Source organism: Collinsella sp. BA40 (genome assembly GCF_008014645.1).
Taxonomy (GTDB): domain Bacteria; phylum Actinomycetota; class Coriobacteriia; order Coriobacteriales; family Coriobacteriaceae; genus Collinsella.
In genome coordinates this window covers 1-57,364 of the sequence record NZ_VOWY01000001.1, presented here as the reverse complement: position 1 = coordinate 57,364, position 57,364 = coordinate 1, and the positions used below count along the sequence as shown (strand labels likewise).

The window sequence follows — 57,364 nt, the reverse complement described above, 5'->3', positions numbered from 1 at the left end:
GCCCCTTCGCTGATTTCAAGGAGGCGCGCATCGGCGGGGCGTGCGATGCTCGCGAAGAACTCCTCCTCCGCCACGCGGATCTTCTGACGAAAATCTTGCTCGATCACATCGTACAGCGACTTATGCTCAAGCAAGGGACGCTTCAGGGAGAGAAATTTACGGACCGGCATGTAGGTTCGTTCAACCATCATGGGCATGCCGTCGGCGGAACGCAAGCGCTTCAGCTTGAACAGGCGATCACCGATGCGCGTACCCATATGCTCGGCAAGATTCTTATCGGCCTCGAACTCGCAAAACTCAAGAATGGTTGTTTGCGGATCGCGGCCCATCTCACGCATCTGATCCGTAAAGCTATACGAATGCATGAGGTTGGTGGTTTGCACGGAGCGGTCGGCGACAAAGGTGCCGCGCCCGTGCTGACGCACGACGAGGCCAAGGCGCTCGAGCTCCTGCAGGGCTAGGCGGACGGTCGTGCGCGAAAGTCCATAACGCTCGGAAAGCTCGCGCTCGGACGGCATAAGGTCACCGGGGCGATATTCATGGTCGATCTTCTCGGTGAGAATGTCTACGAGCTGATCGTAGAGAGGTTGCTTACGAGCAACAATCGCCATCTCTACTCGCCTCCTTCATTCGCGTACAGAGTCTGAACCTATAGAAAAAGGCCGTGACCCGATACGTACGAGTCACGGCCCAAAATACACACACACAGAAGTAAGGGGCTGTGCGCTCATATCGCTATGAGCGCACGGGGCCTCAGAGCCTTACCAGATGCTGGGCCACAGGCCGAAGGGGCCAGCGCCGAGCAGGCCGAGGACGAGCAGCAGAACGATGCCCTTGATCGGCGTGAAGTTGTGCTTAGCGAACAGGAAGTACAGCATAAGCACGAGAGCCAGCGGAACCAGCTTGGGGAGAACGGTGTCGAGCGTAGAGGCAACGGAGTAGTTAACCTCGGTCTCGGTAACCTCAGCGTAGGTAACGGAGCTCATGCCGTTACCAAGGTCAACGATGCCGCACTCGACGGCATCCTCGCCGGCGACAGCGGTGAGAGCGTTGCCATCGATGTCGGTCAGAGCCAGGGTGCCGGGCTCAGCCTCCTCGGTGTCGATGCCCTCGAGGTCAGCGAAGTTCTCAGCATCCTTGTTGTTGACAACCACGGTGTGGGCAGCAAGGCCACGGGTGGTGCCGTTGGGGATGGTGAGGTTGATCTGCGTACCACCCATGGTGACGGTAAGGGCACCAACGACGAAGACGCCGAGGATGGAAGCAGCGCGGGTGAAGGCCTGCATGTTAGCAGTCAGAGCATCGATAGCACCGGTACCAACCTTGTAAGCCCACTTCATGAGGCCGAAGCGGCAAGCAGCCTGAGCCAGGTTGAAGATAAGCAGGAAGATGAACGGAGCAGCGATGTTGCCCTCGATAGCCATGTTCGAGGTGATGCCGGCCGTGATCGGCACGAGCGTCAGCCAGAACAGAGCGTCGCCGATGCCGCCCAGCGGGGAAGCAGCGGAGATGCGGACGGCGCGGATGGTCTGGGTATCAAGCTTGTTCTGCTCGAGGGAGAGAACGATACCCATAACGAAGGTGACCAGGAACGGGTGCGTGTTGATGAAGTCCAGGTTGTGGTACATCGACGCAGCGAGGTCGTTCTTGTTGGTGTGAACCTTCTCGAGGCCGGGGATCATAGCGAACAGCCAGCCACCGGACTGCATGGTCTCATAGTTGAACGAGGACTGCAGCCAGTAGGAACGAAGAGCCATGCGGTTCAGGGTCTTCGAATCAACCTGCGGAGCGGGAGTAAGATCCTCATACTGTGCAGGTACAACAAACTCATTAGATGCCATCGCTCATGTCACCTCCGTCAAAAGCAGCGCCCTTGAGCTCGGTCTGCTGCTGGAAGTCCCAGAAAGCGATGCCGAAGCCGATAAAGGTCAGGATAAGCAGGGCAGGGCCGGCGATAGCCGGGATGTTGACCGCGATGAGGGCAAGGCCAAAGCCCATGAAGAAGAAGCCCCACATGTCGCGGTTCATCATGATCTTCAGAAGGATGGCGAAGCCGACAAACTTCATCATACCGCCGCCAGCGGAAAGGCCGGTGTTAACCCACTCGGGGATGGCGTTAACAACAGTCTCGCCGAAGGCCTGGCCACCGATGAAGAACAGGGTGACGATAGCGGCGAAGATGAGGCCGAGGATAACCTCGGAGATGACGGTCAGGCGGGTGATAGCCTTCGTGTCAGCCTTCACAGCAGCAGCGCGGAAAGACTCGAGCATGGGAGCACGGAGCGTAAAGAACAGGGTAACGCCGTACTGACCAAGAAGAGCAAACGGGATAGCAGCGGCAACAGCAACGTTGACATCCATGTTGAGAGAGCAAGCGAAGACTGCAGCCATGATGCCACCAATAACAGCGTTAGGCGGCTGAGCACCACCAATCGGCATGTTACCGATGGTCATCAGCTGATACGTACCACCGACGACAAGGCCGGTCTGCACATCACCGAGGATCGCACCAACGACAGCGCCGGTAACGATGGGCTGATACAGGGACTCGAGGAAGTCGAACTGGTCGATAGCGGCGATAAAGGTAACCACGAAGATAAGTGCGACCTGAACAAACGAGACGTCCATCTTATGCTCCTCCTTTCAAAAAATGTTTACATGAGAAAACTAACAAGTGCATTCGATCGGATGAACGAATGCGGTTGGATACGTCCAAGCTCTTACGAGAACAGCTTGGACGTATCCTCGACCGGCGTGCTCGGAACACGCCTAATCTCCAGCTCCACCCCCAGTTCCTGCAGCTCTTTGAAAGCGGCGACATCGGAGTCGTCGACAGCCACAGAAGTGGCCACCTGCCGCTTTCCCTCTGCCATGTGCATGTTGCCGATGTTGACCTTACGTATAGGCACCCCGCCCTTGACGAGCTTAAGCACGTCCTGCGGAGTTTCGGCCACTATGAAGATCTTCTGCTTGGGGGAAGCCTTACCGATGATCTCGATAGTCTTGTCCAGCGAGAAGAAACGGGTGGCGACGCCGGCCGGCGCAGCCATCTTCATGAGGTTCTGACGCATGGTGTTGGTGGAAACCTCGTCGTTGGCAACGAGGATGAGGTTGGAGCCCAGGGTGGAGTTCCACTGGGTAGCAACCTGACCATGAATCAGGCGGTTATCGATACGGGTAAGAAGAATGTTGGGCTCTGCCATGTTGATCCGTTCCTTTCGTATACGTGATCTGGCTCATACATTACTGGTGGCCTTTTGGCCTTCCAATGAATGCCTACTGGCTAATCTCCTGAATTGCATATCGGGAGACATCAAGGACTGCGCCGGAACGCACCTTGATTTCGACAACGTCGCCGTCGACGCTCTTAACGGTTCCAAAGATACCGCCAGCGAACATCACCTTCTGGCCAGGGGCCAACTCGGTGTGGATCTTCTCGAAGTACTTGCTCTTCTTCTTGATATTGGACTTGGACCAGAAGTAGTAGACAAGGCCCATGACCGCAATGAGGATGAGCAGGGCGACCGAAGAAGCAAGGACGTTGGCTCCAAAATCAGCCATTAAATGCCGTCCTCATCGGTGGCTTCGTCCGCAGCGCCCATCACGGAAGCGAGGGACTGACGGGTGACGGCGTCCTTACCGGCGGTGACGGCCTGCTCGGCAAGCGCGGTCACGTCGGTGGCGCCGTTGCGGGCAAAGAGCAGCTCGATAACCATCGGCAGGTTGGTGCCGGTGACGATCTCGAGCTTATCGACGTCGTTGGCGATCATCATAGACTGGTTGAACGGGGTACCGCCGAGGAGGTCGACGAACACGATGACGCCCTCTTCGCACTCGGCGCGCATAGCGGTGATGGCAGCACGCAGGTCATCGCCGTACGTAGCCGCCTCGGAGCCCTCGAACGGAACGATCTGGAAAGCGGGCTGATCGCCAGCAACCATATCGAGCGCGCTCTTCAGACCATTCGAAAACTGACCGTGACCCGTCAGGATAAAGCCAATCATCCAACGTCTCCTTTTGCTCGGGAACTTGCGGACTTCTCCGCAACTGGTTGTAACCACGTGATAAGTTCTTCCATATCTTAGCACCCGTGTAGGTTTCGTCAATTTATTTTTGTTTTCTCGCGTACTTTGATGCCGTCCGTAGGAACATACGCACCGTTCACAGACTTTACCTACCTTTACCAGCTAGAGACTTGAATTCATGGACTCCGGACCAGCGAAACCGTATTCATTTCAGCCTGCATACCTCCATGCCCCGATCTTTACAAGCATGCCCCTCACCTGCTGGTTATTTATGAAGGTGTATGGAGTTGTATCATGCCGGTATACGCATTCAGCTGAAATTACAAACGGTATGAAATGAGCAGTGAACGGTGTTCATATTTTACCGGCGTTGCTCTTCCGCCCGTTTCGATCGATAGGTCGCGCATTACGACTCCGCGCGATATAACAAAAAAGCGCCTCCGAAGAGGCGCTTTAATAATCAATGGAGCCAGCAACCAGGCTTGAACTGGTGACCCCCGCTTTACGAGAGCGGTGCTCTACCAACTGAGCTATGCTGGCACGCATGGACGGCACGAGTGCCGACTGCTAAATATACTACGGGTTTGACTCGAAAAGCGCAAGGGTTCATTCTTGCTTTTCGAAAAAGATCGCTCCCCCTACAGCTCCCGCAAACGCCGCAGCACGCCCAGAAGGGCGCCGGTCGTCTTATCCGCCGCCGCCTCGGCTGCCGCGACAACCTCGGCATGGTTGTTATCGGGACGGCCGGCCTTGTTGGTCACGAGCGTAAGGCCAAGCACCTGCATACGTAGCGCCTGCGCCATGATGACCTCGCATACCGTGGAGCATCCCACGAAATCCGCTCCCAGGACCCGCAAGGCGTTGACCTCGGCATCCGTCTCGTAGCTCGGTCCGAGCATACCCACATAGGTGCCCTCCGCCACAGGAGCGCCCACCTCGGCGGCTGCCTCGCGTGCGAACTCGGTCAGGTAGTTCGAGTAAGCCCCGGCAACCGGCACGAACGGCGTATCGTACAGCGAATGGGCGGCGCCTTCCGGCGTGGAGAGCGGATTGCAGCCCGTGAGGTTCATATGATCCGTGATCAGGCCGAACGTTCCAGGTTCGATATCCCCCACCGCTCCGGATGCACACGTCAAGATGATGTCGCGGCAGCCGAGGCGCTTCGCATGGCGGACGAGCGATGTGACCTGCAAGGCCGAGTAGCCCTGATACAGATGCACGCGGCCGGGATACACAACGACCGGAACCTCGTCGATCGTGCCCACCAGGACCTCGAACCTATGCCCTTCGACGGGGATGGCCTCTCGAGGAAAACCCTCGATGTCCTCATAGGGAATCCGACGCACCACGTGAACGCGCTCGGCCAGGGCGCCCAGGCCGCTGCCAAGGACGATCGCGACGGGATGCTCCATGCTCGGCGCGCAATATGCCGCCAGCTCTTCCTTACCAATTACAGCTTCTGCATTGCAATCAGCCATGCTCGGCGCGCAATATGCCGCCAGCTCTTCCTCTGCCATGGAATACCTCCTTGCACGCGCGCCGCCCCGCGCGATGCGGATGCGGCGCGAAATCAACCGTGTTTCAAGCATACCCACGTAACGACTGGGATGGGAGAAGCTTCAAGCGAACGGACGGTTCTACTCGTCGAAATACTCATCGGCGATCAGCTTGAAGCAGATCTTCTTGATCTGGACGGGTCCATCACCCGGAAACTGCAGCGTCGGAAGATGTGGCTCGCCCGCCACGAATAATGCGAAGCGCCCTTCGGCCAGATCGCCCTCGATGAAGCGAGCCGCGTCCACGAGCTCGAAATCATCGGCCTCGTTGAAGGGTTCGACCTGCGCCGTTTCGCCCAGAGCAACCCTGAACGCCTCGCGGCCCTCCACATCGACCTGCAGATCGTGGTAACGACGATGCGTCTCATAGTGAGAACCGCTGTTGGAACGCGTGGTCGGTGCCATAACGTTGGCGAACACCTTCGCGCCGCATATCTCATGGCACCCGCAGGCGAGCTCGGCCGGATCGTTGTCCGCCAGCCAATCGATGAGGATGTCGAGGCTCTTGCAGAATCCCGCATAGCGGGCGAGATCTTCCAGTGCACCGTAGATCATCGCGGATTCCTTTCCTTCGCATGAAAAAACGCCGCGGCTCGGCGCCGCGGCGTTATCGTAAACCCGTTGGTTCGCGCTTGGCGCCATAAAGCGCGCCGGTGCGCAATCTTTTAGGTATGCGCTAGACGAACAGGCCGTACAGCTCGACATCGGCCTTCGCATACAGATCGTTAGCGAACAGCGTCCACGCCTTGTTGGCCTCCTGGGCCTGGCTGGCGTAGAGCTCGTAGGCAACGTAGAACGCGGTCTGGGCATCCTCATAGGAAGCGCCCTCGGGAGTGAAGGTGGAACCCTTCAGAGCCGAGAAGAACTCGTTGTCCTCGTTGGCCCAGGTGCCCTTCTCGCTATCCCAGTTCTTGCCCAGCAGACCGATGATGTACTCGGCATAATCCTTCGTAGGCGCCGTGGTGTTGCCATCGGCAGGCTGCACCGGGGCCTCGGGGGCAGGGGCCTCGGAGGCCTTGGGGACGATCTGCTCGTACAGCTGGCCCACCAGGGCGTTATCGCGCACGATCTGCTTGGCCTGGTCCTCGTTCACACCGTAATTCTCGGCGATCGCCTTGAAATCGGAGGTGCCCAGTCGACCCTCGGCGTACTCCTTGAGCTGGTCGTCGCTCACCGAAAGGCCGCGGGACTCGGCTTCGGAGACCAGGATTTTATTACGGGCGTACCCCAAGATCATCTCGCCGCTCGGCGCGGGATAGGTGCCGTCGGCGCCCTTCACGGCGTCAAGGCTATACTGGCTCTCAATTGCATCGCGAGCAGAGATCTTGGTGGTCGCGCCATTGAAGTTGAACGAGGCGACCGGAGCATCCAGCTGGCCCTCGGTGAGCGTAGCCGAACCGGCGCCCTTGGCCCCAAAACCGCCGCTACCAAAGAAATAACCGCCGATAGCGGCAACGATCACGGCGACGACGGCGATGGCGATGTACATGGTATGGCGCTTCTTACTCGCATCAGCGTGCTCCACGACAGGCGCGGACGCTTCATCGGCGGACGCGGGCTGCTCGCCGTCGGCCGCGGGCTCGGCCTCGGCTTCGTTCGCGTCGGCGTCCTGCGGCTCCTCCGCGGCGTCATCGCGCACCTCTGCTGCGGAAGCCTCCTCGACGACCTCGTCGTCCCGCTCGGCGGCGATGTCCTCCGCCGAAGCACCCTCGACCAGATCGTAAGCCGCCTCGGGCAGATCGTCGGGGACATCGCTGCGCTCGATGACCTCGACTCCGTCGACGACCTCGCGCTCGTCTTTCTTCTGTTCCAAACCCATAGGTTTCACCTTTCACATAAAATAACGGGCCGTCTCACCATACCGCAAGACGGCCCGCGCCCACACTTATCTTTACCTTAAGCCTCGGCGCGCAGCGATGCAATAACGGCATCGGCGTACGCCTGAGTTCCCACGGCGCCCCGCGCACTGCCCGTCTGGGCACGGCGCACATCGCCGGTTACGGCCGCCCCCTCGGCGAGAACAGCGCGCACCGCTCGGCGGATTCGCTCGGCGGCCTCCTGCTCGCCCACGTGGTCGAGCATCATGGCGGCGGAGAGGATCTCGGCGGTGGGGTTGGCGATGTCCTTGCCCGCGATATCGGGTGCCGATCCGTGCGTAGGTTCGAAAACGGCGATATCGGCGCCGATATTGGAACCGGGCGCCATGCCCAGACCGCCCACCAGGCCCGCGCCCAAATCGCTCACGATGTCGCCGTACAGGTTGGGCAGGACCAGCACGTCGAAATCGGCGGGATTCTGCACCAGGCCCATGCAGGTAGCGTCTACGATCTTATCCTCGAAGGCGATGTCGGGATAACGCTGCGCGACCTCGCGGGCCACACGCAGGAACAGCCCGTCGGTAGCCTTCATGATATTGGCCTTATGAACGGCCGTCACCTTGCGACGGCCGCAGCGGCGCGCATATTCGAAGGCGTACTCGACGATTCGGCGCGATCCCTCGATCGAGATAGGCTTGACCGAAATGGCCGAATCGGGGCGAAACGCCTTCTGGCCCGAAGCGGAAACGAGCTCGGATAAGGCGGCGACCTCGGCTGCGCCCTCGTCGAACTCGATGCCTGCATACAGGTCCTCGGTATTCTCGCGCACGATCACGATATCGACGCCCTCGTAGCGCGAGCCGTCGCCGGGCTGCGACAGGCAGGGCCGAACGCAGGCATACAGATCGAAATGCTTGCGAAGCGCCACGTTGACGCTGCGAAAGCCCGTACCGATCGGCGTGGTGATGGGGCCCTTGATTGCCACCTTGGCGCGCCCGACAGCGTCCAAGACGTGCTGGGGAAGCGGGGTTCCGTACGCTTCCATGACGCCGGCTCCGGCATCGCGCACGTCCCACTCGATGGCGACGCCCGTCGCATCAACGACGCGGCGCATCGCGGACGTGATCTCGGGACCGATCCCGTCGCCGGGAATCAGCACAACTTCGTGGGCCATCGCGACCTCCTACTCTTCGTCGTCGGTATCGGCGGATGTCACCGTGCGGGCGCGCTTCTTGGGCGCATCCAGCTTGAACGTCTCGAGCAGCAGATCGTAGATCTCGGCGGAACGCGCCTTGATGAACGCGCCCTTGCCGTGCTCGGCATCGAATTTGATGCGGCCGGCGAGCTCGGCGGCAACGGTGTCGTCGATCTTACTGCTGGCAAAATCATGCAGGCAGACAAGCATATCGCGATACTCCAGGTCGCCATGGAAGCACTGGATGGCCTCGTCGATGAGGGGCCATGCCTTGAGCGAGCGCTCCTTGCTCGTGGCACCCCACGCCGTGAAGAAACGAAACGCCGAGAAGCGCAGCGTCGCGGAGTCCTCGTCGAACAGCGCGTCCTCGGCCCCCTCATAGGCCTCGGAAAGCTCCTGCGGGCACACGGGCACCAGCGAGGTAAGCGCATCGAGAACCTCCCAGCGGGTCTGGGCTTCGGAGAGGTCCAGGGCGTCCACCAGCGCGGGGACATACGGGGTCAGCGCGGCGGGCTCGCGCTGACCCGCCAGGCTGAACACGCATGCAGCCAGCTGACGCTTGCGGCGCGTTCGGGCCGAGAGGTCCTCTGCCAGCTCGTCCAGGACGGATGAATCCTGCTGGATGCGCTCCAGCAGCCCGGCCTCCTCGGCGCTCAGCCCACGTTCTTTCTGCTCTGCCATACGATTACCTCGAATCCTTCTTGTCGTTGTTCACCGAAATGAGGTCGGGCGCCTTCTCCCCCGCCTTGCGGCGCGCGCGGCGCTCCTCGCCGGTCCCGGCGGCCGCGGTGCGACGATGCTGGCGATTGACGTTCAGGAAGCGATCGAGCACCTTCCACGGGCCCACGGACTCGCCGAAGGCGAGCTTGAGGCCCACGATGGCGCCGGCGAGCATGCCGATGATCGCGGAATAGAGCAGCGGAAGCGGAGCAAACAGCATGGTGAACAGCACGGCGATGCCCACCGCGATGACGTTCATCTTCCAGTAGTCACCGCTGGTGACGGCCTTTTCACCCGCCCAGGCGCCCACCTGGACGCCCAGGTACGCGAAGAACACGAAGAGCAGGGCCGACAGCACGATAAACGAGAATCCCGACATAGACGGCTACTCCCCGTGATGGCAGCAGCCATCGCCGTGGCCACCACAGCACTCGTGGTCGTCATCGTGGTCGTGGCCGCCGCAGCAGCACTCGTGGTCGTCGTCGTGGTCGTGGCCGCAGGCGCACTCGTGCTCGTGGTCATGGTCATGGTCGCAACCGCAACCGCAGCCATCCTCCTCGTGAGCGTTCGTGTAAAGCGACCAGTCAAGACCTGCGGCCACGGCATCGGCCTCCTCCTGGTACAGCAGGGTGATGGCCTGCGTGCCCATGCGCGCTCCGCCGATGGCGTCGAGCATGTCGTAGAGGGTGAAGGCGGTGTCTGCACCGGGAAGGGCGATCTCCTTCTCCTCGGCAACCTGCAGCGCCAGGCCCAGGTCCTTGATGAAATGCTCGACCATGAAGCCCGGCTTGTAGTCACCGTCGAGTGCCTTGGGAGCGAGCTGCTCCATAACGCCGGACTTGCCGGTGCCGCCGCAGATCATCTGCCGCGTCTGTTCCAGGTCGAGACCGCACTGCTGGGCGAGCGCCAGGGCGTCTGCCATGCCGACCATCGAAGCGCCCAGGGCGACCTGGTTCGCGAGCTTGGCGGCCTGGCCCTTGCCGGCGCCGCCGAAGCAGAAGAGGTTGGCAGCGAAGGTCTCGAGCAGCGGGCGGACCGGTTCGATGTCGTGCTCGGTGGCGCCGATGATAGCCGTGAGCATGCCGGCGATGGCACCGGACTCGCCGCCCGTGACCGGGCAGTCAAACGCGTGCTTGCCGCTCACCTCGGCCGCCTCGGCGATATCGCGTGCGAGCTCGGGCGAGCTCGTGGTGAGGTCGATGAGGTAGGCGCCCGGCTTTGCGCAGGCCAGCAGGCCGTCGCCGGCGAGGTAAAGCTCCTCGACGTCTTGCGGGTAGCCCACCATGGTAAAGATCACGTCGGCGTCTTCGACGGCCAGGGCCGGGGCCTCGGCCCATACGGCACCGCGGTCCACGAGGGGCTGCGCCTTACCCGGCGTGCGGTTGTAGACGCTCAGCTCATAGCCGGCATCCAGGATGTGGCCGGCGATGGGAGCACCCATGATGCCGGTGCCGATGAAGGCGACCTTGGTGTTGTGGTTGGACATATCTTCTCCTTACTGGTTGGTTGATTGCAGGCGGTAGGACGCGCGGGACGCCTATGCGTTGCGGACGCGCCTGGCGATGCGATCGGACAGCGAGATCTTCTCAGCGCGGTCGCCGCCCCAGAACGCGACGCCCACCATACCGGGTCCCACGTGCGCGCCGATGGCCGTGCCCACCGAACCGCGCAGGACGGTGATGCCCTCGCATCCCTCCTCCTTGCGAATGGCCGCCTCGAGCCAGTCGGCGTCTTTCTCGGCGTCCGACGACACGATGGCGATGGGCAGGCTCGGGTCGGCCACGCGGTTCTCGTTAAAAGACTTGACCAGTGACTTGAGCGCCTTCTTGCGGCCGCGGCTCACGCCCAGCAGCGACAGCGAGCCCGAAAGATCGAAAGAGAGGTCGGGCTTGATGTCGAGCTTGCTGGAGAGCTGCGCCGCCGCAGGCGGGATGCGGCCGCCAGCGGCCAGCGCATCGAGGCTCTCGAGCGTGAAGTAGCCGTGGACGTAGCGCTTGGCCTCGTTCGCCCAGGCAGCAAGCTCCTCGGCGGACAAGCCGGCCGAGCGCTGGCGCACGGCTTCGAGGGCGAGCAGCTCTCCGCACGCGCAAGGCAGGCTGTTATCGACCACGTAGAGCTCGAAACCCGGATGCGCCCTCATGACCTCCTCGGCGGCGTGAAGCGCCGAATTGTAGCTCGAAGAGAGGGCGCTGGTGAAGCACAGGTACACCGTAGGGGTGCCCTCTTCGGCGCACTGGGTGAAGTACTCGATATAGCGGCCGAGCGAGACGGCCGAGGTGGATGCGCGAACGCCGGCGCGCAGCTTATCGTAGAACTCCTTGGGCGTGATCGAGGCCCAGATGTCATCCGTGTACTCGACGCCATCGAGGATATAGGGGAAGCCCAGGATATCGACGTCGAGCGTGGCGGCCACCTCGGGCGTGAGGTCGGAGCACGTATCGACGACGATACGACAGTGCGGGTTGCGGCATGCTGAAAGAGTAGAAGTGTTCATGAACGCCTTTCCATACGAAAGATGGCGGCCACCCCGCACGGGATGGCCGCCATCCTATTCATGCACCTACTGGCATTTTACTCGGTGGGCACCTCGAACTTGGGCTTGATGATGCCGTATCCACCATTCTTACGGTGATACACCACATTCACCATGCCGGTCGCGGCGTCTTCGAACACGTAGAAGTCATGACCCAGAAGATCGGTCTGGACGAGGGCCTGCTCCTCGGACATGGGCACGAGCTCGATGAATTTCTCGCGCACGAGCTGACCGTCCTCTTCCTCCTCGGGAATCAGCAGGTCTGCGAGGTCCTCGACGCGCGGCACGGGCGCCACGTCTGCAGCGCTGGGGCCGCTCTGGCGGTTGTCGACGACCTTGGTCTTAAACTTACGGAGCTGGCGCGTCACCTTGTCGGCAGCCAGATCGATCGCGGCGTACATATCGGTGCCATGCTCCGCAACGCGAATGACCGAGCCGCGCACGCGGACGGTAGCCTCGACGATAGCGGGGCTGGGGTTGGACGGATTCTTCTCGTAACGAAGGACAACATCAACCGACATGGGCTCGATATCGAACACCTTGCAGGCTTCGCCGATCTTCTCGTCGACGTGAGCACGCAGAGCATCGGTAACCGTGGTCTTGCGACCCGTAACCTTGATATCCATACGTGACTCCAATCTATCCGGGGATATGACTTCGTGATTAGGTTGTACCCACTTTTATGCACCTTCATAGGAAAAGATGGGGTCGTCCGCTAACGAAGTACATACCGCCGCATACCGAAGCGAGCGCGCTCTGAGCGAGCGCTTGCGGTATGGAGCCCTGAAGCCGTGCGACCTACTCGGACAGCGCGTTGAGGTTGCCCGATATCGAAAGCGCGCCGGCGTCCTCCCCCTCATCGTCGACCGGCGCGTCATCGTCCGCGCCCGAGTCGGGAGCAGGAAGCTTGGATGGACGCGCGGAGAGCCCGGCGACGAGCGATTCCCCGATACCCACCGGCATGGTGCCGTACCACGCCGTATGGATGGCATCGAGCGTGCCGTCGGCCTCGATCTCGTCGAGCGCGTCGACGATCGCCTCGCGAAGCTCCTCGTTGCGCGCCTTCACGGCGATACCGTAGCTATCAGATTCGTCGAGCGCGCCCGCGAACACGATGTCGCCGTACGCACGGGAGAGGTAGGCACCGGCCGTGGCATCGCAGGCCACGAAATCAACCTCGCCCTTATCGAGGGCGCTGAGGCATTCGTTCACATTGGCATACGTCTTCTGCTCGGCGCTCGTCCCCAGGGAGGAGAGCATATCCTGCGCCGCGGAGGAAGACTGCACGCCCACCGTCGCGCCCTCAAGATCATCGACGGAAGACGAGAGCGGGGAAGCCTTGCCCGCCATGGTCTTGGCGAAAAGGGCGGGGGCACTTTCGAGATAGGGGGCCACTACCGTGACCGCGTCATCCTCGTCATCCTCGTGGGCGCCGATATAGATATCGGCGGTGCGCGGCGACCCCACTTTATCCGGACGTACGTCGGTGACGAACTCTACGCGCAGGCCCAGGCGGTCGCCCAGCGCATGCGCGACATCGACGGCATAGCCGACCATCTTGCCCTGCCCATCGATCATGGACTGGGGGGCATCGCTCGCATCGATGGCCACGCGCAGCACGCCCGAGGCGCCGATAGCGGGCTCGGATACCTGCGCATGGAGCTGACGCGGAGGCAGCTCGGAACGGGACGGGGTGAGCAGCGTGCACCCGGTAAGGCCCAGCGTGGCCGCGGCCGCCAGCACGCACATCGCATGATGCGCCGTACGGCGCGCGTGTCCCTTGATCATTCCCAAATCCCCCCGCATTCGGCAAGCGCGTCTTGTTATGAAAGACGACGCCTACGGGCCGCACGGCCGGCGAGCGTCGCCACTGTTCCCCCAGCTGACCTGGTATTTGACCCCACACTTGCGCACCGGGGCGTTTGCTCAGCCGCCGCAACGGCATCACGACTAACCCGCTCGCCCGTGAGGCACCTATTGCCTCGAAAGAATAGACCGGACGGTACGTCTTACTTCTAGGACGCGCCATGATCGCCTTGGCGCGCACGCCGCGGCTTACGTGGATCCCTTTGACCGCGTCTGTCATGGACTAGGAGGAGCGCCGAAGGCCCCGCCGCAACCACAGCCTGGAAGGAACGAGGGGCATTATAGCAGGAGATCGCGGAGATGCCATAGGCATGCACCGCATTTCCGCAGGCTAAAGCATGCGCTTCAACCAACTGCCGCGCACGAGGAAACGGCGGCCGGCATTGCCCGCGAGCCACGCAAACGACCACCGAGCCCCTCGCATGCGCACGGGCATGGCTCATCCCGCGCCCGGCCCCATGACGCGCGCGAGCGCGAGGGCATCGACGCCGTCGGCACCCGCATCGCGCAGAACCGACGCTGCCGCCGTCACGGTGGCGCCCGTAGTGATCACGTCATCCAGCAGCAGCACGCGCGCGCCGGCGAGGGCCCCGAACGCATCGGGCACCACCTCGTACGCGCCGTGCGAGCGCATCAGGCGCTCCAACCTGCCCCATGCACGCTGGTCCCCCGCTCCGTGCTTCACCAGGGCATCAAGCACGGGCACCCCGGACAGCTCGGCCAAAACGCGGGCGATGGCCTCCATATGGTCGAAACCGCGGCGGCGAAACGCGCGCGCCGTAGCGGGCACGAACACCAAGGCGTCTGCTCTTGCGAGCAAGCCGCTGAAGCGCTCGGCATCCTCGGCCTGCGCATGCAGCGCGGCGTCGTACAGCATCTCGGCAAAAGGCTCCGCCAACCGCCGCTCCCCCGCGTCCTTGTACATGCGGATCATACGGGCAAGCGGGTCTTGAAACACCGCCACCGCCAAGCACCGATCCGTCGCCATCGTCCGGCCATAGCATTCGGTGCACAGCATCCTGCCAAACGGCGCGCCGCATCTCGCGCACGCCCAAGCAGGGTCGATCAGCTCCAAACGCTCGAGGCAGCCGCTGCAGACAAGCTGTCCCGGCGCCTCGCAGCCCGCGCAACGCGTGGGCGACAGGGCCTCGAGCGTCTGCGCGCCCAACCAGTTGAGCACCGACGCTAGACGCCCTGCCATCGGGCCGCGCGCCGCTTCGCCCAGGCCGCCGCAGGCCCCATGCACCGCCTCTTCCAAAGCCCCGCAAGCCCCATGCAACGCTTCGTCCAGCGCTCCATGCTCCCCTTGTGATATTGCAGTCAAAAGAAACAGCCCTCTCCCGTACGCAAACGAGAGAGGGCCCGTGTTCTGCTGTTATACCCCGTATTCGCCGGGGCCATTCAGGGTTTTCGCCCTGAAGTCTTACTCGTGCGAAGCGTCGGAATTGGGCTGCTCGCCACCGCCCTGCTTGGGCTTTCGAGACCTGCGGCGACGGCGCTTCTTGGGCGCGCCCTCGGCAGAACCCTCGGCTGCAGGCTTGCCGGCCGCGCGCTTCTCCGCAGCTTGGCCACCGCCATCGCCGGGACGACGGCGCGTGACCTTGACGTCCCCACCGGAGACCTGCTCGGCCACGGAAGCCACCTCGGGCTTCTTGGAGGTATGGCGACGACGCGAGCGATTACCCGCCGACGCCTCCTGCTCGCCCGCCTTAGGCGCGGCCTCGCTAGCGGCGCGCTTCTGCTCGGCTCGCGCGGCGCTGAGGAAGGCCGCATCGCGCTCTTCGCCCGTCAGGCGCCTGCGACGACGGCGCGACGAAGACGGCGCGCCCTCCTGCTGGGCACCCTGGGCGGCACGGCGCGAACCGTTCTGCTGCGCGGCGTCGGCGGCCTCGGCCGAAGCCGGACGGCGCCGACGGCGGCGCGACGGCGCGGCGGCCTGCTCGGAATCGTCCTGTTTGGCGACACCGGAGCGAGCGGCCTTCGGGTTCGCGGAGCCCTTACCGCCAAACTTTGCCGCCTCCTCGTCGCGCATACGGCGACGGCGCGGCGTCGGACCGCTGGCGGCGATACGGTCGGCGCGATCGAGGCCATCCCCCACGTCCACACCGTTCTCGCGATCGAGCTCGAGCAGCGCCAATGCGATATCGGGCGACTCGATGCGCTCGAGCACATCGCGCGTCACGCAGTCGGGACGGCACGAGCAACCCTGTTCGCTCGCCTTCTTCTTGCAGCCCTCCGAGCATGTCATGTCCGCGAGGTTCACGCGAAAGACCTTGCCGTTCTCCAGACGCAGGACAAGCTCCTCGCGGGGCGTGTTGTACTCCTGCACCTTGGCCTTGCCCAGCGGCGTATCGATAAGCGCCTTCTTCTTCGGGGCGCGGGACTTGAAATCCTTATATGCTTCGAACTCGTAACGCAGGCAGCACATAAGACGGCCGCACACGCCCGAGATCTTAGACGAGTTGAGCGGAAGGTCCTGTTCCTTCGCCATGCGAATGGACACCGGCTCGAACTGGCCGCCAAAACGCGCGCAGCACAGCTCCTGACCGCAGGTGGCGTAGCCGCCCACCAAGCGCGTCTCGTCGCGCACTCCGATCTGGCGCATATCAACACGCACATGGAAGAAGCTCGACAGATCGCGGACGAGCTGACGGAAGTCGACGCGATCCTCGGCTGCGAAATAGAAGACGGCCTTCTCGCCGCCAAACAGATACTCGACGGCGACCGGCTTCATATCGAGGCCGTTTCGCTCAACAAGTCGGCGGAAATCATGCATCGCGTCCTCACCGCGATCGGCAAGCTCGTCGGCGTGATCGAGGTCATCGTCGGTAGCGACGCGCAGCACGGGCTTGAGCGGCGCCGCAAGCTCCGAAGCGGGGACCTCGAAGGGATCGGCCGTGACCAAGCCGATCTCGGTGCCGCGCTCGGTAGAGCAGATAGCGTGATCGCCCGCGAGGATATCGAGGCGCTGCGGATCGAACCACAGCTCGCGCGAGGCGAACGCGAATTTAACAGGAACAACTACGGGCATGTAAGGGCCTTCCTTATATCGAGGAGCATGACCTCGAGGGCCAGCTGAGGGGTTACGTTGCGAGCGAGACGCCGCTCGGTTTGCGCCACCACATCGAGCGCCGCGGTGACGCCGGCAACGGTCGCGGTCGCGCAAAGACGATCGACCATCTCCGAGACATCCTCGTTCACGATGGGCTCGTCCACGCCCTGCAAGCGCAGCAGGGCGTCGCGCAAAAGCGAGCGAGCGCACGCCAGCGCTTCCATGATACCCGAACGCTCCCGATGGGATAGCTCGCGCTTGAAACGGTCTTCGAGCTGCTTTAATGCTCCACGCGTGAGGTACTCGGAATCGCGATCGAGCACGGCTTGCTGCGTAGACTTCACCTCGTCGAGCGGCGCCTTGATCACGGCCATAAGGTCTTTGATCGACGTGAGGATATCCGCTTCATCCGCACGAGCAAGGTAGTCGACCTGACGAAGCATCGCGCGACGAACCTCCTGCCGTTCAGCGCTTTTGAGGAACTCTGCTGCCCGCGCCGGACTGCCTGCCACCGCGACAGCCATGCGGGCGCGCTCGGGCGAGACGCCCGTGGCACGCTCGACGAGCTCCGCCGAACGCGTTTGCGGCACCGTACGGAACGGAACGCACTGGCAGCGGGATACGATGGTGGGCAAGATCATATCGGCACTGGGACCGAGCAGGATGAACACCACGTTCGCCGGCGGCTCCTCAAGCGTTTTGAGCAGCGCGTTGGCGGTATTCGCGCGCAACTGCTCTGCACGGTCAATGATGTAGACCTTGCGCCTGGAACGAATGGGCGACAGCGAGACCTCGGCCAACAGCGCGCGCACCTGGTCGATCAGGTAGCCTACGGCCGACTCGGGCGCAAAGTAGTGAACGTCGGGATGGGTCTGCCGTGCCACGCGAACGCACGCATCGCATGACCCGCATCCGCCATCCTCGCATATGAGCTGCTGCGCGAGCGCCCAGGCGGCATCGAGCTTGCCCGACCCCGGCGCACCCAAAAACAGATACGCGTGGCTCACCCGGCCCGTCGCCACCGCCTGCGCCAAAAAGTCGCGTACACGCGGCTGCGTCTCCAGCCGCGCCAGCAACGAGCGCTCCGCGATTATCTCGTTCGCCATCTGCCGCCCCGCTCCTCTCGTCCATATCCCTCGGCACGCACGCTAACGCACCGTTAGCGCTCCAGGCACGAAACCACCATCTGCCAGGCGGATGCGAACACTTCATCGATGCCGCGCGATGCGTCCACAACGCGCACGCGCCGCGGCTCCTCCGCTGCGATCGCACGAAAGCCGCGCGCCACGCGACGCTGGTACTCGAGCCCCTTGAGCTCCAGGCGATCGGCCGCATCCCGGCCGTGCCTGCGAGCCGCCGCCACATCGACATCGACGTCGAACACGAGCGTCACGTCCGGTCGACACTCCCCCACGGCCAACGCGTTCGCACGCTTAACCGATTCGAGGTCGAATCCGTTGGCATACGCCTGATATGCCGTCGTCGAATCATAGAAGCGGTCGCACACCACGGTCTTGCCCGCCGCCAGCGCCGGAGCGATCACCTCATGCACCAGTTGAGCACGGGCAGCTTCATATAAGAGCAGCTCGCAGGCGTCACCCATCTCGCCGTGCGCGGGATCGAGCAGGATGCCGCGAATCTTCTCCGAGATGGCGACGCCGCCCGGCTCCCGCAGACGCAGTACATCGTGGCCCGCCGCCTCGAGCGCTGCGGCGATACGCGCCGCCTGCGTCGTTTTTCCGCAGCCGTCCACGCCCTCCACGGTGATAAACAAACCTCGAGCCACTCCGGCACCCTCCTTGCACCTGCTTTTTCAGACTCCATCATACCGCGACCCTTTTTCTCCCCGCACAAAACCCCGCAAAGGCCCTCAAAGGCACGCATCCACGCGGCGGGGGACTCCGGCGTTCGTAAGCAAGCGTTCCATATATGCCCGATCCATCGCCTGCTCGAATGAAAACCTGATCACCATCGCCCCCGTAAGGTTCAGGCGCGGCGCCCTCAAGCGCTCCCGCCTCATGTGGTCCAGCGCCTCGGCAGCGCCCTCGCCGTCAGCAAGATACTTGCCGCCGCCGTCCAACTCGCCGATCACCACCCTTCCATCTGGAAGGCGCCAACAGAAATCGACCCGCCACATTCCGCCCGGAGTCAACGGATCGGCAACCTCGACCTGAAGCTCAGGCAGCTGAAATCCCAGCTCGATCATAACCGCTCGCGCCATCGACTCCCCGCCGTTATCGCTCCTGCCGTCCATCCATCGCAGCACCCGTCGAGCCGTCCGGATCCCCTTACGCCGGAAACCCGAACGCTCGACATGCTCTCGCAGGCCGTCCGCATCGACCAGGCGCCAATGGAGCGCTGAATCGGCAATCGCCAGACCCTGGGAAAAATTCGCCTGGCACAGGCAGTCGAGCAGCGTTGTCTTAAGAGGCGTCACACGTATGCCCGCAACCGTCACGAACGAAGCGTCCCTCACCAGATGGCAATGAAACCGCCCGTCTCCAACAGACCGGTTCTCGCACTCGCTCATCGCGAGATGAACAACGTCGGTCAACCCGTTGGAAACCTGCAGGCCATAGACCAAGGCAGCCGAAAAAGATGCGAACACCCAGCTCGGGTGCTTGCGGGCAACCGCACGTATCAGATGCATCGCACGCGCCCGCCGCGGAAGGCCGTCGTGATAGCACACTCGAGCAAAATAGCCTCGGGAAACCTCGACGGCTTCACCCGCTGCGCAGGCACGTTGAAGCGATCGTGCTTCGAACCGCTCGATCGCGAATGCAAATCGACCCTCTGCCTCCGCCCCGTCTAAAATCCGACTAGCGATCTTCTGGCCTCTTCTGCCCATGCCCGACCTCCTTCCAGCGGGCACCATAGCAAACGCTTGCCGAACAATTCTCCAACAAGCAAATCGAGGCCGCCTAACACCACAGCTCAAAGCGACATCAAATGAAATCAAGCCCAGAATTATTCCGTAAACGGCTGTTACCGATCCGTGAACGGCGGCTGTCAGTCCGTGGTCAGTACCTCGCACAGCAGCCGCTGCGTCCATTCCGCCTGGCGCGCGCCCCAACCTCGCTTACACGGCCTAGCGTTGTGCGTATGGCGGGGGCATTGTGCGTATGGCGGGGGCGTTGTGCGTATGGCGGGGGCGTTGTGCGTATGGCTTTGTGCTGTTCAAGACTCTCAAAGCGGCACAAAACCATACGCGCAACTTGAAAAGTGGCAACAACCATACGTAACCGCCGCGACGCCGCAGGCGGTGCCTCGCCGCGGGCCGTCGCCGCAGCCGGTGCCTCGCCACGGGCCGTCGCCGCAACCGGCTTCCCCGCAGTGATCCTACTCCGCAGCCGGCTTCTCCGCCGCAGCCTTCTTCGCAGCCGGCTTCTCCGCCGCGGCCTTCTTCGCCGCGGCCTTCTTCGCAGCCGGCTTCTTCGCGGCGGGCTTCTTCGCCGCGGCTTTCTTCGCGGCAGGCTTCTTCGCCGTAGCAGCCTTTTTCGTGGTCGACTTCGCCGCCGAAGCCTTGCCGCGGGCGGGTTTCTCCTTCTTCTCCTTACCCGGGCAGTCCATATTCACGCAGATGCGCCATGGACCGCGGGCGGTCTCGACAATCACCACGGGTGCGCCGCAGTGCTCGCAGACCTCGCCGGTTGCGGAGAGCTTGCCGCGGGCGGGCAAGGGATAGCTCACGCCGCAGTCGTCGTAGTTGGTACAGCGGATGAAGCGCTTGCCGCTCTTCTCGCTCTTATGGGCGATGAGGTCGCCATGGCGGCCCGCCTCGGCGCACACACGGCACTCGCCCACCTTGAGATCGGGCTCGTAGTTAGTGGGGCACACGGGGTTCACGCACTGCTCATACGCCTTCTGGCGGAACGGCTGGCACTTGATGCGCGGCGCACCGCAGTGCTCGCACACGGCCGCTTCGCCCTCGAGCGGGCTCACCTTCACGCCGCTCGGGACCGGATAGGTCACGTCGCAGTCGGGCCAGCCCATACAGCCGATAAAGCTGCCGCGGGTCTTGGCACTCGTCTTCATGACCAGGTCCTTGCCGCACTTGGGACAAGCGCCCACGCGGGCGTCGGCGGTGACGGCGTCAGAAATGGCCTCGCCCAGGTCGTCCTTGTGCTCGATGAGCGCATCGAGCATGCCGGCAAGCAGCGCGCGGGAATGGTCCACAACGTGCTCCTGCGTGTCGGCACCCTCGGCCACGTGCGTCATGTCGGCATCGAGCTCGGCGGTCATCTCGGGCGTGGTGATGCGCGGCGCGAACTGCGACAGCGCGTCGATGATGGCCATGCCCAGCTGGCTGGGCTCGATCGGGTCGTTCTTGAGATAACGCACCGTGTACAGGCGCTCGATGATGCTCGCGCGCGTGGACTTGGTGCCGAGGCCGCGCTTCTCCATCTCTTGGACGAGCTTGCCCTGGCTATAGCGCGCGGGCGGCTCGGTCTGCTTGGCCTCGAGCTTGATATCGTGCACGTCCACGGTGTCGCCCGCCTCGAGCGCGGGAAGCTGCTCATCGCGCTTGAGTCCGTAGGGATACGCCTCGCGGAAACCGGCATCGACCAGCACGTCGCCGCTGGCGGTGAAGGGCTCGCCGGCCACATCGATGGACAGCTTGGTGTTCTCGATGGTCGCGGGCCCCATGAGCGTTGCCAGGAAGCGGCGCGCGATGAGGTTGTAGAGCTTGAGCTGACCGCCGTCGAGCGTGGTGGGGTCGCCCTGGCCCGTAGGGTGGATGGGCGGATGGTCGGTCGTCTCCACCTTGCCGCGCGTGGGCTGCATGGGGCCTGCGAGCACCTTCTTGCACACGGGCGCCAGCGCCGGCGAGTTGGCAGCCAGCCCGTTGACGATGCCCTCCAAGTCGAGCGACTTGGGATACACCGTGTTGTCGACGCGTGGGTAGGAGATGAAACCGCTCATGTAGAGGCTCTCGGCGATGCGCATGGTGCGCGCCGGGCTGATACCCTCGGATGCGGCAGCGGCCTGCAGTGCCGTGGTGTTGAACGGAACGGGCGGCTGCTGCTTGCGCGAGCGCCGGGCGACATCGGTCACGGTGCCGGCAGTCGCCTCGGCCACGTGTCCGTATGCCGTCTCGGCCGCCTCCTTATCGGTGAAGCGCGCCGTGGCGTGCCCGATCTTGAACTCCTGCTCGGAGGCGCAGGCAAGGCCGCGAATCTGCCAGTAATCCTCGGGCACGAACGCCATGCGCTCGCGCTCGCGCTCGACCACCAGGGCGAGCGTGGGCGTCTGGACGCGACCGGCCGAACGCACGTTGCCGAAACCGCCGAACTTGGCGAGCGTGAGGTAGCGCGTGAGAACCGCGCCCCAGATGAGGTCGATGTACTGGCGGCTCTCGCCAGCGTCGGCCAGGTTCTGGTCGAGTTCGACCAGGTTGTTGAACGCCTCGGTCACCTCGCCCTTGATGAGCGCCGAATAGCGCGCACGGCTTACGGGGACGTCGGGTGCGACCTCGCGTACGCAGGAGAGCGCATCGGAACCGATAAGCTCGCCCTCGCGGTCGAAGTCCGTTGCGATCACGACGGAATCGGCCTTCTTAGCCAGGTTCTTGAGAACGCGGATGATCTCTTTCTCCGCGGGGTTCTTGATGACGGGCGCCCAGGTGAGATATGGCAGGCTCTCGACCTTCCACCCCTTGATGTTGATGCCGTTGGCCAGGAAGGGACGCCGCTTGGTGTCGTAGGGCGGGCGGGCCAGGCCGTCGGGCACCGCGGCGGGCAGCACCTCGCCGTCCTCGGTCAGCGAGTACCAACCCTCGCTCTTGTCGAAGAGGATCTCGTCGGGGAAGTCCGGCGCCAGGATATGGCCGGCCAGGCCCATGGAGACCCACTCCTCGCCATCCACGTCGAAACGGTAGACCGGGGTGTTGTACACCTTGTCGTTCTTGGGCTTACCGGTGGCCAGCAGCTGCGCAATCTTCTGCGCGGCGATATTCTTCTCTGCAATGACGAGCTTCAACGTCGCTCCTTCGCTACACGTACAGGTAATGTCAGAAGTATAGCGACTTGCGCGGCGATGGCGAATCATGCACGATTTCTGCGCGGACGGGCAGATCCAAGCCTCTATGGAAGATCGAGCCGGCGCCGGGCGCGGCGGGCGACGCTGCTCCAAGCCGCTCGGCCCTCGCGCCGAATGCGCGCGCCCGTCTATGCGCGCGCGGCCTCCACCTGCCCCGCCAGCCACGCGCACCAGGCATCCATGCCGTCTCCGCGCGTCGCGCTCACGCAAAACCTCGGCGCGCAAGGATTGAGCCCGTCGAGCGCGGCGCCGTAGCAGTCCATGTTGAAATCGAACGCGGGCGCCACGTCCATCTTGTTGAGCAGAAGCGCGCCGGCGTGCTGAAAGATACCCGGGTACTTCAAGGGCTTGTCATCGCCCTCGGGCACCGAGAGGAGCATCACGGAGAGGTTCTCGCCCAGGTCGAAATCGACGGGGCACACCAGGTTGCCCACGTTCTCGATGAAGACCACATCCAGGGCGTCGAGGCCCACGGCCTCGTCGAGCGCGTCGGCGGCCTGGCCGATCATGGCCGCTTCGAGGTGGCACAGCCCGCCCGTGTTGATCTGGATGGCCGGCATACCAGCCGCCTTGACGGCCAGGGCATCCACATCCGAGGCGATATCGCCCTCGATGACCGCACAGCGAAACCGCTCGCGCAAGCGCTCGTGCGTTGCCAGGATCATCGAGGTCTTGCCCGAACCGGGGCTGGAAAGCACGTTGACCACGAACGTCCGCGACGCGCGGAACCGTGCACGCAGCTCGGCTGCCATGCGCTCGTTGCGCGAGAGCACGGGCTGTGCGATATCGATGGTTCGAGCCGCCATGCGCGCCTACCTTCCAACCTCGTTGCGACGGACGCGCGCCAGTCGACATGCCGCGCACCGAGACCCGAACCGCGCGCATGCGGGCGCGTCAATCGGGGCTGTCAATCTCCACGCTGATGATATCGAGCTCGCGGCCGCGCAGCGTTAACGTTTGTCCACTGCCGCATATCGGGCAGCGGCAGCGCAGGCGGTCGTGATCGAACTCCGCGCCGCAGCGGATGCAGGCGCTGCGAGGGGACACGTGCTCGATGCGCAGCTCGGCGCCGCGCGTAAGCTCGTGCTCATCGCGCAAAGACCGCCACGCGAAATCAAGCGCCTCGGGCACGAGCTCGCGCATATCGCCGATGCGCAGCGAAACGGCGACGACGCGCGAAGCCTGGGCCTCGCGCGCCGTACGCAGCACAACATCTATGATTCCCGACACAACACCTAGCTCATGCACGGTTGCGCCTACTCCTCGTCCTCGTCATCGAACAGGCTGAGACGGCCCTCCTTGAGGCCGGCCTTGCCGTCGCGCTTCATGATCACGAAGCGCGTCACGAACAGGGCGAGCTCGTATAGGCCGATCATGGCCGCATACATATAGCCCATGGTGACCGGGGAGGCGTCGGGCGTGACGACGCCCGCGACCACGAGCAGACCGACGTATACATAGCGCCAGGCCTCACGGAACTTCACATACGGAACGATATGGAACACCGCAAGGTAGAACACGATAAGCGGAAGCTCGAATGCCACACCGAAGCCGATCATGAGCAGGATCTCGGTGTTGATGTAGTCCACCAGATCGGGCAGGGCCGCGCCGATGGCCTCGGTCTCTCCGATGAGGAAGCCGAAGGCCGGCCTCAAGATCACGAAATAGCAGAACAGCATGCCCAGGAAGAACAGGGCGGTGGCGCTGAGGATGGTGGGGACGACCCAGCGGCGCTCGTTGGGCTTAAGCGCCGGCAGGAAGAACGCAAGGACCTGCCAGATGATCATGGGGCAGCACATGACAAGCGCGAGCTTGAACGCAATGGAGAAGCGGACGCTGAAGCCGCCGAGGGCCGTCATGACATAGAACTTGTCGGCGAACTCGCGGATGGGGTCTTGCAGGATATCGATCACGACGGGCGTGGCGAAGTACATCACGAAAGATGCGACGAGCACCGAAACGACCACGATGGTGAGACGGCGGCGCAGTTCGCCGAGATGGTCGAACAGCGGCATGCGGGCGGGTCCGATGGGCATTAGTTCTCACTCCCCTCTTCGACGGCGACGGACGCGGCGTCGGCGTCGGCGTCAGACGCGGCCTCGACGGCGCGGCGCTTGCGCGGGCGGCGCGCATAGAGGTCCTCAGTCGTGCGGATCTGCTCGGCCTCGGGTGCGGGCTCCTCCTCGGGTTCGGGCTCGACCGCGGGGACGCTGTCGGCGGCCGGCTCGGAAGCGGCAGCGCCGGGCTCGCCGCCCTCCTGCTCCTTCTGGGCCTTCTCGGCAGCCAGGCGGGCACGACGCTCGGCAAAGGTCTCTTTGCGGCGCGGCGCGGCCTCGGCCCCATCGGCCAGGTCGGCATCGAGGTCGTCATCGGATGCCTGGGCCTCGGCGGTCGACTTCTTAGGCCTGACGGGCGCAGCCGCAGCGGCCGCCATGGGATCGATGACCTCGGACTGAACGACCGAGGTCATCTTCTCCTGCGTCTCGCGGAACTGACGTAGGGCGCGACCAAGCGTACGGCCCATCTGCGGCAGCTTGTCGGGACCGAAGAGCAGGAAGCCGAAGATCACGATGATCATCAGCTCGGTGGAACTGATTCCAAACACGATGCCTCCAAGAGTTCTTCATGCAAGGGAGCCGCAGTTGCGCGCTGCGGCCCCCAAGTAGTCAACTGTACGAGTATACCCCGCGCGACGCGATGCGGGCGCGAACATGCGCGGGCTTTACGCAGCGCTGATACCGATCTCTTGATCGAGGCCCAGCAGCTGGGCCACGCGCAGCACGTTGGGCTGGGCGTTAACGGCCTCGAAGCCCTTGCCGCCGTCGTGCGCATGATGGGCCGCACCCACCAGCACGCCGATGCCGGTCGAGTCTATATAGGACACCTCGGCGAAATCGAGCACGATCTTCTCGGTGGGCTGGGCCAGCGCGTAATCGATGGCCTCGCGCAGCTTATCGGCACACGAGATATCGATTTCACCGGCAACGCTCAGAAGATAGCGCTCGGGCGAGGGATTGGTTTCGATGACCAGTTCCATGTCTTACTCCTTTATCTTGCAGAACATCAATGAATCGGACGCTTCGCTAGCGCTCGGAGGAACCCGCGGGAGCACCGTCCAGGGCATCGAGCCGCTGCTGGGCATACGCCCGGGCGTTATAGGTGTTCTGGGCATCCGCCTCGATAGCGCGCCCATACGCCGTGCGAGCGTCCTCGACGCGGCCGTCGGCCTCGTAGAACATGCCGAGGTTGGCCCAAGCGGGTCCAAAATCCGCGTCTGCGGCAACGAACGCCTCCAGCGTATCGACAGCCTTGGCGCGGTCCCCCGCATAGAAGATGCTCACCGCCCGGTCCACCTCGGCGGACTTGGAGCCGGGGTGCTCGGCGAGGTACCGGTCGTAATAACCGATGGCCTCGTTGAATAAGTCGGTCACGTGCTGCTCGTCCTCGGCCCCCTGCGTGTGCGTCATCGCCGTCGCACCCCAGTCGAAGTAGCCGTTCGCCAGATTGAGCAGCGTAGAGGGGTCGGCCGGGTTGGCATCGTACTTGGCGCGCAGCTGCTGGGCCGCCGCCCCGTAACTCGCGTCGACGTCCGCCATGGTGTGGCCGTCAGCCTGCCCTTCCTGCTGGACGCCGGCATGCCGCTGCGCGGAGCCGGCCGGAGCATCGCCCTTGGGCGCTGCGGGAACGCCGCCGAACAGCACGACGGCGGCGATGGAGATCACGGCGATGAGCAAGACGACCACGACCGCCGAGCGGACGCGGCGGCTCTGGTCATTCGAAAAAGCCATGCCGCCCCCTACGATTCGGACGAGGCGTCATCGGCGAGCGAGGCGCTCCCGTCCTCGTTGATGGCGAGCTGGGGATGGCCATCGGGCAGCGTAGCCGAGGAGGCATCGCCGGCGCCCGCCTGAGCTTGGGACATCTGGGCGCTCTCGCTCTCGAGCTTCGAGATGGTCGCCGTCGTTCCCACCAGGTAGCCGATCACCACGCCGAGCACCAGCGAGATGGCGGCGATGGCCAGAACCATCCAGAACGGCGGCGCATCGCGGCGCGCGGAGGGCTCGCGCTCTGGCGCTTCGGCGTCCGCCGGCGCGGCGGCGTCCTCCACGATGACGGTATCCTCGGAAGCCGCTGCGACCTGAGCCTCCATGAGCTCTTGCTCGTCGTCGAAAAACTCGTCGTTCATACACTGCCTCCGTATGTCCGCAACGTTCATATGCGTTGTATTGTAGCCGCATCGACCGGACGGTCGTGAAGAATGCACGCGATTTGCATGCACGGAACGCTCGGGCCGCCTAGCGGACCGCGGTGTACACCGCCACGATGCCGCCCGTGAGGTTCTCATACGCTACCTGCGAGAAGCCGGCTTCGCGCAGCTCGCCCGCAACGACCTCCTGCGGGGGGAACGCCTGGATGGAATCGCGCAGGTATTCGAAACCCGACCGATCCCCCGTAACCAGACCGCCGACGAAGGGGATCATGTGCGCTAGGTAGAACCGGTACAGCGCCCGCCACAGCGCATTCGGCGGCGTGCCGAACTCGAGCACGACGTAGCGCCCGCCCGGAGCGAGCACGCGCGCCGCCTCCGCCATGGCACGGCGACGCTGGGAGAAATTCCTCAGGCCGTACGCGCAGGTGACCACCGTGAACGAACCGTCAGCATACGGCAGCTGGTGCGCATCCACCACGTTGAGCGCGCACGCGACCCCGCGGCCGGCACCCGACGCGATGCGCTCCCCCGCCACGTCGAGCATCTCGGGCGTAAAGTCCGTCAGCTCGATCGACGCGGGCGGGCAGGCATCGCACAGCGCGAAGGCGACGTCGCCCGTACCGCCCGCCACATCGAGCACGCGGTCGTCGCCCGTGCAAGCAGCGGCTTGAGCGACGCGACGCAGCCAGCTCCGGTAGATACCGAAGCTAGACAGCGCGTTGAACACATCGTATTTGCGAGCGATCTGCGAAAAGATACCCTTCACGCGCTCGGCATGCGCATCGGCCATGCTAGGCGCGCGCCTCCGCGGCGAGCTCGGAGGATACGAGCTTGACAGCCAGCACGAGCACGTCGAGCGCCGCCTCGAGCTCCTCGACCGCGGGATAGCTGGGCGCGATGCGAATGTTCGTATCGAGCGGATCGTCGCCCGGCCATGTGGCGCCCGCAGGCGTGAGCTTGACGCCCATCTCGGCGCACAGGGCCGCCACGCGCTTCGCAGAGCCCGCGGGGCCGTCGAAGGAAACGAAGTACCCGCCGCGCGGATGCGTCCAGGTGGCGCAACCCGTCTCGCCCAGGCCCTCGGACAGCTTGCGCTCGACCGCCTCGAAGCGGGGGCGCAGGAAATCGGCATGCTTCTTCATGTGCGCGCGGACGGCGTCGAGGTTGGGCAGGAAGCGCGCGTGGCGCAGCTGGTTCATCTTATCGGCGCTGATGAGGCCCATCTTGAGCGACGAGGCGACCTCGGCGATGACGGCGGGCGACGCGCCCACGAAGGCCACGCCGGCGCCCGGGAAGGTGATCTTGGAGGTGGAGACGAAGGCCACGACGCGGTCCTCGAACTCGGTGCCGGCGGTATAGTCGAAGATATTGGCCAGGTCGTCGGTCTCGTCGTACAGGTCGTGCACGCAGTAGGCGTTGTCCCAGAAGATGCGGAAATCGGCCGCGGCCGTCTTCATGGTGGCCAGGCGGCGCACCGTCTGCTCGGAATAGGTCTCGCCGGTGGGGTTGGAGTACTTGGGAACGCACCACATGCCCTTGATGCTGTCGTCCGCGGCGACCATGGCCTCGACGACATCCATGTCGGGGCCCTCCCCCGTCATGGGAACGGGGACGTTCTCGATACCGAGGTCCGCCGAGATGCCGAAATGGCGGTCGTAGCCGGGGACCGGGCAGAGGAACTTCACGGTCTTGCCGTCGTGGTTGGCGGCATACGAGCCCCAGGGCTCGCCGCCCAGGGTACCGCAACGCCAGAACTGGCCGCACACGTCGTGCTCGATCAGAAGGCTGGAGGAACCCAGCACGAGCGTCTGCTCGGCGGGAACGCCCAGCATCTCGCTTGCAAGCGAGCGCGCCGAGGGAATGCCTTCGAAGCAGCCGTAGTTGGAGCAGTCGACCGCACCGTCGTGCAGATCGGAAGCGGAATCGATCAGGTCGAGCATGGGGCGCGAGATATCGACCTGCTGCGGAGAGGGCTTGCCGCGCGCCATATCGAGCGCGAGCCCGCGCGCTTTCACGGCATCTACCTGGGATCGAAGCGTGGAGATTGCAGCATCGAGCTCGGCTGCGTCCATCTGCTGATACATCGTCTGCATGGGGAAACCTTCCTTTGGCGATACCTACCCACTCATGCTCAAGTAGTATAGCTATTCTGATGAACGACCCATGCTCCGCGCCGTTCAACTTGGAGGAATCATGCAGATGGGAATGTTTCAAGCCGAGGAGTTCGGCGACCTGCAACGTCTGGTAGACGGCATCTTCTCGGACGGACGCGCCACGGTCGACCGGCTCGACATGGTCGTGCAGGCCGAGATCTTGGATCTGGTGCCCGACCTCATGGAGATCGTCGAGCTGCTCCCGCCGGGCACCTACGATCGCCAGCGCCTGTGCGACCAGATCAACTCCGCCCTCGCCGCGCACGGCTGGGGCGCGACATACGGCACCGTCGAGTAAGGCGCGATGCCAGCGGGCCGTGCACGCGGGGCGCCCGCATGCACGGCCCGCTGGCATGAAAAAGCGGACGGAGAGCCCCGATGGGCTTTCCGTCCGCTTGTGGTTACAGCCTCAAGCTACGAAGCAGCTCGAAACCGCATGGGCGCATCGATGGGCAACGCCCGCTGCTAGCAGACGCGGTCGCGATTGTTGCGACGGGTACGGCGAACGCCGACCGCGACGGCCCCGGCGCCGGCGCTCGCCAGCGATGCGAGCGCGAGCATGCTCGCGGGGTCGCCGGTCTGAGCCAGGTGGCCCGGGGTACCGGGCTTCTGAGAGGGCTTCTGGGCAGGCGTCTCGGGCTTGAGCTCCGGCTTGACGGCGGGCGCCGTCACCGTGATGGTGGCCGCGGTCGAATCGGCAACCAAGCCGCTCGCGTTGGTCACGCGGCAGAAATAGGTCTTGTCGCCGACGGTGGCGGTATCGACGGGCATGGCGGCGGCCTTCACGCCGGTGGAGACGAAGGTCTCGCCGTCCTTCACGAACCACTCGTAGGCCAGGGCGCCCTCGCCGTGGGCGTTCTTGGCGGCAACGATCAGGTCGGCAGCCTGGGCGCCCTGCTCATAGGTGGCGCTGGCGGGCTGCTGGGTGATCTGCGGAGCCACAACGGCATCGGCGTACAGCACGGGAGTGGCAAGGTCGGTGCCCTCGGCGTTCATGTCGGAAGCTGCGAAGGGCTTGGAGAAGTCGCCGGCGGTAATGTAGGCGCGCATCTCATCGAGCAGCTTGTCGCACTTGAGGTAGGTCTGCTCGACGACGGCCATCTGGGCCTTGTTGGCAAGAGCGGTGCGGCCCTCGGCGGGCGTGCTCTTCATGACGGCGTCGACGACGTCCTGCTGGGCGATGATCTGGGCCTGCAGGGCATCGAGGTAGGCACGGGTGCCCGCAGCCATGCTATCGCGATGGTTGTACGCAAGGGTGTTGATATCCATCAGCACGAAGGGCAGGGAGTTCTCGGGCTCTTCCTTCATAGCCCACTCGACGTTGTCCTTCTGGCCAGGACCCTGATGGGTCTCGTCGCAGTTGAGGTCGCTGAAGTACGGGCTCACCTCGGTGAGGAGGGCGGAGTACAGCGGCACGAAGACGGAGAACTCGGCGCGGGACAGCGCCTCCCACTGGACGGTGGCGATGTCGGCGGTCAGGCCGTCGCGGATCTGGAACATGTGGCTCTCGACCGTGCGGTTGTTGCCGATGGCGCCGAACGCAGCATCCTTGTTGGCGTCGACATCGGTGCCCTCGCCGCGCGCGGCAAGCGAGCGCAGGATCTCGTTCGTGGTCCAGCCGCCGCGACCGGGCGTGAAGAACTGGGTGGGCTCGGTAAGGTTGGTCACACCCTTGCCGGGCACCACGGTGTAGCGATCGGCGGCAAGCGGAGCCTCGAAGTAATGACGACCCTGGACATAGCGGGTGGTGGTGCCGCTGCTGTGGTCCACATCGGAGACGCCGTAGGTGGAGGCGATATCGGGGGTGCCGTCCTCAAACGTCTTGAGCAGGCCGGCCTCCTCGGGCACGGAGATAAGGCCCTTGGAGTGCAGGCAGGTCTTGGTGTCGTCCAGGTCGACCTTGAAGCGTAGGTTGCCCATGTTGGGATTCACGGAAACCTGGTCCTCGGGCATGATGTAGGCGACCCACTGGTGGCCGGAAAGCGCGCAGAACAGCCAGGTCTCGTTGGTATCGGAGATGGTGATCTGGTCGCGGCCGCTGGCACCCTGCTCGTCGATCAGACGGCCGAGCAGCTCCACGCCCTCGCGCGCCGTCTTGGACTCGCCCAGGATCACGCCGGCGTAGGTGTACTCGCCGATACCCGTCTTGGTGCTGGGGTCGACCGCCTTGATGTCGGCGTTGTAGTTGGTGGTCAGCGTAGCGGAGCAGGAGACGCCGTGCTCGTTGATGCCGGCCTCCGAATACGCGTCGTGGCGGTCGTTCCAGTCGCTAGGATGGTCGCGCACGTAGGTGTAGCGATACGACGTCTTGTCGCTCGTCCAGTCGAAGTCGGACTCGTCAGACGTATAGTGCGTGTTCTTCTGGGGCTCCTGGATACCGAAGATCTTCACATGGCGCGATGCATAGTCCTCGGAGCGGCCGACGTAGCGGTCGCCGTTGGCGGTGTACTGACCGGGCACCCACACCTGCGTGCACGCAAGGGCGCTCAGGGGCGCAGCGCCGATCAGCGCGGCTCCGACCATGAGGCCGCACGCGAACTTCTTAAAGCGAAGCGCGCCGCCTCCGTGAGGTGAATTGATCTTGAGCATATCGCTCTCCTTCCTTGGCCGATTGCTCGCGGCAAGGCGCCGCACACGAACCAGGCAATCGACCGCATGTTTCATAGTAGCCCCGACGATGAATAAACTGGTATGGCCGATAGAAGCCGCTCGCGTGCGGGCAGTTTTCATCGGCCAGTGGTCCGCCCTATGTGAACCAGCACTTTAGCAGAATAGATAGCTGCTCATTTACGCGTATATGTGTATTTACCATTTGTTCATATCAATGGTTTATGCATTTTTTTGCCGTCAGATTGCATAAAAAAGCGCGGAACCATGGTCCCGCGCCCCTCTTGAGGCCCTTTCCTAGTCGGTCGACGCCGCCCGGCCGCACACGCGCCTCATGTACACCATGCCTATAGCCGCAGCCGTCAGCGACCCCAGCAGAATAGCCGCCTTCGCCGCCAAGACCTCCGCGGGCTCGACGGGAAACGCAAGGCCGGCGATGAGGATCGACATCGTGAATCCGATGCCCCCCAGCAAGCCCACGCCGACGATATGCCCCCACGAAACCCCGCGCGGCAGGTCGCAGATGCCCGAGCGCACCATGAGCGCCGTCATGCCGATGATCCCCAGCGGCTTGCCCAGCACCATGCCGAAATAGGTGCCCATGGCAACCGGATCGAGCGCCAGGGCCAGCGGGTCGACCCCGACCAAACGCACCTGGGCGTTCACGAACGCGAAGACGGGCAGGATGATGAAGTTCACCGGCGTCGCGATCATGCGCTCGAGGCGCACCAGCGGAGGCGCCACGCGATGCATCACCCGCTCCGCGCCCAGGGTCGCCTCGGTGAACTCGGGCTGGGCCAGAATATGCGCGTCCTCATCGTAGCGCTCGACCATATCGGGCATGTAATCGTCCATCCAGTCGTTGAGGTTGCCCAGCCTGATCCCCGAGCGCGCGGGCACGGCAAACGCCACGATCACGCCCGCGAGCGTCGCGTGAATGCCCGACTTGAAAAGGCAGACCCAAAGAACCAAGCCCAGCAGCAGATACGGAGGAAGCAGGAAGTGCTGCGTCTTGTTGAGCCAGAACAGGGCAGCCGTGACCAGGGCGGCGCACGCCAGCCAGAAGAGGTCGGGCGTACTGCCGTAGAAGATGGCGATAGCCGCGATAGACACCAGGTCGTCGGCGATGGCGAGCGTCGAGAAGAACACGCGCACCCCGGCGGGCACGCGATCGCCCAGCAACGACAGCACGCCCAACGCGAACGCGATGTCGGTTGCCATGGGGATGGCCCAGCCGTGCATCGCCCCGCCCTTGTTGAAGACCGCGTAGATGCAGGCGGGAGCGACCACGCCGCCGATGGCGGCCAACATGGGCAGCAGCGCCTGACGGGGCCGGCGCAGCTCCCCCACGGTCATCTCGTACTTCAGCTCGATACCCACATGCAAGAAGAAGATCGCCATAAGGAAATCGTTCACGAACACCTCGAGCGACAGCACCACCTCGTGCGTGCCCAAACCGACGTGCACGGGTTCCATCAAGACATGATGGATCGCCTCGGCGGCGTCGCTATTCGCGCAGACCACCGCCGCCACGGCGGCAAGCACCATCACCGCGGCGGCGATGGTCCCGTTTTCCGAAATGCGCTCCCACATGTCGTGCAGACGAATGCGGCGGCGCTGTGCTTCCGTAAAGAGCTTCTCGCGAGCGTCCATGGCCCTCCTCGCTCCCCGGCGCCCGCACTCCATGCGCCGCCCGGGATGCCTGGCATACAGGGCGCGCACCCGCGCACCCACCGGTACTTGCAATCCATCCTACCCAGCGGCGTCATTAATGGGACATATGTCCAATATCGGTTCCATAGCGATTACAAAACTGCAGGAAATCGGTCGCGACGCGGGCGCGCATCTTGTCTACAACTCGCCCATAAAACGTCCATTAACTGGCAAAACCCTGCAGAACGGCCCGTCTTTTGGGTAGTATGGAAGCATCGATACCGTGCGCATAGCTTCACCCATATCTCGGCACCCCTGCCTTTGCAGAGGTGCCGACTTCTGAGTAAAGACCCCATGCGCCACCTGTTCCCTTCGAACGGACGGGGTGCGCCCCTCCGAGACAGGAGACCCGCGATATGGTCTTGAACCTCGTACTCGTCTTTCTCGGCATCGCCATGCTGGTCCTGGGCGGCGACAAGCTCGTCGAGGGCGCCACGCACATCGGCAAGCGCTTCGGCATGTCCGACCGCGTGGCGGGCCTTACCATCTGCGCCGTAGGCACCTCCATGCCCGAGGTCTTCGTAAGCGTGACCTCCACCATCGGCGGAAACTCCGGCATGGCCGTGGGCAACATCATGGGCAGCGATATGGCGAACCTCCTGCTCATCCTGGGCGTATCGGCCATCATCGTGCCCTTGAACCTGGCCCACCGCACCACCCGCGTCGAGGTTCCCATGAGCATCGGCGCCGTGCTTGTGTTCGCGCTCTTCGCCAACACCGGCAACTCGATCAACGCCGTCGAGGGCGGCATCCTGGTGCTGCTGTTCCTCCTCTTCATCGCCAACAGCGTCATCGCGGGCATGCGCGAGGTCGAAGACGACGAGAAGGCCGGCGTGAAGGCGGCCGAGGAGCCCGATGACGGCCACTCCCTCGTCCGGGACTTCGTGTTCATCGTGATCGCCATCGCCCTGCTCAAGTTCGGCGCCGACTTTGTGGTCGACAACGCCGTCGCCATCGCCAGCGCGCTCGGTGTGAGCCAGGTCCTCATCAGCCTCACCATCGTGTCCGTCGGCACCGCCCTGCCCGAGCTGGTCACCAGCTCCGTGGCCGCCTTCAAGGGCAACGCCGATACCGCCGTGGGCAACGTCATGGGCTCCGTCATCACCAACCTGCTGCTCGTTGCCGGCGCGCCGGCGCTCTTCGCGCCCGTCGCGTTCAACCCGGTCCACAACCTCGACCTCGCACTCATCGCGATCTTCGCCGTGTGCATGGTGGTGTTCACCTTCGTGGGCCGCACGCGCACCTTCTCGCGCCGCTGCGGTCTCATCTTCGTGATGTTCTACATCATCTACCTCGCCTCCGCGATTCTGCGCTAGGCTGCGAACCGCGCGCGTATACAAGGACCACGCACACGAAAACGCCCCCGCACCTCCTTGGGAGATGCGGGGGCGTTGCCATAGAGCGGGTACGAGCGGATAATCCGCTTGGCGCTAGTTTGCAGCCAGGATAGGAGCGGCGACCTGCTTCTTGCGGGAGAGCACGCCGGGCATCCACACGCCCTCGGCCACGTCCTCGATCTCGAGGCCCTTCTGAGCGGCCGCGGTGTCGCCCTCGAGCAGCACCTGGGAGCCCTCCTCCATGATGTCGGTGAGGCACAGCACGATGCCGTCGGCGGCCTTATCGGCAGCATAGGCGCGCATGGCCTCGCGGATCTCGGGGATCATGCCGAGCGCGCGGGACTTATCGACCGTCTCGTACTGGCCGATGAGGAGCTTCTTGCCGGCAACCTCGAACATCTTGATGTCGTTGCCGACCATCTGCTCGGCGGTGAAGGAGCCGGACGGACGGGTGAGGAAGACCTCCATGCCGAACTTGACCGGGTCGACGCCGAGCTGCTCGCCGAGCTTGGCGGCGATAGCAGCATCCACGGCGGTGGCGGTGGGGCTCTTGAGCATGAGGGTGTCGGTCATCATGGCAGAGAGCAGCAGCTTGGCCTGGGTATCCGTGGGCTCGACGCCCATGACCTCGAACAGCTTGGCCACGATGGAGCAGGAGGAGCCCCAGGGCAGCGCCACGATGTGCAACGGGGCGGCGGTGGTGAAATCGCCGAAACGGTGATGGTCGACGACGCCGAAGATGGTGGCGTTCTCAAGGCCCGCGACGGACTGGCCGGGCTCGTTGTGGTCGGTGAGGATGACGAGCTGGGCCTCGTCGCCGTCGGCCGCGGGCTCGATGGCATCGATCAGCGTCGGGGCGGGAACGCCGGCGTCCTCAAGCAGCTTGGCGGACTCGGCCGGCAGCGGACCCAGGCAGCACGCGGTGTAGGTGTTGCCGGCAAACTCGACCTGGTTCAGCAGCTGGGACAGGACGACGGTGGACATGATGGCGTCGTTATCGGGGTTCTGGTGGCCAAAAACAAGAACGTTGCTCATGGGCTCCCTTTCGTTCGAACAGATGGGACTCGGATACTCACTATCCTAGCACGTTGCCTTGGCACCCACGGGGCGCACGGACGGTTCGGAGATACGGCTCCATATGCCCGCGGCGCGGGGCGCCGACCGTGGGCGCGAAAGCGCGGGCCCGGCGCGGCTAGACGTTCGAGCGCTCGCGCCGCCAATGGGCCTCGACCACGTCGGCCACGGCGCCCGCGTCGTTGATATCGACGACCGGCTGATCCAGGCGCACGCGATTCGCCAGCGCGTCGTTGCACGCAAGCGCCAGCGTGCCCTCGCCCACCAGGTCGAGCGAGCTTTGACCGCGCAGGCGGTCGACGCCGGAGCGCGCCACCACCACGTTGGCGAGGCCAGCCGCCTTATAGCCTTCCACGATCACGATATCAACGTCGACGAAGCGGTCCAACAGCACATCGAGCGGCAGCTCGTTGTCGGTATCGGCGTACTCGGCATAGCGGTTCGCGCAGATAAGGCCCACATGGCGGCTGCCCGCCTGGGCGTGGCGCCAGGAGTCCTTACCAGGCACGTCGATGTCGAAGCCGTGATGCCCGTGGTGCTTGATGGAGCCCACGCGCATGCCGCGCGCCGAGAGCTCGGCGATGACCTTCTCGACCAGCGTGGTCTTTCCGGAGTTCTGGTAGCCGATGAACGCGACCACGGGAGCCGGAGCGAGCGCGGGCGGGGCGGATTCGCCGTCAACCGCCGCGAACACGCACGAAAGCGAGCCGCCGTCCACGCGGGAGCGCACGTCATCCTCCGGGGCCTCGGGCACGCGCGCCCAGGTGCCGGAACGGCCTCCCTCCTTAAGCAGCAAGCGCGTATCGACGATCTCCATGCCGCGATCGACCGCCTTGCACATGTCGTAGATGGTGAGCGCCGCCACGCTCGCGGCGGTAAGGGCCTCCATCTCGATGCCCGTCACCCCGGTGACGCCGCAGGTGGCGAGCACGTGGAAGCCCGCGCGGCCGTCTGCTCGCGCACCGGGGCCCTGGGCGGGGATGGGCTCGATCTCGACCTTGCTCTTGGTGATGTTGAGCGGGTGGCACATGGGGATGAGGTCGCTCGCGCGCTTGGATGCCATGATGCCGGCCACGCGCGCGCAGGCGAGCACGTCGCCCTTCTTCGCGCGGTCCTCGAGCACCATCGCCTGCGTCTCGGGGTGCATAAGGATGCTCGCTTCGGCCACGGCCGTGCGCTGCGTCGCCTCCTTCTGGGATACATCGACCATGCGCACGTCGCCTCGTTCGTCTACGTGCGTGAGTTCATCGCGATACGCGTCGCGGGATGCAGCGTCTGCCATAGCGGGCTCCTTGTGCTCGAAGCGAATGTCGCCCCATTGTAGCGCGGACGCAGGCGCCGGCGCTGCAAGGGATGCCGGCGGCATCGCGCTCGCCCCCGGCAGCGCGGCGCACGGGGCGCCGCGCCGAGCGAGCTAGCCGCCGATCTGGGACATGAAGCGCTCGGTGCCCTTGATAACCTCGTGTTCGCGGGGCTTATGCGACACGGCGTCGCGCCAGATGCGCGCGACCGCGTCGTCATCGCCGGCGCGCAGGGCATCGAACACCCGGTATTCGGCGTCGGAGAACAGGCAGGGACGAATGGCGCCATCGGCCGTCAGGCGCATGCGGTTGCAGCTCGCGCAGAAATGATTCGACATGGCCGAGATGAACCCCACGGTTCCAGCCGCATCGGGAAAGCGCCAGTAGCGCGCCGGACCCGCGCCCGCGGGCGCGCCGCCCTCGGCAGCCGCCTCGAGCGGCCCCATGCCCGCCGCCGCGGCCTCGGCGTCGATGCGCTCGCGCAGCTCGCGCGAGGGCACGGTGTCGCTCGCATCCCACGCCTCGGGACGCAGCTCGCCCGCCGGCCCCTCGCCGGCATCCGCAGCCCGAAAGCCGCGCTCCTCGTCGCTGCCGATGGGCATGTACTCGATGAAGCGCACGTGGACGGGCCGTTCGAGCGAGAGGCGGGCCATGCCGAATACATCTTGCTGCAGGCGGCGTACGACCACGCAGTTCACCTTCACCGGATGAAAGCCATGCGACAACGCCGCATCGATACCAGCGAGCGCCTGCTCAACGCGGCCCAGGCGCGTGATAGCGCCAAACTGCACCGGATCGAGCGTATCGAGCGAGATGTTCACGCGGTCGAGGCCGGCGTCTTTGAGCGCGCCCGCCATGCGCGGCAGCAGCGCCCCGTTGGTGGTGAGCGAAATATCCTCGATACCGGGAATCTCGCGCAGCTCGCGTATAAGGGGCACGATGCGATGGCTCACCAGCGGCTCGCCGCCCGTCAGGCGGACGCTCGCGATTCCCTCGCGCGCAGCGATCCGCACGAAGCGCGCGATCTCTTCGGCGCTCAGCATCTCCTCGTGAGAACGAGGAGGCACGCCCTCGGCCGGCATGCAGTACACGCACCGGAAATTGCACTTATCCGTTACCGCGATACGCAGGTACGAGATGCCGCGTCCGCAACCGTCGACACCGGCCCCGCGCGGGCCCGCTTCGGATGCGCCGGGCGCGCCCGCACGAGACGATACGCTAGGCGCCATATGCGTCTCGGTGCTCCGCGCGACCTGCGCGCATGCCGCGCATCACCGCATCGCGCAGCTCGGGGATGCGCGTCTTGTCCATAGGGGGCACGCCGTCGAGCTTATAGGGGATACCGAGCTTCTCGTACTTCACGATACCCATGGTGTGGTAGGGCAGCAGCTCCAAGCCGACCACGTTGCGCCACGGCGCGATCAGACGGCCCAGCTTCTCGCACTCCTCCACCGTATCGGTGATGCCGGGCACGATGACATGGCGAATAACCGTCTTGATGCCCCGTCGGGCGATCTCGTTGCCGAACGCGATGATGCGCTGCGGGTCGCAGCCCGTAAGCTCCCGATGGCCCGCCGGGTCGGCGTGCTTGATATCGAGCAGCACCATGTCGGTTGCCGCGAGCGCCGCGTCGAAGCGCTCGGGATGGCGCTCATCGTAAGCGTAGCCGCAGCTATCGAGGCACGTATGGATGCGCCCGCGCGGAGCGGCGTGCGCCGCCTCAAACAGGTCGGCCAGAAAATCGGGCTGCAACAGCGGCTCTCCGCCCGTCACGGTGATACCGCCCGACTTGTAGAACTGACGGTTGCTCTCGAATTCCACCAGCAGCTTCTCGACCGAGACCATGCTGCCGGCATTGACCGCCCAGGTATCGGGATTGTGGCAGTACGCGCAGCGCATGGGGCATCCCTGCGTGAACACCACGAAGCGGATACCCGGTCCATCGACCGTGCCCATCGTTTCCACCGAATGGATTCGTCCCAACGTATAGGAGGATGTTGCCGCGCAGGCATCTCCCTCGAACAGCTTTTGCGCCATCGTCGCCCCTCTTTCTCTTTCGTTCCTGCCGTCCATTCTAGTCCACCCGTCGCGCCTGCAATGTGCTTGTTTTATCGCATGTACGCGGGCATGCGGCGCCTTGCGCATGTCGTATCATCGATAAGCTGCAATTTGAAGGGGGACCCTATGGCGTACGACCTGCTCTCACGTCTGCGATCCTTTATACGTGCCGAAGCGGTCTTGATGATCGCCGCCGTCGCCGCGCTCGCGTCCTGCGCCATCTATCCGCTCACCCCCGCCACCGCGCCAACTTACGCAGGCTATATTGACCTGCGAACGATCGCCCTGCTCTTCTGCCTCATGACCGTCGTCGCCGGCTTCGGACGCGCCGGCGCGCTCGATCGCGTGCGCACGTGGCTCATGGGCCGCACGGCTTCGGCCCGACGGCTCGCCCTCCTGCTTATCAACGTCGTATTCGCCACGTCGATGCTCGTTACCAACGACGTCGCGCTCATCACCTTCGTGCCCCTGGCGCTTGCGCTCTTCATGGATGCGAGCCCGCGAACCGTCATCGCGGTTGTCGTCTCCCTCACGGTGGCCGCCAACCTTGGTTCGCTGTGCACGCCCATCGGCAATCCGCAAAACATCTACCTTGTTTCGGCCTATCAGATGGACATGGCAGCGTTTTTCCGCACCGTAGCTCCCTTGGGAATCGCCAGCTATATCTGCTGCATAGCGCTGGTTGCGCTCGTTCCGGACGAACGGCTGCAGGAAACCGCATCCACGCACGAAACGACCTGCAACGCGCGCCTGCTGTCCCTCTACGGCCTGCTCTTCGGCATATGCATCGCCTGCGTGGCGCGCCTGATTCGCTGGGAACCCTGCTGCATCGCGGTCGTGGCCGCCTGCCTCGCCTTCGACCGCAGGGTCTTCAGCAACGTGGACTACAGCCTGCTGGCGACATTCGTCTGCTTCTTCATCTTCGTAGGGAACCTTGGCCAGGCCCCCGCGGTCGCGCAGCTTCTCTCGTCCGCGATCGCGGGCAGGGAGATCTTGGTGTCCGCGCTCGCCAGCCAGGTCATAAGCAACGTGCCCGCCGCGATCATGCTATCCGGATTTACCGACAACGCCCAGGCGCTGCTGGTCGGCACCAATATCGGCGGGCTCGGCACCCCCGTGGCAAGCCTGGCCAGCCTGATCTCGCTACGCATCTACGCCGCCATGCCGCATGCCCAAACCAAGCGCTATCTACTCTGGTTCGCTATCGTCAACGTATCCTTGCTCGCCGTCTTGCTTGGGTGCAGCCTCGTCGTCGCACCCTACGTGCTCTAAGCAAGCGCTCGATGCGCGCAGCGCATTCCCACCCACAAGAAAGGGCGCCCGATTGCTCGGACGCCCTTCATACACGGTATTTCCTTGCGTATCGCAAGGAACGCATGCGGAACGTATCTCTTACATACCCTCGTGGAAGGTACGGGAGATGACCTCGTCCTGCTGCTCCTTGGTGAGGTTGTGGAAGTTCACCGCATAGCCGGACACGCGGATGGTGAGCTGCGGGTACTTCTCGGGATGAGCCTGGGCATCGAGCAGGGTGTCACGGTTGAACACGTTGACGTTGAGGTGGTGGCCACCCTTCTCGGCATACGCGTCGATCATGCCAACCAGGTTATCTGCCTGAGTCTGGGGGACGTCCGAAACCTTCATTCTTTGCCTCCTTTAATGCCCGCTGAGGGGCTGTTACCAAAGTCGCTATCGAGATTATATCCCGATATGAAGTCATTGCCACTGAGACGGCAACATTTTCTTAGGACTACGCAAGCTTCATACGAAACGAGGGGCGAAGGCGGTCGTACGGCCGCCCGCGCCCTCGTAGAACGAGCCTTACTGGCAGTCGCACGCGCCCTCGGGAGCCGAGGAATCGGTGCAGTCGCAGCACGGAACGACGTTCTCGATCTCGATGTCGCCCGAAAGATCGAGGTCGCCGAAGAACACCTGGTCCTCCTTGCCGAGCGCGCCCGGGATGATGGAGAAGGTGTTGGAGATGCCGTCCTGGGCATCTCGGAACGGAAGCTTGGAGACGGAGGACAGCGAGGCGATGGCGCCGTGCGTGTCGCGCTCGTGCATGGGGTTAGCGCCCGGGGCGAAGGGCACGCCGGCCTTGCGGCCGTCGGGGGTGGCACCGGTCTTCTTGCCGTACACGACGTTGGAGGTAATGGTGAGAACCGAGGTCGTGGGCACGGAGTTGCGGTACGTGTCGTTCATGCGGATGTACTCCATGAACTGGTGTACCACGTCGTGGGCGAGGACGTCGACGCGGTCGTCGTCGTTGCCGTACTTGGGGAAGTCGCCCTCGATCTCGAAGTCGACGATAACGCCCTGCTCGTCGCGGATCGGATGGACCTTCGCGTACTTGATGGCGGACAGGGAGTCGGCCACGACGGAGAGGCCGGCGATGCCGGTGGCGAACCAGCGGTGCACGTGCTTGTCGTGCAGAGCCATCTGGATGCGCTCGTAGCAGTACTTGTCATGCATGTAGTGGATGATGTTGAGCGAGTTGACATACACGCCGGCAAGCCACTGCATCATGTCCTTGTACTTGGCCATCACGTCGTCGAAGTCCAGGGTGTCGCCCTCGACCGCGCGGAACTTCGGGCCGACCTGCTTCTTGGAGACCTCGTCCACGCCGCCGTTGAGCGCGTAGAGGAGGCACTTGGCCAGGTTGGCGCGGGCGCCGAAGAACTGCATCTCCTTGCCCACGCGCATGGAGGACACGCAGCAGGCGATGGCGTAGTCGTCACCGTGGTACACGCGCATGACGTCGTCGTTCTCGTACTGGATGGACGAGGAGGCGATGGAGGCCTTGGCGCAGAACTCCTTGAAGGCCGTGGGCAGCTTGGTGGACCACAGAACGGTGAGGTTGGGCTCCGGGCTGGTACCCATGGTCTCGAGCGTGTGCAGGTAGCGGAAGCTCATCTTGGTGACCAGGGTGCGGCCGTCGACGCCCATGCCGCCGATGGACTCGGTGACCCACTGCGGGTCGCCGGAGAAGAGGTTCTGGTACTCGGGGGTACGGGCGAACTTGACCATGCGGAGCTTCATGATGAAGTGGTCGACGAACTCCTGGATCTGCTCCTCGGTGAAGGTGCCGTTCTTAAGGTCGCGCTCGGCGTAGATGTCGATGAACGTCGAGGTGCGGCCGATGGACATGGCGGCGCCGTTCTGCTCCTTGACGGCCGCGAGGTAGGCGAAGTACATCCACTGGATGGCCTCCTGCGTGTTCTTGGCCGGCTTGGAGATGTCGAAACCGTAGAAATCGGCCATCATCTTGAGCTCGCCGAGGGCGCGGATCTGCTCCTGCAGCTCCTCGCGATCGCGGATGTTCTCCTCGGTCATGACCTGCGGCGTAGAGGCCTTCTGGGCCTCCTTGTCCTTGATCAGGAAGTCGACGCCGTACAGGGCGACGCGGCGGTAGTCGCCGATGATGCGGCCGCGGCCGTAGCCGTCGGGCAGACCGGTGATGATGTGGGCCGAGCGGCAGGCGCGCATCTCGGGGGTGTACACATCGAAGACGCCGGCGTTGTGCGTCTTGCGGTTGAAGGTGTAGTTCTCGACGACCGAGGGGTCGATCTCGTAGCCATGCTGGGCCGCGGCCTGCATGGAGATGCGGATACCGCCGTTGACGTGCAGAGCGCGCTTGAGCGGCTTATCGGTCTGGAGACCGACGATGGTCTCGCGCTCGGGGTGAGCGGCATCGATGTAGCCCGCGGGGTGGCTCACGATGCCGGTGACGGTCTTGGTGTCCATGTCGAGGACGCCACCCTGCTCGCGCTCCTTGAGCAGCAGAGCCATGACGTCGTCCCAGAGCTTCGTGGTGCGCTCGGTGGGACCGACGAGGAACGATTCATCGCCCTCGTAGGGGGTGTAGTTCTTCTGGATAAAGTCGCGTACGTCGACCTCGTTCAGCCAATTGCCGCCCTCGAAGCCTTCCCATGCCTCCTGCATTATTGTGACCACTCTCCTAGAGTCTACGGTGCGCGTTGGGAGCTCGCGCACGGATATATTGGATCCCGGAGAATGATGGAAAACGACCCCGTTTGTGCATACTTCCCACCAGCCACCTGCAAGTGGCCGTTCATCCGTGCATACTGCCCGCTGGGTGGAAAGGATTTCACGTTCACGCGGCATTTAGGACCATTCGCCGAGAAATCACCCATGCTCGTAAGAATACCATAGCAAGCCCCCTGGCGGCGCCCCATCGCCTACAAATTTAGCCGCGCGCCACGCTGGATATCTCACAGGATATATTGGTTTATCTGGCAAAATGGACGAATCTGTGGAGCAAGAACGCACCTGTCGCCACGCATATTGCCATCTACCTGCATTCATTTGTCCCAGGGTCTTTCGCGGACGGCCCGGCGCGGGGTCCTTACGAAAGCGTGAAGCTTTTTCGCTTCCCGCATGAAGGTCGATTATCCGGGCCGCCGCGTGGTACATACATCATGCGCACACCGACCGCCCGCGCGCATTCAGATCGCGGGCAACGCTGAAATGGAGCTGATACCATGCGCCGCACCACGCACGAGAAGAAGCCGGGCCGTACGCCCTTCTCCTCCGCGCATCATGCCAACGAACTCACCGCCCTCGCCGCCCCCGCCGCGATCGCGCCGGCGCGTGCGGTCAAGCACGCCCCCGCCCGCATCACCTTGGCAAAAAGCGACGCCGGCGCCACGCGCGCCAACCTCAAGAACGCCTACGAAGCGTTCAAACGCGCGTCGCAAAAGCCCGGGTCCGACGCCATGGCGTCTCCGAGCCCTTCGGAGCAGTGGCCCTATCGACCCTACGCCGCGTTCGTCTAACGCATCTCAAGCAGAAACACGGCGCGCCCGCAGCGCGCGTCCGCCAAACCACAACGCGCCCCAACCGCCCGGCCAAACCGAAGCGATTGGGGCGCGTTTCTATCGAAGGCCCAGCCACAGGCCCGCGAGCATGCCCGCCACCAGGGCGATGTCCAACAGCGTCGACCCGCCCGCAAACACGGGCACGAAGCCGTCCACGGCTCTAAGCCGTCTGCCGCGTGCGGATGGCATCGGTCACGATGCCCCTGCTCATAAGATAGGTGACCAGGAAGTACCCTCCGTAGCACAGCAAGAAGATCGCGCAGGTGAAGCCCACGGTGAAGCCGATGGAAAGCCCGCCGAACAGCTTGATGATCTCGATGACCACCTGCAGCGCCACCATCGAGTGCGCGATACCCATGACGAGCGGGAAGATGAAGAACACCGCCTGCTGCGCCAACACGGAACGCGTGATCTCGCGCTTCGAGGTGCCCAGCTCGGACAGGATCCGATAGTTCTTACTCGAATCGGCCACGCCCGACAGCTGCTGGATCGTCAGGATTGCCGCGCATGCGACCACCAGCACGAAACCGATGTAGATAGCCAGGTAGCTGATGAGGCCGTTCATGGAGTTGGTGCTCTCGTAACTCTGCGAACGCGTCATCTCCATACCCCACAGGCCGCTCTGGGTACCGTCGGCGTTCAGGACGTTGCCCCACGAACGGTCGCGGCGCACGTAGCCCTCCGTCTCGTCATAGGAAAGACCGAGCTTGTAGTTGGCCAGCAGATAGCTGCTATAGAGGGGCAGGTCGAGGTCATCGATGACGGCGTCCGGCACGATGATGGTTCCGGAGTTGCTTCCCATCGAGGCGTTGGCGAAGGAGCTCGCGGTGTCGTCGACGCGATCGGCTACGGGTGCCAGCGTCCTTCCGGCGAGCTTGATGGGCACGCCCTGCGCAAGCGCAGCGTCGTAGATGGCGTTCACCGTCTCGCCCATATCGCTCGTGAGCAGGTAGCCGTCCTTACCCAGGTCGACACGGGGCTTGCCGCGGAAATCGAGATAGCGGTTGTAATCGCTCTCCCCCATCACCTGCAGACCCAGCAAGGTGACGTTGCTCGACGCGGTGCCCGCGGGCAACGGCATGTCGACGGCGTCCGCGATCTGGTTCAGGGTGACCACGGGGTCGCCCGCCCCCGCAGGATGCGAGTCGTATACATCCACCTGCACGTGCTCTCCGATGATGCGCGCGAGGTCGAAGCGCTCCTCGTCGGCCTTCTCCGGATCGACCACGTTGTTCTCGCTCGCCTGCAAGATGTCCACGGGCTTCTCGGCGAGTTTCATGGGCGGATAACCCTCGGCCTCGTACGCCGCGACCTGCTCGGGGTCGTTCACCACGTCGGGCCCGTAGTACATGAGAATGCGCGTATAGTCCGCCGGCGTGTTGCGCTCCACGCTCGTATTCATCACGTTGGCGATGGACATGCCGCCCGTCACGCTCGTGATGGCCAGGAACAAGATCATGGCGATGACCGCCATCGAGAAGCTCACGGTGTTCACCTTCGCCGCAAGCTGGCGCATGGTGAACATGTTGAGACCGCGCCAATACATGCCGCGGGCGCTCTGCAGCACCTTGAGCAGGAAGCCCGAGAAGCCGAAGAAGAACAGGATGGTGCCGGCGATAACGATGCCCGTCGTCACCATGAACTGCTGAAGGGCCTCGTCGTACTCGCTGGGTGCCGCATCGACCGGCAGGCCGTCGCGCAGGAGGCGGTAGTACGCCCAGCCGATCAAGCCCGCGCCCATAATGAAGATGACGGCGGACAGGATGGGGTTGCGCGTCTTGACGGCCTCGTTCTTGCGCCCGGCGCTCATAAGGTCGATCACCTTGGCGCGGCGCACCACGCCCAGGTTGAACAGCAGCGTCACCATGAAGATCGCGAGCAGGCAACCCACGGTTATGCCGAACGCCTTCATCGAGAAGAAGAAGTGGAAATCAGCGATCTGCGTCTTGAACAGCGAGGCCGTGAAGAACGTCATGAGCTGGGAGAACCCCACGCCCAACACGATGCCGAGCACCAGGGCGGCACCCGACACGATGGCGGTCTCGAGCGCCATCACGCGCGAAACCTGGCCGCGGCTCATGCCGAGGACCTGGTAGAGGCCGAACTCCTTCTTTCGCCGCTTCATGATGAAGCCGTTGGCGTACACCATGAGGAAGCCCATCACCAGCGCCAGGAACATGGTGAGGCCGCTCATGATGGAGCCGAGCAGCTCCGGCAGCCCCTCTTCCTGCAAAACGATAGACGCCTGAACCGAGATGGTGTTGAACGCATAGAACACCGTGACGGCCAACGTGAGCGTGAGCAGGTAGACCAGGTAGTCCTTACCCGCGCGGCGCACGTTGCCCCAAGCGAGCTTACAGAGCATCGGAACCCTCCCCGCCCATCATGGCCACGACCTCCATGATGCGGTCGAAGAACGCGCGGCGGGGGCTATCGCCGCGGCGCAGCTCGGTGAAGATGCGGCCGTCGCGGATGAACAGCACGCGGTTGGTGTAGCTCGCCGCGAAACTGTCATGCGTCACCATGAGGACCGTGGCCTGGTCGCGCTGGTTCATGGTCTCGAGGCTCTCGAGCAGCAGGCGGGCGTTCTTGGAATCGAGCGCGCCGGTGGGCTCGTCGGCCATGATCACAGCGGGGTTGGTAACGAGGGCGCGAGCGGCGGCGACGCGCTGCTGCTGGCCGCCGGACATCTGGTAGGGATACTTGTCGAGCGTCTCGGCGATCGAGAGTCGCTTGGCGACCGCCTCGACGCGCGTCAGCACCTCCTTCGCGGGAACACGCGCGATGGTGAGCGGCAACGCGATGTTCTCGCGCGCCGTAAGCGTATCGAGCAGGTTGGAGTCCTGGAAGATGAAGCCCAGCTGCTCGCGACGGAAGCGCGTGAGCTTATCGTGCTTGATCTTGGTGACATCGGCGCCGTTGATCAGCACCGAGCCGCTGGTTACCGTATCGATGGTCGACACGCAGTTGAGCAGCGTCGACTTACCCGACCCCGAGGGGCCCATAATGGCGACGAACTCGCCGCGCTGCACGGTGAACGACACGTCGTCCAGAGCGCGCATCACGTTGCCGCGGGCACCGTAGACCTTCTCGATATGCTGGACCTCCAGCACGGGCTGGACCGACGTCGACGAGCCACCCGGGGACACGGCGTGCCGACCGATGAGACCGTTGGGGGAAGCGCTATTCGCAACCATGAGCTACTCCTTCGTTTCGCGCGCTTATCGGGAGGCGGCGGACATGATCCAGATCATGCCCAAGCACAGCACCGCCATGACCACGAGGCAGCCGACCATCTGAACGGCCGTAAGGCCCGCACGGACCACCACGCCGCGGGGCTCCTGCACATAGGAAGCCTCGTAGGGATTGGGATATGCCATATCGTTCGTATACTTCATAACGAACACCTCCTTGACCCTATACTCGCAAGAGCCCCTGTTGGCAACCATCGATTTGACTTACGCCTCACTTTCGTTTTCGTAAGGTTGACGCGAGGGCAGCGCGGGACGCCAGCGCTGCAGCGCAGCCGAGACGCTATCATGGATAGTTCGACCAGCCCCCGAAGAGAACGGACCATCGTGAAGACCGTACGCGTAGCGGCAGGCATCATATGCGACGAATCAGGCGACGAGGTGCTGGCGGTGCAGCGCGGCTACGGCGAGATGGCGGGACTCTGGGAATTTCCGGGCGGCAAGATCGAGCGCGGGGAAACCGCCGAGGAAGCCTGCGTACGCGAGCTGCGCGAAGAGCTCGCCATCACCGTGACCGACCTGCGCGATTTCTACACCGTGGAATACGACTACCCCGCATTCCACCTTTCGATGGACTGCTTTCTCTGCCGCATCGAATCAGGCGAGATCACGCAGACCGAACAGCAGGAGATTCGCTGGGTCAAACGCGCCTCGCTCGCCGAGCTCGCCTGGATGCCCGCCGATATCGGCCTAGTAGACGCCCTCGTTGGAGCGGGAGACGCCGAAGGGGACGCACGCCAGGTCAAGCGTCGCGGAGACAGCAAGAGATCGATGCAGGGCAACAAGCGGGCCGACACCAAACCCGAGATGCTCGTGCGGCAGCGACTCCGGGCGGCCGGCCTCACCGGCTACCGGCTCCAATGGAAGAAAGCGCCCGGCAGGCCCGACATCGCGTTTCCGGGGCGAAAGGTCGCCATCTTCGTCAACGGCTGCTTCTGGCACCGATGCCCGCACTGCAACCCGAGCGTGCCGAAGCGCAACACCGAATTCTGGGAAGCGAAGTTCCGCCGTAACGTCGAGCGCGATGCCGCGGCCATCGCCGCGCTCGAGGACCTCGGCTGGACCGCCATCACCGTCTGGGAATGCGAGCTCAAGAAGGCGCGCATCGACGAGACCATGGAGCACGTCGTTGCGACCGTTCGTGCTGCCGATCGACATATGCGCAGCTAGATGCGCACTATCAACGGATAACAAGGCACCTTCTCCACGTTTCATCGACCATTTCACCACGAGAGCACCACGGTAGACGGTATTTTATTCAGGGTTAAGCGGTAGGTTATAGTCACTTTTTCTTTATCTACCTGCACTTTTACACAATGTGCCATAACGTGTAAGTGAGAATTAAGCTTTAAAAACGCGAAGGAGCGGTGATAATAGGTACAGCGCATCGCCAGAGCAGCGACTGCGGTGCGTATGGTACAGGTGGACGGACGAGGAGGTCGACGCATGCATTCTCCCAAAGACGCAGCTCGTACTTCCCAAGTACGGCTATCCCGACGTGCGAACCATTTCTCCTTCCCCCCGACACAGAGAACTGGCCTCCTCGACTCCACCGATCTTTCCAGCGGCCTCATGTAAGGGCATAGGCTGGACCGTTCGTTTCTACGGCTGCATGAAGCGTCACCGTGTGTATCCCCTTCCTCGCACAGCGGACGCGCAGCGCAAACGAAGCGACTCTAGGACCCGGGCACATGCTCGGGTCCTTTCTTTTTTCGCGCGGATGCCCGCTCTCCGCTCGAACCGACCCCCCCTAACAACAAATGGGCGCCCGCATACGCGAGCGCCCATTCGCCTTACCTGAAGCACGCTTCCTCTGAACGCGCGCCCTACATGAGCTTGGTCTCCTCGAGCTTCTCGATGATCCAGTTGTTCGCACGGATCACCGGACGGCGGAACACGAGGCCCAGGGCGAGCGACGGAATGAGATAGCTCGCAAGCAATCCCATCTCGACCCAATACTCGGAACCATAGGCACCGGCCATGGCCGCATGCATCGCGTTGATCCCATGCGTGAACGGCAGGAACGGATAGACGGACTGGAAGAAGTCGGCCGTCATCTCGATGGGGAACGTTCCGCCCGACCCTGCGACCTGCATGACCAGCAGCACCACGGCGAGCGCCTTGCCGATATCGCCGAACGACACGGTAAGGGTGTAGATGATGTTGCAGAACACGAAGCTCGCCAGCCAGCCCGTAAGCAGGAACTGCCAGGGATGCAGGCACTGGATGCCGAAGAACAGGATGTCGCCCGCACATACGAGCGTGCTCTGGCACAGCGCCAGCAGGGCGAAGAGCGCAAAGCGCCCCAGATACAGCTCGTGCAGGCGCACATCATCGAGCCGCTGCTTCACGCGGTCGTCGACACCCACCTTGAGCATGGCCGCCAGCACGATACCGCCCACCCACAGCGACAAGATCGTATAGAACGGCGCCATGGCCGAACCGTAGTTCTCTATATGGAAGACCGGGCGCTTGTCGAGCCCCACGGGGGCTGCCAGGGCATGGGCGAGCGCCTCGGGATCGTTGCCGATCAAGGAGCGAATCGCCTGGATATCGCCGGTTTGGGCAGCAAGGTCCAGCTTGTCCTTCACCTGCTGCAGATCGGTTGCAGAGGTATCGAGCACCCGTGCGGCGTCGCCCAGCACGCCCTGCACCGACGCAAGGTCTTTTGCCAGCGAATGAGAGGCCGCGCTCAATCCGTCGACGGTCTCATCCAAGCCGTCCGCGATGTTGGCGCTCGCGGCCGTAATCGACTCCACGGAGTCCGCGAGTTCGCCCGCCTGGCCCTTGAGCGTCTGCTCGTAGTCCGACTTCACCTGCGTAATGCTCGCCTTGGCATCGGCAATGAGCTGCTTGATATCGCTACGGCTCTGCTCGATATCGGCTGTGCCGGCAGCCAGGTCGTCCGCCGCGCCGTTCAGCGCGCCCTCGAGCTGGCGCTGCTTGGTCGCGATCGAGTCGAGCTTGGTGGCGATGGCCTGGAGCTTCGCGGAGATCGTGGGCTTCAGCAAGCCGTCGGGGAGCTTGGCGTCCAGATCGCGCACATCCCGAGCCAGGGACTCGGTCTTCGCCGCGCGCGAACCCACCTCGGCGGCAACCGCCCGCAGTTGACCCTGCGTGTCACCCGACTGCTGGCCCACCGCGCCAAAAGCCTTGTCGACGGCCTGCGACACGGCGTCGAAGCTCGAAGCGCTGTCCTTGAGCGCCTGGTTGATGGCGCCTGTGGCGCCGCCGAGCGCATCCTGGATGTCCACCAGACCCGCCTTTGCATCGCCGAGCAGGGCCGCAGCGTCGTCCGACGTCGTACCGGAATCGCCCAGCAGGGTGCCCGTCGACTCCATAAGGCCCGAAGCCGAGCCCACCAGGTCGCCGAACGTGCCCGTGTTCGCCGCGGCGTCGCGCAGGCTCTCGATACCCGTATCGAGCGTGCCGCTCAAGTTGGCCACGAAGTTCACCACCTCGTCACCGCTCATAAAGTCAAGCAGGCTCGATGTAGCGGCCAGCCCGATATCGCCCACCGTAGAGGTAAACGTCTCGTCGATCTGCTGGCGTATGGTGCTCGCGCCCTTATCCGTGACGCGCGGGGCGATGGCGTTGGCCTTTTGGTTCTCGTAGTAGATGATGTCCGAGTGCCTCACCTCGGTGGAGAAGAGCGTCATCATATTGGCTGAGAAATCGCGCGGGATCACCACGGCGGCGTAGTAGTCGCCCGCCTTCACGCCCTCGATAGCCTTGTCCTCATCCACGAACACCCAGTCGAGCGCGTCGTTCGCGCGCAGCGAAGAGGTGACGGAGTCGCCCATGTTCACCTTGATGGGAATGAGGTCGCTCAGATAGCCCTCGTCCTCGTTGGCTACGGCAACCTTGAGGTTGCCGGTATTGCCATAGGGATCCCAGCTGCCCGCGATATTGAACCACGCATACAGGACCGGCACGATCACCAGGCCCACCATCACGATGAGGCCGATGACGCTCGTATGGATATGCTCCATATCATCGCGGAAGATCTTCCAGATGTTCTTCATTACTCATCGCCCCCTTTCGTCATGTCATAGCGCGGCAGGGCCACCTCGGCCGTGCGCGCCGCCTCCGCCGACGCCTCCTGCGCGCGGCGCTCGGCCGGCATCGTCATGCCGGCAGCGCGCGCCGCCAGCGGCGACACCGAGACATGTTCGGAGATCTCGCGGCGCAAACCCTCGTCGGACAACTCGGCCACGCGCAGCTGCATATGGAAGCTCTCGCGGAAATACTCGACCACGATCATGTAGGCATCGGCCGCGATGATCGCCACGATCCACAGCACGAGCATCACGATCTTGCCGTCGATGCTGAGGTCCAACGTCGCCGTGAGCACGAACAGCAGCACCGGAAGGCCGAACACGAGCACGAAGCCGGCCTTGATCAGGGAGGGGTAACGCGTCTCGAAGCGCTCGGCGCGCTCGACCAGATCGCGACGGTACGTCTGCACGTCGAGCAGGGCGCGCATGGCCACGCGCAGCGAGTAGCGCTCGCGCGGACGGTCGTCCTTCTCGCAGATCATCACGCCGGTCGCCGCCAGCTCGCGGTCGAACAGCAGGTTGAGGTTGAGCACCAGCGGACGCAGGAAGACGCCGATGGTGAGCGCCACGGCCAGGAATACGCCGAGCACCAGCAGGTTATACAGGTAGTCCATGCCGTACATGCCGCCGATGGTCTCGCGCATCGCATTGATGCCGTAGGTGAAGGGCAGCAGGGGATGCAGCCCCTGGAAGAACGCCGGCATCATCTCGATGGGATACATGCCCGACGACCCGGGAATCTGCACGATCACCAGGATGACGGCGATGGCCTTGCCGATATGCTTGAACGTGATTCCCAGCGCGTAGATGATATTCACGTACACGAAGGAGATGAAGACGCCTGCCAGCATGAAGAGCGCAGGCTGCACGCACTGCACCCCCAGCATCAGGTCGCCCGCGCACACGATGAGCGCCTGCACCGCGCCCAGCGCCACCAGCAGCAGCCAGCGGCCGAAATACGCTTCACGGGCGCTGAACTCTCCCAGGCCCTCGGGATCGACCTCGAGCTTGATAATGGCGATGAGCACGAAGCCTCCCACCCAGAGCGCCAGGTTGGTATAGAAGGGAGCTACGCCCGAGCCGTAGTTATCAACCGGGTACACAGCCTTGGTCGTCAACTTGACCGGGCTCGACATGAAATCGGCCATGTCCTGCGGATCGACATCGAACAGCCCCGAGAGCTTGTCGAGCGACCCCGAGCTGCGCAGGGCCGCCACGTCGGTCACCGTGTCGTTGAGAGTGTCCTTGAGCTTCCCAAGCGAGGTATCCGTCTGCGACACCGCCGTCTTGGCCTGGTCGAGCGTCGCATCAAGCTGGTCGAGCAGGCCGATCGCCTGCTGCACCGTTGGCTGCAGCCCCGCGACGACGCCCGTAAGGTCTCCGGAAACCGCTGAGAACGAATCCATGCCGCTGGATAGCTTCGGCATCACATTGGTTGCAAAATCCTGCTGAGCACCCGAGACCGATGCGATACCCTGCTGGGCCGCATCGTTCATGGCGCTGGACGCGCCGGCCACGGCCGCTGCGGTATTCTTCACGTCGTCGCTTTGCGTCTGCAGCGCGTCCTTGACCGTCTGCAACTGTCCCAGCTGGGCCTCGAGCGCGCCGATGATGGCGCTGGTATCTCCGACGCCCGTGATGTCCTTGATGTCGCTCAGGATCTGGTTGATGTCGTTGATGACCATCTGCACGTCGGCCAGGGCTCCGTCGACCTTGCCCGCCGCCCCCGTGATAGAACCGGCAGCCTGACCGATGGCGGTATTCGCCTTGGCGGACGCCGCGCCCAACTGGGCCATGCCGCCAGACAGCGCAACATTGAGCGCGGAGCCGAAATCTCGAGCAGATGCACGGGACGTGGTGAGAAGCGCATCGCCCTTGCGCAGGGCATCGGTCAGAGCCGGCACCTCGTCGGACATGGCGGCCAGCGTTTTCTTCGCCGACGCAACCGCGCCCTTGGTGGTGTCGATGGTTCCCGTGGTGCCACCCAGCGCCTCGCGCACGCCGTCGAGCGCACCGACAGCCTGCTGGACGCCATGCATCAGGCCGCTCTGCGCATCGCCGCCTTGTTCGTTGATCTGCACCCCCGCCGCCTGCAGCTGCTCCACCAAGGTCTCGCTTACCGTGGAGACGAAGGTCTCGTTGATCTGCTCCTCGATGGTCTGCGCGCCGGTGTCGGTCACCTTGGGCGCGATGGCGTTCTTCTTCTCGTTCACGTAGTAGATGAGACGGGGCTTGTCGAACGTGCCCGTGAGCATGCTGATGAGGTCCTGGCTAAAGTCTTTCGGAATCACGATGGCCGCATAGTACTCGCCGGACTCCACGCCCTCCTTCGCTTCGGCGGTCGTGGTGAACTCCCAGCCGAGCTTATCGTTCTGCTTGAGCTTCTCGACCGTCTGGCCGCCCGCATCGAGCGTTCCCACCAGGTCGTTTGTCACGCCCTCGTCGTTGTTGGCGATAGCGACGCGCACGCCCTGCGTGTTTCCGTATGGATCCCAGTTCGCCACGATGTTGTACCAGGCATATAGCGAGGGGATGATGCACACGCCGATGGTGATCACAAGCGCCACCGGATTTCTTAGGAGACGCCTGACATCCCGCTTGAATATTTCAACTGCCTTCTTCACTTGCACCATCCAACCTGATCGACTCTGTTCCCCGCATGCGGCGGCCCGCGCTCGGCAGGCGCCCCGGCAGTAATCTTTCACATGATTTTCTGCACTATACAACGGATGTGTACAAACGTACACATGGGGAGAATCATGGTACCCAGCTGTGCAGAAAAGAAGCACATTCGAAGCATATCTAACATTTGTTTCATTATTTTAATGTGTCTGTTAAGAACAGCAGGCAGGTGCCGGCCCGCATCCCATGAAGCTGACATCCAAGGAAAAGGGGGCGTCGCCCCCCTACGTTCTCTATATATATGGCTGTAATACGCGCTGCGCTAACGGCAGGCCCAGACCCGATGCTCGGTTGCGATGAAATCGACCGGGACGTCGAAGCCGTCGATTGGCAACGGGTTGGAACTGATCTGCATGATACGGGCGAGCGCGATCTTATCGCCCGGATAATGCCACAGGAAGCGGTCATAGCACCCGCCACCGTAACCGATGCGATGCCCCTGTGCATCGAACACCAGCCCCGGAACCAGGCACACCGAACCGAAGAGCTCCGCGGCATCGATGCGGGCGCAGACGCGCGTATCGGGCTCGAGGATGCCCTTATATCCTGCAACCAGCTGCCCCGCGCCCTCGATACGGTAGAACGCCAGCTCCTTGGTGGTCGGATCGACCACGGGAGCGCCCACCGCGCGACCCTGCGCGAGCACATGCTCCACAATGGCAGACGTATCGACCTCGGCACCGCGAGATACATAGGTGAGCACCAACGGCGCCTGGTTGAAGATATCGAACGCGAAAAGCGAGGTCCGGATAGCGCGATCGGATTCGGCCTTCAGGCCGGCGGGCAGCTGGCGGCGCGCGGCCAGGTACCCGGCACGCAACGCGGTCTTGTCGGCATCGGTTCCATATGAGCTTGCCATGCGCTTTCCCCCAAGCCTTCCAGCGCTTCGACTAGCCCCCTATTCTAGCAGCTCGCCGCAGAGCGCCGGTCCGCAAGCCGCCTGATAGCGCACGACCCCGCTCGAATCGATCGGGCGGGGTCGCATGACGGCTCGATAGAACGGTCCGCGCTTACATCAGGCTGCAGATGTTCTGGGCAAACGCAACGGGATCCTCGGGCAAAATACCCTCGACCAGCAAGGCCTGGTCATAGAGCAAGCCGGCATAGCGCTCGACCTTCTCGGCATCGCCCGCCTCCTGGGCGGCGGAGAGCTTGGCGAACACGGGATGCTTCGCGTTGAGCTCCAGTACGCGCACGGTCTTGGGCATGCCCTCGATATCGGCCGACGCATCGCGGGCGAGGACCTTCTCCATCTCGAGCGACAGCGGTCCCTCGGTGGTGATGCAGGCGGGAGCATCAGTCAGGCGCGCGGAGACCGCGACCTTCTCGACCTTATCGCCCAGCGCGTCCTTCATGGCGGCGAACAGGTCGCCATGCTCGCGCGTAGCGTCCTCGGCCTCCTTCTTCTCGTCCTCGGTCGCCAGATCCAGGTCGCCGGTGGCAACGTTCTTGAACTCGATGTCGCGGTCCTCGAGCTCGGGCTCGGCGCCGTCGGCCACGGCCTTCGCAGCGGCCTCGCGAGCCGCATCGTCCTCGTAGACCTTGGGCAGGCCGCACGCATGATAGGCACGCATGGCCTGGAAGGTGAACTCGTCGACGTCCATCGTGCACAGCAGCACATCGTAGCCGCGCTCGAGCACGCCGCGCACCACCGGCATCTTGGCCAGGCGATCGCGGTTATCGCCCGCAGCGTAGTAGATGGCCTTCTGGCCCTCGGGCATAGCGGCCGCGTATTCGGCCAGCGTGACCATCTTGTTCTCGCGGGCGCTCCAGAACAGCAGCAGATCGGCCAGCTCGGAAGACTTCATGCCGTAGCTCGAATAGATGCCGAACTTCAGGCCGCGGCCGAAGTTCTCGAAGAACGCCTCGTATGCCTCGCGGTCCTCGTCGCGCATGATCTTGAGCTCGCTGTTGATCTTCTTCTCGATGCGCTTGGCGATAGCACGCAGCTGGCGGTCCTGCTGCAGGGTCTCGCGCGAGATATTAAGCGAGATATCGGCGGAATCGACCACGCCGCGCACGAAATTGTAGTAATCGGGCAGCAGATCGGCGCACTTCTCCATGATCATGACGTTGGAGCTGTAGAGCGACAGGCCCTTCTCGTACTCCTTGCTATACAGGTCGAACGGAGCGCGGCCGGGGATGAAGAGCAGCGCGTCGTACTCGAGACCGCCCTCGGCATGGAAGCTGATGGTGCGCGCGGGGTCGTCCCAGTCGTGGAAGGTGGACTTATAGAACTCGTTGTAGTCCTCCTGCTCCACATCGGAGCTGCGCTTCTTCCAGATGGGGGTCATGGAGTTGATGGTCTCGAGCTCCTGGTAGTCCTCGTACTGCGGCTGGTAGTCGTCGCCAGCGTCCTCGGGACGGGGCAGCTCGCGGCTCTTCGACACCATCATCTGGATGGGATAGCGCACGTAGTTGCTGTAACGGGTGATGAGGTCCTTCAGGCCCCACTCGGTGAGGAAGGTGTCGTAGCTCTCGCCCGGCTCGCCGTTCTCGCCCGGCGTGTTCTCGCGGATCGTCAAGATGACGTCGGTGCCGTGCTCGGCGCGCTCGCCCGCCTCGATGGTATAGCCCTCGAGGCCGTCGCTCTCCCATACATGCGCCGCATCCTCGCCGAACGCGCGGCTCACCACGCGCACCTTGGAGGCCACCATGAAGGCGGAATAGAAGCCGACGCCGAACTGGCCGATGATATCCACGGCGCTGCCCTGGCTCTCGGCGTTCTCCCGCTTGAATTCCTGGCTACCCGAGTGGGCGATGGTGCCCAGGTTGCGCTCGAGGTCGTCGGCGGTCATGCCGATACCGTTGTCGGACACCGTAAGCGTGCGCGCATCGCGGTCGAACGAGACGCGGATGGCCAGGTCGCTCTGGTCGAGCTGGATGCTCGAATCCGTCAGGCTCTTGAAGTTGAGCTTGTCGACGGCGTCCGACGCGTTGGAGATCAGCTCGCGCAGGAAGATCTCCTTGTTGGTGTAGATGGAATTGATCATGAGGTCGAGCAGCTTCTTGCTCTCGGTCTTAAACTCGCGCATGCGCACATCCCTCCATACAGCGGGGCGCGCATGGGGCGCCCCCTTCATTGACGGCACCTATCGTACCCACATTGGTGCTCATAAAACCTAAGCGATAAAGACTTAGATTATTTGCATATTGAGAGATGAACGCACGGCGGTGCGGAATCCGCGAACGCGAAAGAAAAGCGCCAGCGCGAGAGCGCTAGCTGTTAAGTGCCAAGACGTTGTTTACATCTCGATGGTGACAAATAGGGAGGGCTCC

At 63.6% G+C, this 57,364-nt stretch carries 51 protein-coding genes and 1 tRNA gene (1 of these 52 cut by a window edge); 5 read left to right on the top strand and 47 right to left on the bottom strand.

Annotated features, from left to right (window positions below):
- From E4J93_RS00255 to E4J93_RS00100, 32 genes are all read right to left on the bottom strand, one after another.
- A protein-coding gene (locus tag E4J93_RS00255; protein ID WP_147587487.1) for a GntR family transcriptional regulator crosses the window boundary here: on the bottom strand, nt 1-611 show its 5' portion. It extends 121 nt beyond the left edge of the window; only the first 611 of its 732 coding nucleotides appear in the window; it begins with the start codon at nt 609-611; its stop codon lies off the left edge, out of view.
- Nucleotides 612-761: 150 nt separating this feature from the next.
- A complete protein-coding gene (locus E4J93_RS00250; RefSeq protein ID WP_147587486.1) occupies nt 762-1,841 on the bottom strand; it encodes a PTS system mannose/fructose/sorbose family transporter subunit IID in 1,080 nt (359 codons plus the stop codon).
- Nucleotides 1,831-2,628 (bottom strand): PTS sugar transporter subunit IIC, encoded by a 798-nt coding sequence (locus E4J93_RS00245; protein ID WP_147587485.1) that lies wholly within the window; start codon nt 2,626-2,628, stop codon nt 1,831-1,833. Before E4J93_RS00245 ends, E4J93_RS00250 begins: the two co-directional genes overlap by 11 nt.
- Nucleotides 2,629-2,720: 92 nt before the next feature.
- The gene (agaB, locus tag E4J93_RS00240) at nt 2,721-3,203 is read right to left on the bottom strand and encodes a PTS galactosamine transporter subunit IIB (RefSeq protein WP_147587484.1); all 483 of its coding nucleotides are present in this window, start codon (nt 3,201-3,203) and stop codon (nt 2,721-2,723) included.
- Between the two features lie 73 nt (nt 3,204-3,276).
- Nucleotides 3,277-3,561: a preprotein translocase subunit YajC gene (yajC, locus tag E4J93_RS00235; protein WP_147587483.1), complete on the bottom strand. Its 285-nt coding sequence runs from the start codon at nt 3,559-3,561 to the stop codon at nt 3,277-3,279.
- The gene (locus E4J93_RS00230; RefSeq protein WP_147587482.1) at nt 3,561-4,004 is read right to left on the bottom strand and encodes a PTS sugar transporter subunit IIA; all 444 of its coding nucleotides are present in this window, start codon (nt 4,002-4,004) and stop codon (nt 3,561-3,563) included. The genes yajC and E4J93_RS00230 overlap by 1 nt, the downstream gene beginning before the upstream one ends.
- Before the next feature lie 485 nt (nt 4,005-4,489).
- A tRNA-Thr gene (locus tag E4J93_RS00225) sits at nt 4,490-4,565 on the bottom strand.
- Nucleotides 4,566-4,663: 98 nt separating this feature from the next.
- Nucleotides 4,664-5,542, bottom strand: coding sequence for a purine-nucleoside phosphorylase (locus E4J93_RS00220; RefSeq protein WP_255431835.1), 879 nt, complete (start codon nt 5,540-5,542; stop codon nt 4,664-4,666).
- 120 nt (nt 5,543-5,662) lie between these two features.
- Nucleotides 5,663-6,136 carry a YhcH/YjgK/YiaL family protein gene (locus E4J93_RS00215; RefSeq protein ID WP_147587481.1) on the bottom strand — a complete coding sequence of 158 codons (474 nt, stop codon included), beginning with the start codon at nt 6,134-6,136 and terminating at the stop codon, nt 5,663-5,665.
- Nucleotides 6,137-6,257: 121 nt separating this feature from the next.
- On the bottom strand, nt 6,258-7,400 hold the full coding sequence (locus E4J93_RS00210) for a hypothetical protein (protein WP_147587480.1): 1,143 nt from the start codon (nt 7,398-7,400) through the stop codon (nt 6,258-6,260).
- A gap of 77 nt (nt 7,401-7,477) precedes the next feature.
- Nucleotides 7,478-8,572 (bottom strand): isocitrate/isopropylmalate dehydrogenase family protein, encoded by a 1,095-nt coding sequence (locus E4J93_RS00205; RefSeq protein ID WP_147587479.1) that lies wholly within the window; start codon nt 8,570-8,572, stop codon nt 7,478-7,480.
- A gap of 9 nt (nt 8,573-8,581) precedes the next feature.
- Nucleotides 8,582-9,274 (bottom strand): hypothetical protein, encoded by a 693-nt coding sequence (locus tag E4J93_RS00200; RefSeq protein WP_147587478.1) that lies wholly within the window; start codon nt 9,272-9,274, stop codon nt 8,582-8,584.
- Nucleotides 9,275-9,278: 4 nt separating this feature from the next.
- Nucleotides 9,279-9,692, bottom strand: a complete 414-nt coding sequence (locus E4J93_RS00195) for a hypothetical protein (protein ID WP_147587477.1) — start codon at nt 9,690-9,692, stop codon at nt 9,279-9,281.
- A gap of 6 nt (nt 9,693-9,698) precedes the next feature.
- Complete coding sequence (locus E4J93_RS00190; protein WP_147587476.1) at nt 9,699-10,799, bottom strand: NAD(P)-dependent oxidoreductase; 1,101 nt, start codon at nt 10,797-10,799, stop codon at nt 9,699-9,701.
- A gap of 51 nt (nt 10,800-10,850) precedes the next feature.
- Nucleotides 10,851-11,807 (bottom strand): DegV family protein, encoded by a 957-nt coding sequence (locus E4J93_RS00185; protein ID WP_147587475.1) that lies wholly within the window; start codon nt 11,805-11,807, stop codon nt 10,851-10,853.
- Nucleotides 11,808-11,884: 77 nt separating this feature from the next.
- Complete coding sequence (hpf, locus tag E4J93_RS00180) at nt 11,885-12,472, bottom strand: ribosome hibernation-promoting factor, HPF/YfiA family (RefSeq protein WP_147587474.1); 588 nt, start codon at nt 12,470-12,472, stop codon at nt 11,885-11,887.
- 172 nt (nt 12,473-12,644) lie between these two features.
- The gene (locus tag E4J93_RS00175) at nt 12,645-13,634 is read right to left on the bottom strand and encodes an ABC transporter substrate-binding protein (RefSeq protein WP_187231535.1); all 990 of its coding nucleotides are present in this window, start codon (nt 13,632-13,634) and stop codon (nt 12,645-12,647) included.
- 517 nt (nt 13,635-14,151) lie between these two features.
- The gene (locus tag E4J93_RS00170) at nt 14,152-14,970 is read right to left on the bottom strand and encodes a ComF family protein (protein WP_255431831.1); all 819 of its coding nucleotides are present in this window, start codon (nt 14,968-14,970) and stop codon (nt 14,152-14,154) included.
- Nucleotides 14,971-15,135: 165 nt separating this feature from the next.
- Nucleotides 15,136-16,743: a regulatory iron-sulfur-containing complex subunit RicT gene (gene ricT / locus E4J93_RS00165; protein WP_147587472.1), complete on the bottom strand. Its 1,608-nt coding sequence runs from the start codon at nt 16,741-16,743 to the stop codon at nt 15,136-15,138.
- A complete protein-coding gene (gene holB / locus E4J93_RS00160) occupies nt 16,734-17,870 on the bottom strand; it encodes a DNA polymerase III subunit delta' (RefSeq protein WP_147587471.1) in 1,137 nt (378 codons plus the stop codon). The genes ricT and holB overlap by 10 nt, the downstream gene beginning before the upstream one ends.
- A gap of 53 nt (nt 17,871-17,923) precedes the next feature.
- The gene (gene tmk / locus E4J93_RS00155) at nt 17,924-18,550 is read right to left on the bottom strand and encodes a dTMP kinase (RefSeq protein WP_147587470.1); all 627 of its coding nucleotides are present in this window, start codon (nt 18,548-18,550) and stop codon (nt 17,924-17,926) included.
- A gap of 84 nt (nt 18,551-18,634) precedes the next feature.
- Complete coding sequence (locus E4J93_RS00150) at nt 18,635-19,612, bottom strand: hypothetical protein (RefSeq protein WP_187231534.1); 978 nt, start codon at nt 19,610-19,612, stop codon at nt 18,635-18,637.
- Nucleotides 19,613-20,103: 491 nt separating this feature from the next.
- Nucleotides 20,104-22,743: a DNA topoisomerase I gene (locus tag E4J93_RS00145; RefSeq protein WP_147587468.1), complete on the bottom strand. Its 2,640-nt coding sequence runs from the start codon at nt 22,741-22,743 to the stop codon at nt 20,104-20,106.
- Between the two features lie 188 nt (nt 22,744-22,931).
- Nucleotides 22,932-23,609 (bottom strand): hydrogenase nickel incorporation protein HypB, encoded by a 678-nt coding sequence (gene hypB, locus E4J93_RS00140; protein WP_147587467.1) that lies wholly within the window; start codon nt 23,607-23,609, stop codon nt 22,932-22,934.
- An 88-nt stretch (nt 23,610-23,697) separates the two neighbouring features.
- Complete coding sequence (locus tag E4J93_RS00135) at nt 23,698-24,051, bottom strand: hydrogenase maturation nickel metallochaperone HypA (protein WP_147587466.1); 354 nt, start codon at nt 24,049-24,051, stop codon at nt 23,698-23,700.
- An 8-nt stretch (nt 24,052-24,059) separates the two neighbouring features.
- On the bottom strand, nt 24,060-24,839 hold the full coding sequence (gene tatC, locus E4J93_RS00130; protein WP_147587465.1) for a twin-arginine translocase subunit TatC: 780 nt from the start codon (nt 24,837-24,839) through the stop codon (nt 24,060-24,062).
- Entirely contained in the window at nt 24,839-25,408 is a 570-nt protein-coding gene (locus E4J93_RS00125; RefSeq protein WP_147587464.1) for a twin-arginine translocase TatA/TatE family subunit, read from the bottom strand. Before E4J93_RS00125 ends, tatC begins: the two co-directional genes overlap by 1 nt.
- A gap of 117 nt (nt 25,409-25,525) precedes the next feature.
- Entirely contained in the window at nt 25,526-25,840 is a 315-nt protein-coding gene (locus tag E4J93_RS00120; protein WP_147587463.1) for an STAS domain-containing protein, read from the bottom strand.
- A gap of 46 nt (nt 25,841-25,886) precedes the next feature.
- Complete coding sequence (locus E4J93_RS00115; protein ID WP_147587462.1) at nt 25,887-26,591, bottom strand: tetratricopeptide repeat protein; 705 nt, start codon at nt 26,589-26,591, stop codon at nt 25,887-25,889.
- An 8-nt stretch (nt 26,592-26,599) separates the two neighbouring features.
- Nucleotides 26,600-26,989, bottom strand: a complete 390-nt coding sequence (locus E4J93_RS00110) for a hypothetical protein (protein ID WP_147587461.1) — start codon at nt 26,987-26,989, stop codon at nt 26,600-26,602.
- 109 nt (nt 26,990-27,098) lie between these two features.
- Nucleotides 27,099-27,803: a ubiquinone/menaquinone biosynthesis methyltransferase gene (locus tag E4J93_RS00105; protein WP_147587460.1), complete on the bottom strand. Its 705-nt coding sequence runs from the start codon at nt 27,801-27,803 to the stop codon at nt 27,099-27,101.
- Nucleotide 27,804: 1 nt separating this feature from the next.
- Nucleotides 27,805-29,106 (bottom strand): aminotransferase class I/II-fold pyridoxal phosphate-dependent enzyme, encoded by a 1,302-nt coding sequence (locus tag E4J93_RS00100; protein WP_147587459.1) that lies wholly within the window; start codon nt 29,104-29,106, stop codon nt 27,805-27,807.
- 100 nt (nt 29,107-29,206) lie between these two features.
- On the opposite strand from E4J93_RS00100, the gene E4J93_RS00095 reads away from it, so the two are divergent.
- Entirely contained in the window at nt 29,207-29,464 is a 258-nt protein-coding gene (locus tag E4J93_RS00095; RefSeq protein ID WP_147587458.1) for a hypothetical protein, read from the top strand.
- A 167-nt stretch (nt 29,465-29,631) separates the two neighbouring features.
- On the opposite strand, the gene E4J93_RS00090 is transcribed toward E4J93_RS00095, so the two are convergent.
- Nucleotides 29,632-31,755 (bottom strand): dipeptidase, encoded by a 2,124-nt coding sequence (locus E4J93_RS00090; RefSeq protein ID WP_255431829.1) that lies wholly within the window; start codon nt 31,753-31,755, stop codon nt 29,632-29,634.
- 315 nt (nt 31,756-32,070) lie between these two features.
- Nucleotides 32,071-33,426 carry a Na+/H+ antiporter NhaA gene (gene nhaA / locus E4J93_RS00085; RefSeq protein WP_147587457.1) on the bottom strand — a complete coding sequence of 452 codons (1,356 nt, stop codon included), beginning with the start codon at nt 33,424-33,426 and terminating at the stop codon, nt 32,071-32,073.
- Nucleotides 33,427-33,842: 416 nt separating this feature from the next.
- Between nhaA and E4J93_RS00080 the strand changes: the two genes are divergently transcribed.
- Nucleotides 33,843-34,802 (top strand): calcium/sodium antiporter, encoded by a 960-nt coding sequence (locus tag E4J93_RS00080; RefSeq protein WP_147587456.1) that lies wholly within the window; start codon nt 33,843-33,845, stop codon nt 34,800-34,802.
- A gap of 114 nt (nt 34,803-34,916) precedes the next feature.
- Here the strand turns inward: E4J93_RS00080 and E4J93_RS00075 are convergent, their stop codons facing one another.
- From E4J93_RS00075 to pflA, 4 genes are all read right to left on the bottom strand, one after another.
- Nucleotides 34,917-35,858, bottom strand: coding sequence for a DHHA2 domain-containing protein (locus E4J93_RS00075; RefSeq protein WP_147587455.1), 942 nt, complete (start codon nt 35,856-35,858; stop codon nt 34,917-34,919).
- 157 nt (nt 35,859-36,015) lie between these two features.
- The gene (moaC, locus tag E4J93_RS00070) at nt 36,016-37,179 is read right to left on the bottom strand and encodes a cyclic pyranopterin monophosphate synthase MoaC (RefSeq protein WP_147587454.1); all 1,164 of its coding nucleotides are present in this window, start codon (nt 37,177-37,179) and stop codon (nt 36,016-36,018) included.
- Nucleotides 37,180-37,311: 132 nt separating this feature from the next.
- A complete protein-coding gene (locus E4J93_RS00065; protein WP_147587453.1) occupies nt 37,312-38,427 on the bottom strand; it encodes a GTP 3',8-cyclase MoaA in 1,116 nt (371 codons plus the stop codon).
- Nucleotides 38,417-39,235 carry a pyruvate formate-lyase-activating protein gene (gene pflA, locus E4J93_RS00060; protein ID WP_147587452.1) on the bottom strand — a complete coding sequence of 273 codons (819 nt, stop codon included), beginning with the start codon at nt 39,233-39,235 and terminating at the stop codon, nt 38,417-38,419. Before pflA ends, E4J93_RS00065 begins: the two co-directional genes overlap by 11 nt.
- A gap of 147 nt (nt 39,236-39,382) precedes the next feature.
- Here pflA and E4J93_RS00055 point away from each other — a divergent pair, with 147 nt between their 5' ends.
- Nucleotides 39,383-40,528 carry an SLC13 family permease gene (locus E4J93_RS00055; protein WP_147587451.1) on the top strand — a complete coding sequence of 382 codons (1,146 nt, stop codon included), beginning with the start codon at nt 39,383-39,385 and terminating at the stop codon, nt 40,526-40,528.
- Between the two features lie 120 nt (nt 40,529-40,648).
- Here E4J93_RS00055 and grcA3 read toward each other — a convergent pair whose 3' ends face one another.
- Both grcA3 and pflB read right to left on the bottom strand, forming a co-directional pair.
- Nucleotides 40,649-40,900 (bottom strand): autonomous glycyl radical cofactor GrcA3, encoded by a 252-nt coding sequence (gene grcA3 / locus E4J93_RS00050; protein ID WP_009140865.1) that lies wholly within the window; start codon nt 40,898-40,900, stop codon nt 40,649-40,651.
- 177 nt (nt 40,901-41,077) lie between these two features.
- Entirely contained in the window at nt 41,078-43,198 is a 2,121-nt protein-coding gene (gene pflB, locus E4J93_RS00045; protein WP_147587450.1) for a formate C-acetyltransferase, read from the bottom strand.
- Nucleotides 43,199-43,758: 560 nt separating this feature from the next.
- On the opposite strand from pflB, the gene E4J93_RS00040 reads away from it, so the two are divergent.
- Entirely contained in the window at nt 43,759-44,052 is a 294-nt protein-coding gene (locus tag E4J93_RS00040) for a hypothetical protein (RefSeq protein WP_147587449.1), read from the top strand.
- A gap of 202 nt (nt 44,053-44,254) precedes the next feature.
- On the opposite strand, the gene E4J93_RS00035 is transcribed toward E4J93_RS00040, so the two are convergent.
- The 3 genes from E4J93_RS00035 to E4J93_RS08040 all read right to left on the bottom strand — a co-directional run bounded on the left by E4J93_RS00035 (nt 44,255) and on the right by E4J93_RS08040 (nt 47,492).
- Nucleotides 44,255-46,459, bottom strand: coding sequence for an FtsX-like permease family protein (locus E4J93_RS00035; RefSeq protein ID WP_147587448.1), 2,205 nt, complete (start codon nt 46,457-46,459; stop codon nt 44,255-44,257).
- Nucleotides 46,449-47,156 (bottom strand): ABC transporter ATP-binding protein, encoded by a 708-nt coding sequence (locus E4J93_RS00030; RefSeq protein ID WP_255431854.1) that lies wholly within the window; start codon nt 47,154-47,156, stop codon nt 46,449-46,451. Before E4J93_RS00030 ends, E4J93_RS00035 begins: the two co-directional genes overlap by 11 nt.
- A gap of 159 nt (nt 47,157-47,315) precedes the next feature.
- A complete protein-coding gene (locus E4J93_RS08040) occupies nt 47,316-47,492 on the bottom strand; it encodes a hypothetical protein (protein ID WP_187231533.1) in 177 nt (58 codons plus the stop codon).
- Between the two features lie 180 nt (nt 47,493-47,672).
- Between E4J93_RS08040 and mutT the strand changes: the two genes are divergently transcribed.
- The gene (gene mutT / locus E4J93_RS00025; RefSeq protein WP_147587446.1) at nt 47,673-48,515 is read left to right on the top strand and encodes an 8-oxo-dGTP diphosphatase MutT; all 843 of its coding nucleotides are present in this window, start codon (nt 47,673-47,675) and stop codon (nt 48,513-48,515) included.
- A 656-nt stretch (nt 48,516-49,171) separates the two neighbouring features.
- On the opposite strand, the gene E4J93_RS00020 is transcribed toward mutT, so the two are convergent.
- From E4J93_RS00020 to htpG, 4 genes are all read right to left on the bottom strand, one after another.
- The gene (locus E4J93_RS00020; RefSeq protein ID WP_147587445.1) at nt 49,172-51,370 is read right to left on the bottom strand and encodes a YhgE/Pip domain-containing protein; all 2,199 of its coding nucleotides are present in this window, start codon (nt 51,368-51,370) and stop codon (nt 49,172-49,174) included.
- On the bottom strand, nt 51,370-54,036 hold the full coding sequence (locus E4J93_RS00015) for a YhgE/Pip domain-containing protein (RefSeq protein ID WP_147587444.1): 2,667 nt from the start codon (nt 54,034-54,036) through the stop codon (nt 51,370-51,372). The genes E4J93_RS00020 and E4J93_RS00015 overlap by 1 nt, the downstream gene beginning before the upstream one ends.
- A gap of 311 nt (nt 54,037-54,347) precedes the next feature.
- Complete coding sequence (locus tag E4J93_RS00010) at nt 54,348-54,944, bottom strand: 5-formyltetrahydrofolate cyclo-ligase (RefSeq protein WP_147587443.1); 597 nt, start codon at nt 54,942-54,944, stop codon at nt 54,348-54,350.
- Nucleotides 54,945-55,095: 151 nt separating this feature from the next.
- Entirely contained in the window at nt 55,096-57,120 is a 2,025-nt protein-coding gene (gene htpG / locus E4J93_RS00005) for a molecular chaperone HtpG (RefSeq protein WP_147587442.1), read from the bottom strand.
- Between the last annotated feature and the right edge of the window lie 244 nt (nt 57,121-57,364).

What these genes read in the sequence shown, in the direction of transcription:
- E4J93_RS00250 (WP_147587486.1), bottom strand. Translation starts at nt 1,841, where the DNA reads ATGGCATCTAATGAGTTTGTTGTACCTGCACAGTATGAGGATCTTACT.
- E4J93_RS00245 (WP_147587485.1), bottom strand. Translation starts at nt 2,628, where the DNA reads ATGGACGTCTCGTTTGTTCAGGTCGCACTTATCTTCGTGGTTACCTTT.
- agaB (WP_147587484.1), bottom strand. Translation starts at nt 3,203, where the DNA reads ATGGCAGAGCCCAACATTCTTCTTACCCGTATCGATAACCGCCTGATT.
- yajC (WP_147587483.1), bottom strand. Translation starts at nt 3,561, where the DNA reads ATGGCTGATTTTGGAGCCAACGTCCTTGCTTCTTCGGTCGCCCTGCTC.
- E4J93_RS00230 (WP_147587482.1), bottom strand. Translation starts at nt 4,004, where the DNA reads ATGATTGGCTTTATCCTGACGGGTCACGGTCAGTTTTCGAATGGTCTG.
- E4J93_RS00220 (WP_255431835.1), bottom strand. Translation starts at nt 5,542, where the DNA reads ATGGCAGAGGAAGAGCTGGCGGCATATTGCGCGCCGAGCATGGCTGAT.
- E4J93_RS00215 (WP_147587481.1), bottom strand. Translation starts at nt 6,136, where the DNA reads ATGATCTACGGTGCACTGGAAGATCTCGCCCGCTATGCGGGATTCTGC.
- E4J93_RS00210 (WP_147587480.1), bottom strand. Translation starts at nt 7,400, where the DNA reads ATGGGTTTGGAACAGAAGAAAGACGAGCGCGAGGTCGTCGACGGAGTC.
- E4J93_RS00205 (WP_147587479.1), bottom strand. Translation starts at nt 8,572, where the DNA reads ATGGCCCACGAAGTTGTGCTGATTCCCGGCGACGGGATCGGTCCCGAG.
- E4J93_RS00200 (WP_147587478.1), bottom strand. Translation starts at nt 9,274, where the DNA reads ATGGCAGAGCAGAAAGAACGTGGGCTGAGCGCCGAGGAGGCCGGGCTG.
- E4J93_RS00195 (WP_147587477.1), bottom strand. Translation starts at nt 9,692, where the DNA reads ATGTCGGGATTCTCGTTTATCGTGCTGTCGGCCCTGCTCTTCGTGTTC.
- E4J93_RS00190 (WP_147587476.1), bottom strand. Translation starts at nt 10,799, where the DNA reads ATGTCCAACCACAACACCAAGGTCGCCTTCATCGGCACCGGCATCATG.
- E4J93_RS00185 (WP_147587475.1), bottom strand. Translation starts at nt 11,807, where the DNA reads ATGAACACTTCTACTCTTTCAGCATGCCGCAACCCGCACTGTCGTATC.
- hpf (WP_147587474.1), bottom strand. Translation starts at nt 12,472, where the DNA reads ATGGATATCAAGGTTACGGGTCGCAAGACCACGGTTACCGATGCTCTG.
- E4J93_RS00175 (WP_187231535.1), bottom strand. Translation starts at nt 13,634, where the DNA reads ATGATCAAGGGACACGCGCGCCGTACGGCGCATCATGCGATGTGCGTG.
- ricT (WP_147587472.1), bottom strand. Translation starts at nt 16,743, where the DNA reads ATGCCCGTAGTTGTTCCTGTTAAATTCGCGTTCGCCTCGCGCGAGCTG.
- holB (WP_147587471.1), bottom strand. Translation starts at nt 17,870, where the DNA reads ATGGCGAACGAGATAATCGCGGAGCGCTCGTTGCTGGCGCGGCTGGAG.
- E4J93_RS00150 (WP_187231534.1), bottom strand. Translation starts at nt 19,612, where the DNA reads ATGGGCAGAAGAGGCCAGAAGATCGCTAGTCGGATTTTAGACGGGGCG.
- hypB (WP_147587467.1), bottom strand. Translation starts at nt 23,609, where the DNA reads ATGGCGGCTCGAACCATCGATATCGCACAGCCCGTGCTCTCGCGCAAC.
- tatC (WP_147587465.1), bottom strand. Translation starts at nt 24,839, where the DNA reads ATGCCCATCGGACCCGCCCGCATGCCGCTGTTCGACCATCTCGGCGAA.
- E4J93_RS00120 (WP_147587463.1), bottom strand. Translation starts at nt 25,840, where the DNA reads ATGGAACTGGTCATCGAAACCAATCCCTCGCCCGAGCGCTATCTTCTG.
- E4J93_RS00115 (WP_147587462.1), bottom strand. Translation starts at nt 26,591, where the DNA reads ATGGCTTTTTCGAATGACCAGAGCCGCCGCGTCCGCTCGGCGGTCGTG.
- E4J93_RS00110 (WP_147587461.1), bottom strand. Translation starts at nt 26,989, where the DNA reads ATGAACGACGAGTTTTTCGACGACGAGCAAGAGCTCATGGAGGCTCAG.
- E4J93_RS00105 (WP_147587460.1), bottom strand. Translation starts at nt 27,803, where the DNA reads ATGGCCGATGCGCATGCCGAGCGCGTGAAGGGTATCTTTTCGCAGATC.
- E4J93_RS00100 (WP_147587459.1), bottom strand. Translation starts at nt 29,106, where the DNA reads ATGCAGACGATGTATCAGCAGATGGACGCAGCCGAGCTCGATGCTGCA.
- E4J93_RS00095 (WP_147587458.1), top strand. Translation starts at nt 29,207, where the DNA reads ATGCAGATGGGAATGTTTCAAGCCGAGGAGTTCGGCGACCTGCAACGT.
- E4J93_RS00090 (WP_255431829.1), bottom strand. Translation starts at nt 31,755, where the DNA reads ATGCTCAAGATCAATTCACCTCACGGAGGCGGCGCGCTTCGCTTTAAG.
- nhaA (WP_147587457.1), bottom strand. Translation starts at nt 33,426, where the DNA reads ATGGACGCTCGCGAGAAGCTCTTTACGGAAGCACAGCGCCGCCGCATT.
- E4J93_RS00080 (WP_147587456.1), top strand. Translation starts at nt 33,843, where the DNA reads ATGGTCTTGAACCTCGTACTCGTCTTTCTCGGCATCGCCATGCTGGTC.
- E4J93_RS00075 (WP_147587455.1), bottom strand. Translation starts at nt 35,858, where the DNA reads ATGAGCAACGTTCTTGTTTTTGGCCACCAGAACCCCGATAACGACGCC.
- moaC (WP_147587454.1), bottom strand. Translation starts at nt 37,179, where the DNA reads ATGGCAGACGCTGCATCCCGCGACGCGTATCGCGATGAACTCACGCAC.
- E4J93_RS00065 (WP_147587453.1), bottom strand. Translation starts at nt 38,427, where the DNA reads ATGGCGCCTAGCGTATCGTCTCGTGCGGGCGCGCCCGGCGCATCCGAA.
- pflA (WP_147587452.1), bottom strand. Translation starts at nt 39,235, where the DNA reads ATGGCGCAAAAGCTGTTCGAGGGAGATGCCTGCGCGGCAACATCCTCC.
- E4J93_RS00055 (WP_147587451.1), top strand. Translation starts at nt 39,383, where the DNA reads ATGGCGTACGACCTGCTCTCACGTCTGCGATCCTTTATACGTGCCGAA.
- grcA3 (WP_009140865.1), bottom strand. Translation starts at nt 40,900, where the DNA reads ATGAAGGTTTCGGACGTCCCCCAGACTCAGGCAGATAACCTGGTTGGC.
- pflB (WP_147587450.1), bottom strand. Translation starts at nt 43,198, where the DNA reads ATGCAGGAGGCATGGGAAGGCTTCGAGGGCGGCAATTGGCTGAACGAG.
- E4J93_RS00040 (WP_147587449.1), top strand. Translation starts at nt 43,759, where the DNA reads ATGCGCCGCACCACGCACGAGAAGAAGCCGGGCCGTACGCCCTTCTCC.
- E4J93_RS00035 (WP_147587448.1), bottom strand. Translation starts at nt 46,459, where the DNA reads ATGCTCTGTAAGCTCGCTTGGGGCAACGTGCGCCGCGCGGGTAAGGAC.
- E4J93_RS00030 (WP_255431854.1), bottom strand. Translation starts at nt 47,156, where the DNA reads ATGCGCGCTCTGGACGACGTGTCGTTCACCGTGCAGCGCGGCGAGTTC.
- E4J93_RS08040 (WP_187231533.1), bottom strand. Translation starts at nt 47,492, where the DNA reads ATGAAGTATACGAACGATATGGCATATCCCAATCCCTACGAGGCTTCC.
- E4J93_RS00020 (WP_147587445.1), bottom strand. Translation starts at nt 51,370, where the DNA reads ATGAAGAACATCTGGAAGATCTTCCGCGATGATATGGAGCATATCCAT.
- E4J93_RS00015 (WP_147587444.1), bottom strand. Translation starts at nt 54,036, where the DNA reads ATGGTGCAAGTGAAGAAGGCAGTTGAAATATTCAAGCGGGATGTCAGG.
- E4J93_RS00010 (WP_147587443.1), bottom strand. Translation starts at nt 54,944, where the DNA reads ATGGCAAGCTCATATGGAACCGATGCCGACAAGACCGCGTTGCGTGCC.
- htpG (WP_147587442.1), bottom strand. Translation starts at nt 57,120, where the DNA reads ATGCGCGAGTTTAAGACCGAGAGCAAGAAGCTGCTCGACCTCATGATC.